Origin of the sequence: Belnapia arida, from assembly GCF_016773205.1 — a bacterium.
GTDB classification, from domain to species: domain Bacteria; phylum Pseudomonadota; class Alphaproteobacteria; order Acetobacterales; family Acetobacteraceae; genus Belnapia; species Belnapia arida.
The window spans coordinates 1,154,127-1,208,612 of the sequence record NZ_JAETWB010000001.1 but is presented as its reverse complement, the minus strand read 5'-3'; the positions used below and the strand labels follow the sequence as shown (position 1 = coordinate 1,208,612).

At 70.8% G+C, this 54,486-nt stretch carries 60 protein-coding genes and 1 tRNA gene (2 of these 61 running past the window's edge); 32 read left to right on the top strand and 29 right to left on the bottom strand.

The window, feature by feature from the left end; translation table 11 throughout:
• The 16 genes from JMJ56_RS05950 to ltnD all read right to left on the bottom strand — a co-directional run.
• A protein-coding gene (locus tag JMJ56_RS05950) for an ABC transporter substrate-binding protein (protein ID WP_202830642.1) crosses the window boundary here: on the bottom strand, positions 1–249 show its 5' portion. The gene continues 981 nt to the left of window position 1, outside the view; 249 of the gene's 1,230 nt are visible here — the first part of the coding sequence; it begins with the start codon at positions 247–249; its stop codon lies beyond the left edge, outside the window.
• A 20-nt stretch (positions 250–269) separates the two neighbouring features.
• Entirely contained in the window at positions 270–1,499 is a 1,230-nt protein-coding gene (locus JMJ56_RS05945) for an ABC transporter substrate-binding protein (protein ID WP_202830641.1), read from the bottom strand.
• A gap of 63 nt (positions 1,500–1,562) precedes the next feature.
• Positions 1,563–2,786 carry an ABC transporter substrate-binding protein gene (locus tag JMJ56_RS05940; RefSeq protein ID WP_202830640.1) on the bottom strand — a complete coding sequence of 408 codons (1,224 nt, stop codon included), beginning with the start codon at positions 2,784–2,786 and terminating at the stop codon, positions 1,563–1,565.
• 25 nt (positions 2,787–2,811) lie between these two features.
• Positions 2,812–3,552 carry an ABC transporter ATP-binding protein gene (locus tag JMJ56_RS05935; RefSeq protein WP_202830639.1) on the bottom strand — a complete coding sequence of 247 codons (741 nt, stop codon included), beginning with the start codon at positions 3,550–3,552 and terminating at the stop codon, positions 2,812–2,814.
• The gene (locus JMJ56_RS05930) at positions 3,545–4,321 is read right to left on the bottom strand and encodes an ABC transporter ATP-binding protein (RefSeq protein ID WP_202830638.1); all 777 of its coding nucleotides are present in this window, start codon (positions 4,319–4,321) and stop codon (positions 3,545–3,547) included. Before JMJ56_RS05930 ends, JMJ56_RS05935 begins: the two co-directional genes overlap by 8 nt.
• A gap of 127 nt (positions 4,322–4,448) precedes the next feature.
• The gene (locus tag JMJ56_RS05925; RefSeq protein WP_202830637.1) at positions 4,449–5,195 is read right to left on the bottom strand and encodes a glycerophosphodiester phosphodiesterase family protein; all 747 of its coding nucleotides are present in this window, start codon (positions 5,193–5,195) and stop codon (positions 4,449–4,451) included.
• Positions 5,177–6,127: an L-histidine N(alpha)-methyltransferase gene (egtD, locus tag JMJ56_RS05920; protein ID WP_202830636.1), complete on the bottom strand. Its 951-nt coding sequence runs from the start codon at positions 6,125–6,127 to the stop codon at positions 5,177–5,179. The genes JMJ56_RS05925 and egtD overlap by 19 nt, the downstream gene beginning before the upstream one ends.
• Positions 6,124–7,314 (bottom strand): ergothioneine biosynthesis protein EgtB, encoded by a 1,191-nt coding sequence (gene egtB, locus JMJ56_RS05915; RefSeq protein ID WP_202830635.1) that lies wholly within the window; start codon positions 7,312–7,314, stop codon positions 6,124–6,126. The genes egtD and egtB overlap by 4 nt, the downstream gene beginning before the upstream one ends.
• 135 nt (positions 7,315–7,449) lie before the next feature.
• Positions 7,450–9,690 carry a tetratricopeptide repeat protein gene (locus JMJ56_RS05910; RefSeq protein ID WP_202830634.1) on the bottom strand — a complete coding sequence of 747 codons (2,241 nt, stop codon included), beginning with the start codon at positions 9,688–9,690 and terminating at the stop codon, positions 7,450–7,452.
• The gene (locus tag JMJ56_RS05905; protein WP_202830633.1) at positions 9,690–11,129 is read right to left on the bottom strand and encodes a methyltransferase domain-containing protein; all 1,440 of its coding nucleotides are present in this window, start codon (positions 11,127–11,129) and stop codon (positions 9,690–9,692) included. The genes JMJ56_RS05910 and JMJ56_RS05905 overlap by 1 nt, the downstream gene beginning before the upstream one ends.
• Positions 11,130–11,140: 11 nt before the next feature.
• Positions 11,141–11,494 (bottom strand): flagellar biosynthesis regulator FlaF, encoded by a 354-nt coding sequence (locus JMJ56_RS05900; RefSeq protein ID WP_202830632.1) that lies wholly within the window; start codon positions 11,492–11,494, stop codon positions 11,141–11,143.
• Positions 11,495–11,567: 73 nt separating this feature from the next.
• Positions 11,568–12,401, bottom strand: coding sequence for a flagellin (locus JMJ56_RS05895; protein ID WP_202830631.1), 834 nt, complete (start codon positions 12,399–12,401; stop codon positions 11,568–11,570).
• Positions 12,402–12,507: 106 nt separating this feature from the next.
• Entirely contained in the window at positions 12,508–13,098 is a 591-nt protein-coding gene (locus JMJ56_RS05890; RefSeq protein ID WP_202830630.1) for a class I SAM-dependent methyltransferase, read from the bottom strand.
• A gap of 71 nt (positions 13,099–13,169) precedes the next feature.
• Positions 13,170–14,606, bottom strand: a complete 1,437-nt coding sequence (locus JMJ56_RS05885) for a hypothetical protein (RefSeq protein ID WP_202830629.1) — start codon at positions 14,604–14,606, stop codon at positions 13,170–13,172.
• Between the two features lie 104 nt (positions 14,607–14,710).
• Positions 14,711–14,947 carry a hypothetical protein gene (locus JMJ56_RS05880; RefSeq protein ID WP_202830628.1) on the bottom strand — a complete coding sequence of 79 codons (237 nt, stop codon included), beginning with the start codon at positions 14,945–14,947 and terminating at the stop codon, positions 14,711–14,713.
• Between the two features lie 159 nt (positions 14,948–15,106).
• Positions 15,107–16,003, bottom strand: a complete 897-nt coding sequence (gene ltnD / locus JMJ56_RS05875) for an L-threonate dehydrogenase (protein ID WP_202830627.1) — start codon at positions 16,001–16,003, stop codon at positions 15,107–15,109.
• On the opposite strand from ltnD, the gene JMJ56_RS05870 reads away from it, so the two are divergent.
• The gene (locus JMJ56_RS05870) at positions 15,972–17,414 is read left to right on the top strand and encodes an NAD(P)H-dependent oxidoreductase (RefSeq protein ID WP_328702280.1); all 1,443 of its coding nucleotides are present in this window, start codon (positions 15,972–15,974) and stop codon (positions 17,412–17,414) included. The two genes, ltnD and JMJ56_RS05870, sit on opposite strands and share 32 nt — an antisense overlap.
• A gap of 105 nt (positions 17,415–17,519) precedes the next feature.
• Here the strand turns inward: JMJ56_RS05870 and JMJ56_RS05865 are convergent, their stop codons facing one another.
• The 8 genes from JMJ56_RS05865 to JMJ56_RS05830 all read right to left on the bottom strand — a co-directional run bounded on the left by JMJ56_RS05865 (position 17,520) and on the right by JMJ56_RS05830 (position 25,224).
• Positions 17,520–18,020 (bottom strand): GNAT family N-acetyltransferase, encoded by a 501-nt coding sequence (locus JMJ56_RS05865; RefSeq protein WP_202830626.1) that lies wholly within the window; start codon positions 18,018–18,020, stop codon positions 17,520–17,522.
• Entirely contained in the window at positions 18,017–19,291 is a 1,275-nt protein-coding gene (locus tag JMJ56_RS05860) for an MmgE/PrpD family protein (protein ID WP_202830625.1), read from the bottom strand. The genes JMJ56_RS05865 and JMJ56_RS05860 overlap by 4 nt, the downstream gene beginning before the upstream one ends.
• Positions 19,292–19,303: 12 nt before the next feature.
• On the bottom strand, positions 19,304–20,260 hold the full coding sequence (locus JMJ56_RS05855; RefSeq protein WP_202830624.1) for a tripartite tricarboxylate transporter substrate binding protein: 957 nt from the start codon (positions 20,258–20,260) through the stop codon (positions 19,304–19,306).
• A gap of 36 nt (positions 20,261–20,296) precedes the next feature.
• Entirely contained in the window at positions 20,297–21,766 is a 1,470-nt protein-coding gene (locus JMJ56_RS05850; RefSeq protein WP_202830623.1) for a class I adenylate-forming enzyme family protein, read from the bottom strand.
• Positions 21,763–22,167: a PaaI family thioesterase gene (locus JMJ56_RS05845; protein ID WP_043341524.1), complete on the bottom strand. Its 405-nt coding sequence runs from the start codon at positions 22,165–22,167 to the stop codon at positions 21,763–21,765. Before JMJ56_RS05845 ends, JMJ56_RS05850 begins: the two co-directional genes overlap by 4 nt.
• Positions 22,164–23,168: a zinc-binding dehydrogenase gene (locus JMJ56_RS05840; RefSeq protein WP_202830622.1), complete on the bottom strand. Its 1,005-nt coding sequence runs from the start codon at positions 23,166–23,168 to the stop codon at positions 22,164–22,166. The genes JMJ56_RS05845 and JMJ56_RS05840 overlap by 4 nt, the downstream gene beginning before the upstream one ends.
• A gap of 80 nt (positions 23,169–23,248) precedes the next feature.
• Positions 23,249–24,280 carry an L-idonate 5-dehydrogenase gene (locus tag JMJ56_RS35220; RefSeq protein ID WP_202830621.1) on the bottom strand — a complete coding sequence of 344 codons (1,032 nt, stop codon included), beginning with the start codon at positions 24,278–24,280 and terminating at the stop codon, positions 23,249–23,251.
• Positions 24,277–25,224, bottom strand: coding sequence for a 2-hydroxyacid dehydrogenase (locus tag JMJ56_RS05830; RefSeq protein WP_236037424.1), 948 nt, complete (start codon positions 25,222–25,224; stop codon positions 24,277–24,279). The genes JMJ56_RS35220 and JMJ56_RS05830 overlap by 4 nt, the downstream gene beginning before the upstream one ends.
• A 47-nt stretch (positions 25,225–25,271) precedes the next feature.
• On the opposite strand from JMJ56_RS05830, the gene JMJ56_RS05825 reads away from it, so the two are divergent.
• From JMJ56_RS05825 to JMJ56_RS35215, 10 genes are all read left to right on the top strand, one after another.
• Positions 25,272–26,039: an SDR family oxidoreductase gene (locus JMJ56_RS05825; RefSeq protein WP_202830620.1), complete on the top strand. Its 768-nt coding sequence runs from the start codon at positions 25,272–25,274 to the stop codon at positions 26,037–26,039.
• Positions 26,040–26,077: 38 nt separating this feature from the next.
• Positions 26,078–26,890 (top strand): transporter substrate-binding domain-containing protein, encoded by an 813-nt coding sequence (locus JMJ56_RS05820; RefSeq protein WP_202830619.1) that lies wholly within the window; start codon positions 26,078–26,080, stop codon positions 26,888–26,890.
• Positions 26,891–26,893: 3 nt separating this feature from the next.
• A complete protein-coding gene (locus JMJ56_RS05815; RefSeq protein WP_202830618.1) occupies positions 26,894–27,595 on the top strand; it encodes an amino acid ABC transporter permease in 702 nt (233 codons plus the stop codon).
• On the top strand, positions 27,592–28,248 hold the full coding sequence (locus tag JMJ56_RS05810; RefSeq protein WP_202830617.1) for an amino acid ABC transporter permease: 657 nt from the start codon (positions 27,592–27,594) through the stop codon (positions 28,246–28,248). The genes JMJ56_RS05815 and JMJ56_RS05810 overlap by 4 nt, the downstream gene beginning before the upstream one ends.
• Positions 28,229–28,960: an amino acid ABC transporter ATP-binding protein gene (locus JMJ56_RS05805; protein ID WP_202830616.1), complete on the top strand. Its 732-nt coding sequence runs from the start codon at positions 28,229–28,231 to the stop codon at positions 28,958–28,960. Before JMJ56_RS05810 ends, JMJ56_RS05805 begins: the two co-directional genes overlap by 20 nt.
• Before the next feature lie 81 nt (positions 28,961–29,041).
• The gene (locus JMJ56_RS05800; protein WP_202830615.1) at positions 29,042–30,214 is read left to right on the top strand and encodes a thiolase domain-containing protein; all 1,173 of its coding nucleotides are present in this window, start codon (positions 29,042–29,044) and stop codon (positions 30,212–30,214) included.
• A gap of 6 nt (positions 30,215–30,220) precedes the next feature.
• The gene (locus JMJ56_RS05795) at positions 30,221–30,619 is read left to right on the top strand and encodes a Zn-ribbon domain-containing OB-fold protein (RefSeq protein WP_202830614.1); all 399 of its coding nucleotides are present in this window, start codon (positions 30,221–30,223) and stop codon (positions 30,617–30,619) included.
• Between the two features lie 64 nt (positions 30,620–30,683).
• On the top strand, positions 30,684–31,493 hold the full coding sequence (locus tag JMJ56_RS05790) for an enoyl-CoA hydratase (RefSeq protein WP_202830613.1): 810 nt from the start codon (positions 30,684–30,686) through the stop codon (positions 31,491–31,493).
• Positions 31,494–31,506: 13 nt separating this feature from the next.
• Positions 31,507–33,141 (top strand): acyl-CoA synthetase, encoded by a 1,635-nt coding sequence (locus JMJ56_RS05785; RefSeq protein WP_202830612.1) that lies wholly within the window; start codon positions 31,507–31,509, stop codon positions 33,139–33,141.
• A 57-nt stretch (positions 33,142–33,198) separates the two neighbouring features.
• Positions 33,199–34,269, top strand: a complete 1,071-nt coding sequence (locus JMJ56_RS35215) for a methyl-accepting chemotaxis protein (protein ID WP_202830611.1) — start codon at positions 33,199–33,201, stop codon at positions 34,267–34,269.
• On the opposite strand, the gene JMJ56_RS05775 is transcribed toward JMJ56_RS35215, so the two are convergent.
• Entirely contained in the window at positions 34,252–35,418 is a 1,167-nt protein-coding gene (locus JMJ56_RS05775; RefSeq protein ID WP_202830610.1) for a multidrug effflux MFS transporter, read from the bottom strand. The genes JMJ56_RS35215 and JMJ56_RS05775 overlap by 18 nt on opposite strands.
• A gap of 328 nt (positions 35,419–35,746) precedes the next feature.
• On the opposite strand from JMJ56_RS05775, the gene JMJ56_RS05770 reads away from it, so the two are divergent.
• Positions 35,747–36,328, top strand: a complete 582-nt coding sequence (locus JMJ56_RS05770) for a malonic semialdehyde reductase (RefSeq protein ID WP_202830609.1) — start codon at positions 35,747–35,749, stop codon at positions 36,326–36,328.
• Positions 36,329–36,367: 39 nt separating this feature from the next.
• Here the strand turns inward: JMJ56_RS05770 and JMJ56_RS05765 are convergent, their stop codons facing one another.
• The 3 genes from JMJ56_RS05765 to JMJ56_RS05755 all read right to left on the bottom strand — a co-directional run bounded on the left by JMJ56_RS05765 (position 36,368) and on the right by JMJ56_RS05755 (position 39,896).
• Positions 36,368–37,654 carry an amidase gene (locus tag JMJ56_RS05765; protein ID WP_202830608.1) on the bottom strand — a complete coding sequence of 429 codons (1,287 nt, stop codon included), beginning with the start codon at positions 37,652–37,654 and terminating at the stop codon, positions 36,368–36,370.
• 152 nt (positions 37,655–37,806) lie between these two features.
• Entirely contained in the window at positions 37,807–39,240 is a 1,434-nt protein-coding gene (locus tag JMJ56_RS05760) for a DegQ family serine endoprotease (protein WP_202830607.1), read from the bottom strand.
• 119 nt (positions 39,241–39,359) lie between these two features.
• Positions 39,360–39,896 carry a fasciclin domain-containing protein gene (locus JMJ56_RS05755; protein ID WP_202830606.1) on the bottom strand — a complete coding sequence of 179 codons (537 nt, stop codon included), beginning with the start codon at positions 39,894–39,896 and terminating at the stop codon, positions 39,360–39,362.
• 108 nt (positions 39,897–40,004) lie between these two features.
• Between JMJ56_RS05755 and JMJ56_RS05750 the strand changes: the two genes are divergently transcribed.
• From JMJ56_RS05750 to JMJ56_RS05710, 9 genes are read left to right on the top strand one after another with little or no spacing between them, the layout of a single operon-like run.
• Positions 40,005–40,673 carry a winged helix-turn-helix domain-containing protein gene (locus JMJ56_RS05750; RefSeq protein ID WP_202830605.1) on the top strand — a complete coding sequence of 223 codons (669 nt, stop codon included), beginning with the start codon at positions 40,005–40,007 and terminating at the stop codon, positions 40,671–40,673.
• Positions 40,651–42,027 carry a sensor histidine kinase gene (locus JMJ56_RS05745; RefSeq protein WP_202830604.1) on the top strand — a complete coding sequence of 459 codons (1,377 nt, stop codon included), beginning with the start codon at positions 40,651–40,653 and terminating at the stop codon, positions 42,025–42,027. The genes JMJ56_RS05750 and JMJ56_RS05745 overlap by 23 nt, the downstream gene beginning before the upstream one ends.
• Positions 42,028–42,052: 25 nt before the next feature.
• The gene (ribD, locus tag JMJ56_RS05740; protein ID WP_202830603.1) at positions 42,053–43,159 is read left to right on the top strand and encodes a bifunctional diaminohydroxyphosphoribosylaminopyrimidine deaminase/5-amino-6-(5-phosphoribosylamino)uracil reductase RibD; all 1,107 of its coding nucleotides are present in this window, start codon (positions 42,053–42,055) and stop codon (positions 43,157–43,159) included.
• Positions 43,141–43,761 (top strand): riboflavin synthase, encoded by a 621-nt coding sequence (locus JMJ56_RS05735; protein ID WP_043363859.1) that lies wholly within the window; start codon positions 43,141–43,143, stop codon positions 43,759–43,761. The genes ribD and JMJ56_RS05735 overlap by 19 nt, the downstream gene beginning before the upstream one ends.
• Entirely contained in the window at positions 43,758–44,888 is a 1,131-nt protein-coding gene (gene ribB, locus JMJ56_RS05730) for a 3,4-dihydroxy-2-butanone-4-phosphate synthase (RefSeq protein ID WP_202830602.1), read from the top strand. Before JMJ56_RS05735 ends, ribB begins: the two co-directional genes overlap by 4 nt.
• A 4-nt stretch (positions 44,889–44,892) precedes the next feature.
• A complete protein-coding gene (locus JMJ56_RS05725; protein ID WP_202830601.1) occupies positions 44,893–45,393 on the top strand; it encodes a 6,7-dimethyl-8-ribityllumazine synthase in 501 nt (166 codons plus the stop codon).
• Positions 45,390–46,061: a transcription antitermination factor NusB gene (gene nusB / locus JMJ56_RS05720; RefSeq protein WP_407927883.1), complete on the top strand. Its 672-nt coding sequence runs from the start codon at positions 45,390–45,392 to the stop codon at positions 46,059–46,061. Before JMJ56_RS05725 ends, nusB begins: the two co-directional genes overlap by 4 nt.
• 5 nt (positions 46,062–46,066) lie before the next feature.
• Positions 46,067–47,032 (top strand): thiamine-phosphate kinase, encoded by a 966-nt coding sequence (thiL, locus tag JMJ56_RS05715; protein WP_202830600.1) that lies wholly within the window; start codon positions 46,067–46,069, stop codon positions 47,030–47,032.
• 13 nt (positions 47,033–47,045) lie between these two features.
• Entirely contained in the window at positions 47,046–48,212 is a 1,167-nt protein-coding gene (locus JMJ56_RS05710; RefSeq protein WP_236037422.1) for an MFS transporter, read from the top strand.
• A 114-nt stretch (positions 48,213–48,326) separates the two neighbouring features.
• Here JMJ56_RS05710 and JMJ56_RS05705 read toward each other — a convergent pair whose 3' ends face one another.
• Positions 48,327–48,818, bottom strand: coding sequence for an outer membrane protein assembly factor BamE (locus JMJ56_RS05705; RefSeq protein ID WP_236037421.1), 492 nt, complete (start codon positions 48,816–48,818; stop codon positions 48,327–48,329).
• 153 nt (positions 48,819–48,971) lie between these two features.
• Between JMJ56_RS05705 and JMJ56_RS05700 the strand changes: the two genes are divergently transcribed.
• The 11 genes from JMJ56_RS05700 to JMJ56_RS05650 form a co-directional block, all read left to right on the top strand.
• Entirely contained in the window at positions 48,972–49,562 is a 591-nt protein-coding gene (locus JMJ56_RS05700) for a ubiquinol-cytochrome C chaperone family protein (protein ID WP_328702278.1), read from the top strand.
• The gene (locus tag JMJ56_RS05695) at positions 49,552–50,052 is read left to right on the top strand and encodes a YceD family protein (RefSeq protein WP_202830597.1); all 501 of its coding nucleotides are present in this window, start codon (positions 49,552–49,554) and stop codon (positions 50,050–50,052) included. The genes JMJ56_RS05700 and JMJ56_RS05695 overlap by 11 nt, the downstream gene beginning before the upstream one ends.
• Positions 50,053–50,173: 121 nt before the next feature.
• Positions 50,174–50,377: a 50S ribosomal protein L32 gene (gene rpmF, locus JMJ56_RS05690; protein ID WP_043341472.1), complete on the top strand. Its 204-nt coding sequence runs from the start codon at positions 50,174–50,176 to the stop codon at positions 50,375–50,377.
• Between the two features lie 35 nt (positions 50,378–50,412).
• Positions 50,413–51,459, top strand: coding sequence for a phosphate acyltransferase PlsX (gene plsX / locus JMJ56_RS05685; protein ID WP_328702277.1), 1,047 nt, complete (start codon positions 50,413–50,415; stop codon positions 51,457–51,459).
• Positions 51,460–51,473: 14 nt separating this feature from the next.
• Complete coding sequence (locus JMJ56_RS05680; protein WP_202830596.1) at positions 51,474–52,439, top strand: beta-ketoacyl-ACP synthase III; 966 nt, start codon at positions 51,474–51,476, stop codon at positions 52,437–52,439.
• A gap of 63 nt (positions 52,440–52,502) precedes the next feature.
• Positions 52,503–52,880 (top strand): PH domain-containing protein, encoded by a 378-nt coding sequence (locus JMJ56_RS05675; protein ID WP_202830595.1) that lies wholly within the window; start codon positions 52,503–52,505, stop codon positions 52,878–52,880.
• Positions 52,881–53,033: 153 nt separating this feature from the next.
• Positions 53,034–53,348, top strand: coding sequence for an integration host factor subunit alpha (locus tag JMJ56_RS05670; protein ID WP_202830594.1), 315 nt, complete (start codon positions 53,034–53,036; stop codon positions 53,346–53,348).
• On the top strand, positions 53,345–53,728 hold the full coding sequence (locus JMJ56_RS05665; protein ID WP_202830593.1) for a MerR family transcriptional regulator: 384 nt from the start codon (positions 53,345–53,347) through the stop codon (positions 53,726–53,728). The genes JMJ56_RS05670 and JMJ56_RS05665 overlap by 4 nt, the downstream gene beginning before the upstream one ends.
• Before the next feature lie 54 nt (positions 53,729–53,782).
• Positions 53,783–53,859: transfer RNA gene (locus JMJ56_RS05660), tRNA-Pro, on the top strand.
• A gap of 113 nt (positions 53,860–53,972) precedes the next feature.
• Entirely contained in the window at positions 53,973–54,128 is a 156-nt protein-coding gene (locus JMJ56_RS05655) for a hypothetical protein (protein ID WP_202830592.1), read from the top strand.
• A 51-nt stretch (positions 54,129–54,179) separates the two neighbouring features.
• On the top strand, positions 54,180–54,486 hold the start of the coding sequence (locus JMJ56_RS05650; RefSeq protein WP_202830591.1) for a sulfite oxidase-like oxidoreductase. 365 nt of this gene lie beyond the right edge of the window; 307 of the gene's 672 nt are visible here — the first part of the coding sequence; it begins with the start codon at positions 54,180–54,182; the stop codon falls past the right edge of the window.

The following is a 54,486-nucleotide window of genomic DNA, read 5'->3' as shown; positions in this document are numbered from 1 at the left end:
ATCGGGCTTGTTCTGGTGGTCGGCGGAGATCACCTCGACGGCGAAGCCCTTGTCGCCGAATTCCTGCACCGCCTGCTTCGTGCATTCGATGCCGTAGGGGCCGGAGATGTCGCGGTAGACGCCCGACTGGTCGTTCAGTACGCCGATGCGGATGGTGTTGGCGGCCTGCGCCCGGCCGAGGCGCGGCAGGGCGGGCATCAGCGTGGCGCCGACCGTGGCGGTCAGCAGGCTGCGGCGGGTCGGGGTCATCGCTTTCTCTCGCTTCCTTGTCAGCTACGCACCAGCGGGCAGCCGCCTTCGTTCAACGGGCGGAAGGCCTCGCCGGCCGGGGTGGATTGCAGGACCTTGTAGTAGTCCCAGGGGCGCTTCGATTCCGCCGGAGACTTCACCTCGAGCAGGTAGGAGGGGCAGATCTTCCGCCCGTCGGCGCGGATGGACCCTGCCCCGAAGGCATCGTCCTCCGTCGGCATCGCCTTCATCCGGTTGACCACCTCGGTGCCGGAGGCCTTGGCGGCCGCCACGCCCATCGCCTGCACCGCACGCAGGTAGTGCAGCGTCGCCGAGTAGCAGCCGGCATGGATCTGGTTGGGGTAGAGGTTGGGCATCTTCGGCAGCACGCGCTGGGTGAAGGCGCGGGTGCGGTCGTTAAGGTCCCAGTAGAAGCTCTCGGTGCAGACCAAGCCCTGCCCCGTCTCGAGGCCGATGGAATGCACGTCGGTGATGAACATCAGCATCGCCGCGAGCTTGGTGCCGCGCTTGGTGATGCCGAACTCCGCTGCCTGCTTCACGCAGTTGATGGTGTCCGACCCCGCATTGGCGAAGCCGATCACCTTGGCCCGCGAGCTCTGCGCCTGGACGAGGAAGGAGGAGAAGTCCGTCGTAGAAGGGAAAGGCGTCCGCACCGCGCCGAGAACGCGGCCGCCCGAGGCCCTGACGAAATTGCTGGTGTCCCGCTCAAGCGCATGGCCGAAGGCGTAGTCGGCCGTGATGAAGAACCAGGTATCGCCGCCCGCCTTCACCATGGCACCGCCGGTCGACTTCGACAGCATGTAGGTGTCGTAGGACCAATGGACCATGGTCGGCGCGCATTGCGCCCCGGTGAGGTCCGAGGTCGCCGAGCCGCAGTTGATGTTCACTTTGTTCTTTTCGCGGGCGACGTTGTTCACCGCGAGGCCGACCGAGCTGGTCGGCACGTCGAGGATCATGTCGACGCCCTGGTCGTACCACTGCCGTGCCAGGTTCACCCCGACATCCGGCTTGTTCTGGTGGTCGGCGAAGATCAGCTCGACATTGAAGCCCTGCTGGCCGAATTCGGCGATCGCCTGCTGCGCGCAGGCGACGGAGCCGGGGCCGGTATTGTCCTTGTAGGTGCCGGACATGTCGTTCAACACGCCGATCCGGATGGTATTCGCCGCCTGGGCGCGCGCCAACCGCGGCAGCGATGTCGCCGCGGCGGCCATGGCGCCGGTTGCGAGCAGCCCTCTCCTCGTGATCGTCATGTCCGTCTCCCTGCTGGCGGGGCCGGGCGATGCATCGCCGCCCGGTCTCCCATGGTCCTTGTCCTAGCTGCGGACGAGCGGGCAGCTGCCCTCGTTGACCGGGCGGAAGGCCTCCTCCGCCGGCGTCGTCTGCAGCAGCTTGTAGTAGTCCCAGGCGCCCTTGCTCTCGCCCGGCGCCTTCACCTCGAAGAGATGAGCCGGATGCAGCTTGCGCCCGTCCTCGCGGATGCGGCCTGCGCCGAAGCAGTCGTCATCCGTCGGCATCGCCTTCATCCGGGTGACGGTCCCTGCGCCGTCCTGCTTCGCCTGCGCCGCGCTCATATCGGCCGCGGTCTTCAGGTAATGCAGCACCGCGCTGTAGCAGCCGGCATGCGACATGGCGGGCATCGACCCCGCCAGATGCGGCTTCACCCGGTTGGTGAAGGCGCGGGTGCGGTCGTTGAGGTCCCAGTAGAAGGTCTCGGTCAGCACCAGCCCCTGCGCCGCCTGCAGGCCGAGCGCATGCACGTCGTTCAGGAACATCAGCAGCACGGCGATCTTGGTGCCGCGCCGGGTGATGCCGAACTCGGCCGCCTGCTTCACCGTGTTGACGGTATCCGTCCCCGCATTGGCCAACCCGATGACCTTGGCGCGCGAGGATTGCGCCTGCACCAGGAAGGAGGAGTAATCGGTGTTGCTCAGCGGGTGCCGCACGCCGCCGACGACGCGGCCGCCCGCCGACTTGACGAAGTTGGTGGTGTCCCGCTCCAGCGCATGACCGAAGGCATAGTCGGCCGTGAGGAAGAACCAAGTGTCGCCGCCCGCCTTCACCATGGCGCCGCCGGTGGACTTGGCCAGCATGTAGGTGTCGTAGGTCCAGTGGACGGTGTTCGGCGAGCATTGCGCGCCGGTCAGGTCCGCCGTCGCCGAGGTCGAGTTGAGGTAGACCTTGTTCTTCTCCCGCACCACGCCGGCGACCGCGAGACCGACCGCGCTGTTCGGCACGTCGACGATGACGTCGACGCCGTCGCGGTCCATCCATTGCCGTGCGATGTTGCTGCCGACATCGGGCTTGTTCTGGTGGTCGCCGACGACGACCTCGACATTGAAGCCGCGGCTGCCGAAATCCTGGATCGCCTGGCGGACGCAGGCAACCGAGGTCGGGCCGGAGATGTCGCGGTAGACGCCGGACTGGTCGTTCAGCACGCCGATCTTCAGCGTCGGCGTCCCTTGGGCGTGGCCCGCCCGCGCAAGGGCGAAGGGGGCAACGGCGGCGCCGGTCAGCAGGCTGCGGCGATCAAGCGACATGATGGTCGGGCTCCTGGAAGCGAAATCAGACACCGAGATATTCGTGCAGCCGGCCAAGTGAGGCGTTCAACTCGTCATTGCGGACCATGTCGACGACGCGGCCATGCTCCATCACGTAGTGACGGTCGGCGACGGTCTGGGCAAAGCGGAAATTCTGCTCGACCAGCAGCACGGTGAAGCCGCGCGCCTTGATCTCGCGGATCATGGCGCCGATCTGCTGCACGATGACCGGGGCCAGCCCTTCGGTCGGCTCGTCGAGCAGCAGCAGGTTGGCGCCGGTGCGGAGGATGCGGGCGATCGCCAGCATCTGCTGCTCGCCGCCGGAGAGCTTGGTGCCCTGGCTGTTCGCCCGCTCCTTCAGGTTCGGGAAGAGCTTGTAGATCGTGTCGAGCTCGAGGCCACCCGGCTTCACCACGGGCGGCAACATCAGGTTCTCGGTGACGTTGAGGCTGGCGAAGATGCCGCGCTCCTCGGGACAATAGCCGATGCCGGCGCGGCCGATGATGTCAGAGCGGAGGTTGATCGTCTCCCGCCCCTCGAAGCGGATGCTGCCCGCGCGCCGGCCGGTGAGGCCCATGATCGCGCGCAAGGTCGTCGTCTTGCCGGCGCCGTTGCGGCCGAGCAGCGTCACCACCTCGCCCGGGTTCACGTCGATATCGACGCCGTGCAGGATGTGGCTCTCGCCGTACCAGGCCTCGAGCTTGCGGACTTCGAGCAGCGGCGCGCCGGTGCTGCCGGGGCGGGCGCGTTCCAGGGTCTCAGCCATGGGCCATCGCTCCTTCCGGGGAAGCTTCGGTTCCGAGATAGGCGGCGATAACGTCGGGATTGCGCGACACCTCGCCATAGTCGCCCTCGGCGAGGACGCTGCCGCGGGCGAGGACGGTGATGCGGTCGCACAGGCCGGAGACGACCTTCAGGTTGTGCTCGACCAGCAGCACGGTGCGGCCGGCCGCGACTCGCTTCACCAGCGCTACGATGCGGTCCACATCCTCATGCGCCATGCCGGCGGTCGGCTCGTCGAGCAGCATCATCGCCGGGTCCATGGCCATCGTCGTCGCGATCTCGAGCGCACGCTTGCGGCCATAGGGCAGCTCGCCCGCCTGCAGCCGGGCATAGCCGGTGAGGCCGACATCCTCGAGCAGCGCCATGGCTCGGTCGTCGAACTGCCGCAGCAGCCCCTCGGAGCGCCAGAAGTCGAAGCTGCCGCCGCGCTGCCGCTGCAGCGCCACCCGCACATTCTCCAGCACCGAGAGATGCGGGAAGACGGCCGAGATCTGGAAGCTCCGCACCAGGCCGAGGCGCGCCACCTCGGCGGGCTTCATGCCTGTGATGTCGCGGCCGTCGTAGCGGATCGTCCCGCGGGTCGGCTGGAGGAATTTGGTCAGAAGGTTGAAGCAGGTGGTCTTGCCGGCACCGTTCGGCCCGATCAGGCCATGGATGCTGCCGCGCCTGACCTTCAGGGATACGCCGTTGACGGCGACGAACCCCCGGAATTCCTTCGTCAGCCCCTCGGTTTCCAGGATGGAATCTGTCACCCGGATCGTTCTCCCCGTTGCGTCCCTGATGGCGCCGTCGTTGCGGCTAGGTATGGCCGCGCCGCGCGCCGGATGCAAGGGAGGCTGCGGCTTTCGGCCCGTTCCGATCGCGTTATCAGCTACCCGATCAGCCTCGCAGCCGGAGCGCGAGCGACGGATCGTCCGTGGCAATGGCATCCATCCCGAGCGCGAAGCCGCACCGTATGCTTGCCTCGTCATTCGTGCCCCAGGCGCTGACCCCGAGCCCGGCAGCGCGGAACGCGGCGACCGAGGCCGCGTCCCAGTCGGCGATGGTGAGGCCGAACTCGTCCGCATGGCAGGCGCGGGCGAGGGCGATCGCGCCCTCAGGCCCCATGCCGTGCCAGGGCCGACTGCCCATCAACAGCACGCGCCGCTGGAAGCCGCCAGCGGCGGCCGCGGCAGCCACGGTCATCGGCTCGAAGCTCATCAGCACGGTGCGGTCGCGCATCCCGGCGGCATCGAGCACCGCGAGGCAGGCCGGCACGAGTCCGGGATAGGGATGGCCCGTGCCATCCGCCTTGATCTCGAGGCGGAGGATGCGCCCCGCCTCCCGCACCAAAGCCACGACCTCGGCAAGGCCCGGCACCCCCTCTCCGTCCGTGCCCTTGAGCCTCAGCCGGCGCAGCGCCGCCATGGACTGGACACGAACCGGTCCGGTACCGTCGGTGGTGCGGTCGAGCGTGGCGTCATGGATAACGGCGACCTCGCCATCGGCGGTGAGATGGACGTCGATCTCGAGTTGCTCCGCCGGCAGGGCAAGGGCCCGGCGGAAGGCGAGCAGGCTGTTCTCCGGCCAGAGGATCGCCCCGCCACGATGGCTGGCGATCTGGGTTCCTATGCGTCCAGCAGCCATACCGAGAAGAGCCCCTCCGCATCCGTCCAGTGGCGGCTTATGCGCCAGCCGGCCGAGGCGGCCAAGCCGGCGAGGCGCTCGGGGCGGTATTTGTGGCTGCTCTCGGTATGGATGGTCTCGCCCTCGGCAAAGTGGATGGTGCGGCCCGCGAGCCGGACGGTCTGCGCCCGCTCGGCAACCAGATGCATCTCGATCCGCTCCAGCGCGGCGTTCCAGACGGCGCGATGACGGAAGGCGCCGATGTCGAAATCCGCACCGGCCTCGCGGTTCAGCCGGTGCAGGAGGTTGAGATCGAAGGCGGCCGTGACGCCCTCCGCGTCGTCATAGGCGGCTTCCAGCACGGCAGGCGCCTTCACCAGATCGGCGCCGAGCAGCAGCCGTGCCCCGGCCCCCAGCGTCATCCGCGCCCGCCGAAGGAAGCCAACGGCTCCCTCTGGCTCGAAATTGCCGATGGTGGAGCCGGGGAAGAAGCCGAGCCGCGGCGCGGCGCCGAGCCGCTTCGGCAAGGCGAAAGGCATGGTAAAATCGGCCACGACCGGCAGCACCGGCAAGCCAGGCCGCGCGAGGGCAACCCGGCTTGCCGCCTCCTCCAGCCATTCCGGGGCGATGTCGACCGGGACATAGGCGGCAGGCCGGTTGAGGACAGCGAGCAGCAGCGCCGCCTTGGCGCCGTCGCCCGGCCCGAATTCGACGACGGCACGGCCGGGCCCGACTGCTTCGGCGATGGAGGCAGCCTCCTCGGTCAGGATCCGGACCTCGGTTCGCGTCGGATAGTATTCCGGAACGCGGGTGATGGCTTCGAAAAGCCGGCAGCCTTCCGCGTCGTAGAGCCATTTGCAAGGCAGCGTCTTGCGCGGGGCGGTGAGGCCGGCCAGCGCATCGGCGATGAGGGCGGCGCGTTGCCCAGCTGGCGCATCCATCGCGGCGCTCACGCCGCATCCTCCGCCAGGCGCAGGCCAGTGAACTGCCATCGCGCATCGGGCGGGAAGAAATTGCGGTAATTGGGCCTCGCATGGCCCGGCGGCGTGGCGAGGGAGCCACCGCGCAGCACCATCTGGCCGATCATGAACTTGCCGTTGTACTCGCCGACCGCGCCCTCCCAGGGACGGAAGCCCGGATAGGGACGATAGGCGCTGCCGGTCCACTGCCAGGCAGTGTCGGCGGCCTGTTGCAGGCCCGGCAGGCCACAGGCTGCCTCCCATTCCGCCTCGGTCGGCAGGCGGCGGCCGGCCCAGCGGGCATAAGCCTCCGCCTCGTACCAGCAGATGTGGCGAACCGGGGCGGCAGGATCGATCGGATGAAGTCCGGCGAGGGTGAACTGGCTCCACCCGCCCTCCCGGCGGTGCCAGTAGAAGGGTGCCTGCCACGCCTCGGCCTGAGCCCGGGCCCAGCCCTCGCTCATCCAGAGCGTCGCGGTGCGGTAGCCGCCATCGGCCATGAAATCCAGCCACTCACCATTGGTCACCAACCGGTCGGCGATGCGGTAGGGATCGAGCCAGACCTTGTGGCGCGGCGCCTCGTTATCGAAAGCGAAGCCCCCGCCGGCGCTGCCGATCTCACGGATGCCGTCCGGCCCGTCGAGCATGCGGGCCGGGCCGGAAGCGGCGGCGGGCTCCCGCCAGCCCGTGTCATAGGCTGGCAGCAGCGGGTTCTGCGACAGAGCGTGCAGGATGTCGGTCAGCAGCAACTCCTGATGCTGCTGCTCGTGCTGCAGGCCAAGCTCGACCAGCGGCAGGGTTTCGGCCGGCGCCTTCTCCAGCAGCCGAGCCATGGCGGCATCGACATGGGCGCGATAGGCGCCGACCTCCGAGGCAGAGGGCCGCGTCAGCATCCCGCGCTTCGGTCGGGCATGACGCGGGCCGGCGGCCTCGTAGTAGGAGTTGAAGAGGAAGGCGAACTCCTCGCGGAAGCGACGATAGCCCGGCAGATGCGGCAGCAGCAGGAAGGTCTCGAAGAACCAGGTGACATGCGCCCGGTGCCACTTGGCCGGGCTGGCATCCGGCATGGATTGAATGGTCTGGTCCTCAGGCGAGAGCGGCGCGGCGAGCATCTCGGTATGGTCACGGATGGCAGCGTAGCGGTCGGCCAGGGCGGAGGCGCGGGTATCGAGGAGGGTCATCGGCGTTCCTGCTTCCTTATCCCGCGAGACGCAGCCGGAACGGCCCAAAGGGGCCGACGGTTCCGCTGAGATGGGGCTCGCTTCGCGCCTGCCCGGCCGAAGGTTACCAGAAGCCTAACCGTCCTCCATGACGTTTTATCGAGCGCCCTCCTCCCAGGCCCAGCGCAAAGCGGCAGCGAGGCCGCGGGCGAAGCGCGGCGCATCGGTGAGCGGCGAGGCGGCGACCCGCTCGCGCATCCCCGCCCGCAGCGCGGCGAGCGCCGGCAGATCCCGCGCCCGGACGATCGCCTGCGTCACATATTCCTCCGCATCCGCCACCGCCCAGTCTGCGAGACCCACATTGCTCAAGTGGCTGAGCGCATGCCGGGCGCAGAAGCTGTCCCCCGCCCTGGCGAGAACGGGAACGCCCATCCACAGCGCCTCGCACACCGTCAATCCTCCGGTATAGGGAAAGGGGTCGAGCGCGATGTCGATTCCGCCATAGGCCGCCATGAGGTCGCGATGAGGCATGCCGCCTTCCAGCGCAACCCGCGCCATCGGCAGCCCGCCCGCGGCGAGCCGCGCGCCAGTGCGCGCCCGCGTCTCAGGCTCGCTGAGGCTATGGGTACGCAGCACCAGCCGCGCCTTCGGCAGCGCGGTGAGGATGCGCGCCCAGGCTGCGAGCACCGGCACCGTCAGCTTGGCCAGGTTGTTGAAGCAGCCGAAGGTGACGGCGCCGTGGTCGAGCGCCGGCGAGGCCGCCACCGGCGGGGCATAGGGCGGCGGCAGGTAGCAGACATAGCCGTCCGGCAGGCGCAGCAGGCGCTCGGTGTAGTGGGGTTCGAAGCCAGGCGGCGTCTCCCAGCGATCGGTTAGCATCCAGTCGCAGCCATCGAGGCCAAGCGTCGAGAATTGCGCGCCGACCCACTTCACCTGCACCGGCGCCGGGCGGTGCTGCAGCACGAAGGGCCGGCCACCCTCGCCATAGCCGCCAAGCTCGATGAGAATGTCGATACCGTCCTCGGCGATCTGCGCAGCGATGGCGGCATCCTCCAGCGCGCCAACCTCGCGCCAGCGGGCGCAGCGCGCGCGGAAGCGGGCGGCGAGCGGGTCCGCCCGCGGCTTGAGCGAATAGGCCGTCAGCTCGAACTCGCGCTCCGGCAGCGCCTCCAGCCCGGCCAGCGTCAGCCATCCGACCGGATGTTGGCCGAGGCCGCCCGACAGCAGCCCAAGCCGGAGCCGCCCGCCGCGCGGCCGGTGCCGTGTGGCGACCCGTGCCACGGGCGGCAGCGCAGCGCTAATCGCTTCGGCCGCGGCGCGCAGGTTGGCGGCGGTGCCCGCAACGGGGTGATAGGGCAACACGGCCATCCGGTTGACCAGCGCAGCCACACCTCCCCCAACCAGCGAGGCATCGGCGGCAGCAAGCGCCGCCTCCTGCTCGCCGATGGTGTTGAATGCCAGGGCTTGGTTCTGCAACAGGGTGGGGTGCGGCCCGAAATCGGCGATGGCGGCTGCCAGGATATCGAGCATGGCGGAGAGGCGGTTGGCCTTCCACAGCACCGTTGCCAGCCGGTTGCGGAGGTCGAGATCGGCGGGCCGCGCCGTGATCGCGGCGCGGAGCGTCACCTCCGCTTCCGTCGTCAGCCCGGCATCGGCCAAGGCATGGGCCAGAGCGGCGAGAATCTCCGGCGAGGCCGGCGCCAGGAGCTGGGCAGTGCGCAGTTCGGCGAGGGCCGCACCGGGCCGGCCATCGGCCTCATGCACGCAGGCCGCAGCGAGAGGCCAGCCTGCGGCGAAGGGCTCCGCCTCCGCGCTGGCACCGATCTCGGCGAGTGCCACCTCGGCACCCCACGCGGCAATGCCGGCCTCGGCGAAGAGGCGGGCCGCGGCCGCATGGCCCGGACTGGCTGCGAGCACCATGGCGGCCCCCATGGCCGCAGCCTCCGCCTGGCCTTCGGCAAGATCCAGGCGAGCCACCGCCAGGACGAGTTCCGGCTCCTCCGCATCGATCCGACGAGCCGCGGTGAGCAGCGCGCGGGCCTCCACCGGATCATCGACCAGGCCCGCAAGGGCGGCATGGGCCGGCACGTGGCGCGGGTCGCGGGCCAGGGCGATGCGGAACAGGGCCAGGGCGTCGGCGGTCTCGCCACGCAGCCCGGAGATGGTGCCGAGGCGGAAGGCCGGCTCCGCCTGCTCTGGCAGCGCCGTCATGGCCGCTCGCAGATGCGGCTCCGCCTCGGCAAGGCGGCCGAGTGCATGCAGCGCAAGACCGAGATTAAGTCGGGCCCAGGCCCCCTGCACCGGATCGTCGAGCGCGGCCGTCAGCGGCCCGAGCGCCGCCTCCGTCCTGCCGGCCCGTAACGCTTCCAGCCCGGCATGATAGGCGAGCGCGCTCATCAGCACGGCATCCGCCGGGCGAGGATCAGCATGCCCTCGACCGCATGGTCGGTCTCGAGACGCAGTGCCTCCTCGCGCTGCTCGATCACGGCGAGCCCGGCCTCGGCAAGGCAGCGGGCGACATAGTCGGGCGCATGGGCGTAGCGGCCTGAGGGGCCGAGCCGCCAGGACCCCTCTCCCGCTGCCAGCCGCTCCAGGCTGAAGAGCAGCGCGCCGTCCGGCGCCAGGGTCTTGCCGCAAAGGCGCAGCACCTCCTCCAGCCGGCCGAGATAGATGAAGACATCCGCGGCGACGATTAACGCCTGGGGCGGCAGGCCTTCACGCAGCGCGGCGGCGATGTCGGCCTGGCGCAGCCCGGCATAGAGATGCTTGGCCGCGGCCTGCTCCAGCATGCCGCGCGAGAGGTCGATGCCGGTCAGCGGCCCGCCCAGCAAATCCGCCAGCGCCACGCCGACGAGGCCCGTGCCGCAACCGAGATCGAGCACCGGGCCAAGCTTTGCCTCGCCGGCGGCGATGGCGGGCCAGTGCCGCTCCACCATCCGCCGCACCAGGCCCGGCACGCGGTACCCGAGGCCGATGAGCGACTGTTCGAAGCGCGGCGCATAGCCGTCGAAGAGCGCGGCGACATAGCTCTCCGTTGCCCGCTCCGTCCCCTCCCCTGCCGCCGCGGCGGCGAGATGGGCGAGATAGCCATTGCCGGGCGAGAGCCGCGCGGCCGCGGTGAAGTGCGGCGCCGCATCCGCCACGCGGCCGGCGGCGACCAGCGCATGGGCGAGGATGCTGTGCAGCGAGGCATCCGGGATGCCGGCGGCGAGGCCGGCCTCGGCCAGGGAGATGGCAGCGGCGCCATCCCCCGCGAGCAACGCGTTCTGCGCCTCCAGGGCGACGAAGCGCGGCCGGTCCGGCGCCTGGCTGCGGCATAGGGCGAATTGCTCGGCGGCCGCCTCATGCCGTCCCGCCAGCATGAAGGCCTGGCCGAAGCGGGCACGCAGGCCGATATCGGCGGGCGCAGCGCGCACCGCCTCGCCGAGGAACCAGATCGCCTCGTCGAAGCAGCGGCCTTCAAGCAAGGCGGCGCCGAGCAGGGCCTTGGCCGCGGGATCCCAGGGCGTCGCCATCACCGCCGCGGCGGCGTCGTCGATGCCGCCCTTCACCTGACCCCGGGCGAGGCGGATGCGGGCGCGGACCTGGCGGGCGGCAGACCATTCGGGGTCCGCGGCGAGGGCCAGGTCGGCTGCCGCCTCGGCTTCCGGCAGCCGTTCCAGCGCGGCGAACGCCTCGGCCTGCATCAGCGCGGCGGCAGGGGCAAGGCCGGGCAGGCGGGCGAGCCGGCCGAGCATCGGCAACGCTTCCGCTGGCCGACGGTCCTGCAGCAGCTGGCGGGCGCCGGCATGGAGGCGAGCGCCAAGCAGCGCATCGGGCGTGGCGACGACGCTCATCACATCCTCCCTCAGCGCCAGAGCGCGGCGGCGAAGTGGTCGTTCATCTCGGCGACGAAGTCGAGATCGGGCTCCTCCGTGCCGCATTCGCGCAGCACCGCCATGGCGACACCGGCGATGCTGGCGCGCAACTCGGTCGGCAGGGCATTGCTCGGGTCGATCACCGCGGCCTGCACGGCGTCCCAGAGACGGCGGTTATCGGCAACGGCGCGGGCACGGGCGAGCGGGCCGCCGTCACGGCTCTCGCGGATGGCGCGGTTGGCGCGGGCAAAGACCTCGGCTTCCATCTGCCGCGACGACAGCCGGCGGCGATAGGCGGCAGCGCCGCGATGGGCCTGGGTTTCGGTCTCGGAATCGGGGAACATGCGCAGCATTCCTTCCTGGAGGGGCGCGCCGCCTCAGCCTGGGGCCGGCCTCCTGCCGGCCTCGGCCCTCGCGTCAGCGGAACAGGCTCAGCAGCATCTGCGGCGCCTGGTTGGCAATCGACAGCGCCTGGGTGCCGAGCTGCTGGCGGATCTGGAGCGATTGCAGCGTGGCCGACTCCTTGGCCAGGTCGGCGTCGACCAGCGCGCCGATGCCGGTCTGCTGCGCGTCGATCTTCGACTTGTTGTAGTTGATCTGGCTGTCGACGAAGTTGGAGTAACTGCCGAAATTGTTCATCTGGCTGAGCGTGTTGGTGATGGCCTTCGAGATCGCGCCGGTCTTGGTCAGCGCGGCGGAGGCATCGCCCCGCGTCCAGGTATTCGCCGCCGAGACGGTGTTGAAGATGTTGGTCGTCGCCTTGTAGCCGCTGAAGGTATAGGTATCGCCCGCGCCGTTTCGTACCACCTGGTTGGCGAGGTTCATCGGGTCGTTCAACACGTTGGTGCCGTTGTATGTCGCGTCCTTGATGAAGGACTGGATGTTGTTCGTCAGCTCCTTCGCCTGCGCCTGGTACTGCGTACGCTGCTCGCCGGAGATGGTGCCGTCGGCCAGCTTCACCGCCACCGTTTGCAGCTTCTGCAGCGTCGTGGAGACGTTCTGCAGGCTGGCCGAGGTGACGTCGATCAGCCCCTTGGCGCCGCCGAGCTGCTCGTTGGCCGAGGTGTTGGCCGCGACCTCGCCGCGCACGCGCTCGGCGACGGCATAGGCGGCGCCGTCATCCTTGGCATCGGCCACTCGGTAGCCGGTGGAGATGCGCTTCTGCGTGACGGTGAGCGCTTCCGCGGTTTTGTTGAATGAGGCCAGCGCCACCTGGGCGCCGGTATTGGTGATGACCGAATTCAGCGGCATTTGGGTTTTCCCTCTGGTCGCTGGCCCGGTTCGTCCGGGACCATGCGAGCAGTCTCCGCCCCGGGAATGAAGACCCGGTTAAGGCGCCGCGCGGAAATTGCGTGCCTCATCCCGGCTCGAAGGCATGGGCGGCGATGTCGATGGCGAGCATCGCCGGGTCCAGCCCGGGCTTCGGCCGCAGCAGGGCAAGGGTCCCGGCGCTGCCGTCCAGGCTGAAATGCCGGAGCAGCGGCGCGCGGTAGGCGGCGCGGCTCCAGAAATCATGGACGATCACCACTGCGCCGGGCGCGAGCCGCGGCAGGCCGGCGAGGGCGCAGGCCACACGGAAGCGGCCATCGACCAGCACGGCATCGACCTCGCCGGCGGCCTCCCAGGGGTCGCGCCAATAGGCCGGCCAGCGCGGCAGGCTGGCGGGCTCGGCCGGGTAGCCCCAAGGACCGGTCGGGCCGATATCGACATGCAGCAGCCGAAGCCGCCCCGTTGCCATGGCGGGCCCATTGGCGGCGGCGACGCGCTCCAGCCAGGCGCGGTCGCTGTCGACGGACAGCAGGCGGGGCAGACCGGCGGCGAGCAGGAGGCGGGTGCTGCCGCCGCAGCCGAACTCCAGGCCAGCGCATCGGCCCGCGACCGCGGCGGCGAGCAGGGCCTGCTCCGCCGCGGTCATGGCGGGGTGCAGGCCCTCGGAGATGGCGTTCACGCGGCGGCTCCGTTCTGGGGCGCCGGCAGTTTCACCCCGCGAAGGTTAGCGAAGCACGAAGATCGCCGGGCTCAGGCGAAGACAACGTCGCCCGGCGCCAACGCAGCGATGCTTGGCAGGGTGAGGCTGTGGCCGGCGGCATCGAAGGTGATGGCGAGGCCGCCCGCTGCAGTCGGCGTGGTGACCAGGCTCTCGGCCGCGATTCCGGTGAAGACCAGGTGGTCGAGGCCAGAGGCGAAGTCCGCGACTGTCGCACCGCCGGCGCCGGCTGCGACCACCCATTGGTCCGCCCCGGCGCCGCCGGTGAAGATACCGCCACCGCTTCCCGCGCCGAGGCTGAAGACATCCGCGCCATCGCCGCCTTGCAGGCCCGCCGAGGCGGTGGCCGGCGCATGAATCGTGCCGTCCACGACGAGCCCATGCGCGCCGATCCAGACCGGCATGCCCTGGTCGTCATAGACGGCATTGCCACGGCCGCTGCCATCGGCGCCGGCGAGGCGCCCATTGCCATGGCCGTAGAACAGCCGCGCATCGGCCGGCACCGGCGCGGCGAATTCAAGCAGCAGCGTGCCGGGGCCGGTCACCGTCGCCGCACTGGCCTCGATCTTCGCCCCCGCCGCATCGCCGATCGCGGCCCAGCCCGTGCCGCGCGCGGCATCCGCGTCAAGCGGAGCAAGGCTGTGCGCGGCATCATGCGCGACGGTCAGGGCGAGCTGGCGGTCGCCGACGCGGCTCGCCTGCACCACTTGCGGCCCGAGATCGTCCACCTGGCCGCCGGCCAGCGCCACCGGCGAGCCGGGCTTGGCGTACTCGGCCCAGTCCTGGGCGAGGGAGAGGGCGAGGCGCTCGCCAGTCTGCATCCCGTCCGAGTTGGACTGGTGCGGCCCGCCATAGTCGCGCGTCCTCCAATCCGCATCAAGGTTGTTAAAGCTCATATCCGTATCCAGCGCGCGGGCGCCGATGCGGGCGTTGAAGGCCGGGTCGGCCGCCAATTCCTCCATGCCGATGCGAATCGCCTGGTGTCCGGCATCGCTCCCGTCGGAATAGGGAATGGCGCTGACGAAGTGGTAGGGCAGCGCCGCGGCATCCTGCCCATAGGCGGCGCGCAGCGCCGCGGCCTCGCCGCGGACAGCACTCTCCCACTCGGCCGGGCTCAGATGGGCGTCGCGACTGTCATACTCGCTGTGGAACCAGACGACGGCGGTCGGCTCCGCCTTTTGCGCCGCAGGCAAGTGGCCGACAAAGTCGAGCAGCCTTTGTTCGAGCCTGCCGGTGGCCCAGCCCTCGCCATCCGTGCCGGGCTTCAGCCAGTCGCCAAGCAGGGAAGTGCCGCTGAAGACGGTATTCCCGTTGCGGCCGTTGCTGGAATATTCAAGTTTGACTTCATCGGTGACGCCATCGAAGCCGAGTAACTCCTCGACCCGGTGTACCATCGCCTGGGCGCCGCCATTGTAGTCGCCCATGAGCTGGGCATTGGACTGGCCGCGGAACAGGACATTCAACTGCAATGCAATAACCTCACGATGTATCCAATTCAGGCCAGGAACGGCCAGAACGGGCGCCGTGATGGATCAATACTGCTGCAGGTTCTACACGCGATGCAGTGAGCGATTCAGGGTTGCAGCGCGGCGGACAGGATCGCCCGGGGCGCCGCCTCCCGCCCCACCTCCACCCGGAACAGCAGCTCAGCGGAAACCCAGGAGAGCGCCAGCGCCAGCATCCCGGCGAGGCAGGCCTCCTGCAACGGCCCGAGGCCGATCACGGTGATGCGGAGGCCGCCCTTGACCGGGCCTGGCCTTGGGCGGCCCGGCGGCGGCGGGATGTGGTTCGGGTCCAACGGGTCGATCATCGGCATAGGCCGATGTGAACAAATCCTGAACGTTGAATCAAGGGTTAATGTTCGTGGGACGTTCTCGTAGCATGTTCCAGTCTGACGCTATGGTCAGACGTCTTCGAAAACGCCTAAGAACAAAGACTTAATCTGCGCCTGTTCCATGCCTGTCACCGGTTAACCCACCTTCGGCAGCCGGATCCCCGTCAAGGCCTGGTAGGCGCGGATGACGAAGGCGTCGTCCTTCCCGCCATGCCCCTGCGCGCTCGCCGAGATGAAGAGCTGCTGCGCCTGCGCGGCCAGCGGCGCCGGGAAGGCCACCTCACGCGCCAGCTGCGTCACCAGCCCGAGATCCTTGACGAAGATATCGACCGCCGAGCGCGGCGCCTCGTCGCCCTCCAGCACATGCGGCATGCGGTTCTCGAACATCCAGGAATTGCCCGCCGCATTGGTGACGACATCGAACAGCGCCTGCGGCTCGATCCCCGACTTGATGCCGAGCGCCATCGCCTCCGCCGCGACGGCGATATGCACCCCGGCCAGCAACTGGTGCACCACCTTCATCGTGCTGCCGAGGCCGGGCGCCTCGCCGAGCGTCCAGACCTTCTTCGCCACCGCGGCGAAAACCGGCGCCGCCTTCGCCATCGCCGCCTGGCTGCCCGAGGCCATCACCGTCATCGCCCCGGCCCGCGCCCCGACCGCGCCGCCCGAGACCGGCGCATCGACGTAGAGGAAGCCCAGCCCCTCGGCCTTCGCCGCCAGCCGCCGCGCATCTTCCGGCGCCATGGTCGAGGAGACGATGAGCACCGCCCCGGGCGCCAGCCGCGGCACCGCGCCATCCGGCCCGAACAGCGCCGCCTCGGCCTGCCGCGCATTGACGACGAGAACGAGCACCGCTTCCGTCCCCTCCGGCAGTTCGGCGGCGCGGGCCGCGGCAGTGCCACCGGCGGCCGCGAGTTCAGCCCGCGCCACCTCGCGCGGATCGACGCCCGCCACCTGCATCCCCCCGACCTTCACAAGGCTCAGTGCGGCGCCCATCCCCATGCTGCCCAGACCGATCACCCCGACGCGCATGGCGCTGCCCTTCCCTGTCCGCTCCGGTGGCGAGGCTCGGGTGGCGCGGGTGCGGCGTCAAGCGCTAGCCTCCCCGCTCAACGAAGCGGAGGAAACGGCCATGAACCTGCACGCCATGCTGCGCCGCCGCGCGGCCGAGGGCCGGCCCGTCACCGTCGGGGTCATCGGCGCCGGGAAATTCGGCTCCATGTTCCTCGCCATGGCGGTTCGGAGGCCGGGCATCCAGGTCGCCGGCATAGCCGACCTCTCCATCCCCCGCGCCCGCGACGCCCTGGCCCGCATCGGCTGGGAGGCGGAGCGCCATGCCCCCGCCTCGCTCGACGCGGCGCTGGCCACCGGCGGTACCCATCTCACCGAGGATGCGATGGCGCTGATGGCCGAGCCGCGCATCGAGGTCATCGTCGAATGCACCGGCCACCCTGCTGCCGGCATCCGCCATGCCCTGGCCGCCATCTCCCACGGCAAGCACATCGTCATGGTCAATGTGGAGGCCGATGTTCTCGCCGGCCCGCTGCTCGCCGCTCGCGCCCGGCAGGCCGGCGTCGTCTATTCGCTCGCCTATGGCGACCAGCCGGCCCTGGTCTGCGAGCTGGTGGACACCATCCGCGCCATGGGCCTGCCCATCACCGCTGCCGGCAAGGGCACCAAGTACCTCCCCGCCTATCACGAGAGCACGCCTGAGACGGTCTGGGGGCATTACGGCCTGACCGAGGAGCAGGCGCGGCTCGGGGGGATGAACCCGCAGATGTTCAACTCCTTTCTCGACGGCACGAAGTCGGGCATCGAGATGGCGGCCATCGCCAATGCCACCGGCCTCGCGCCGCCGGAGGACGGGCTGAGCTTCCCGCCCTGCGGCACCCAAGATCTGCCCCGCGTCTTCGCCGGCGCCGGCGGCGTCGTCGAGGTGATTTCCTCCCTCGAGCGTGACGGCCGCCAAGTCCTCAATGACCTTCGCTGGGGCGTCTACGCCGTCTTCGAGGGAGAGACCGACTATATCCGCCGCTGCTTCTCGGAATACGGCGTGCATTGCGACCCCTCCGGCCGCTTCGCCGCCCTCTGGCGGCCCTACCACCTGATCGGGCTGGAACTCGGAGTCAGCATCGCCTCTGCGGCGCTCCGCCGCGAGCCGACCGGCGCCCCCGAGGCCTGGCGCGGCGATGTCGTGGCGACGGCCAAGCGCGACCTGGCCGAGGGCGAGGTGTTGGACGGCGAGGGCGGCGCCATGGTCTGGGGCAAGTGCCTGCCCGCGGAACGCTCCCTCGCCCTCGGCGCCCTTCCCATCGGCCTTGCCCATGGCGTGCGGCTCAAACGTTCGGTGCCACGCGGCGCACCGGTCGGCTGGGCGGACGTCGCCGTCGACGAGTCGAGCGAGGCCGTGCGGATCAGGCGGGAGATGGAAGCCGGCGCTTAGGTTAGGGCAACTTCACCGGTGTACGGCACGGGTGAAGTTGCCCCAGATACTGGTCTGGAGGGTAAACTAATCACCACGGGCGTCGACGCTCTTGGTGAGTTTGCTCTAGCCCAGCCGCAGCGCCATCAGCACGTCGTCATAGTCGCGCCCTGCGACGCGGAGCGCCCGCTCCTCCCGCCCGTAGGTGCGGAAGCCAAAGCCTTCATAAAGCCGGATCGCCGCCTCGTTGCCGGCGGTGACAGTGAGCCGGACCTCCTCCACCGTCCCGCGCGCGGCCGCCAGCACCGCCCCGACCAAGGCAGCGCTGAGGCCGGTGCCGCGGGCTTCGGCCCGCACATAGACGCCCCAGAGCACGGCCTTGTGCCGCAGCTTGGCCGCTGCATGCCGCGTCAGCCCCGCCATCCCGAGCAGAGCCCCGTCCGGCGTCGCCACGGCCCAGACCTCGTTCGAAGCCAGCCTGTCCGCGAACCAGTCGAGCGGCCGCGCCGCTTCCTCGGCCCAGTCCGCGGCGAAGACCTCCGGATGCAGCCGCAGCGCCTCCAGCCGAAGCGACCGGAAGCCGGCGGCGTCATCGGGCCCGATGCGGCGTGGGGGGCCGCCCGTCATGGCCGGAAGGCCTCGAACAGCGCCGCCACGGAGCCGATGCGCCCCGGGTGCCGCGCCATCTCCCACATTGCCTCCCACCGCGCGCCATGGGTCGGCTCGACGCTGCGGCGGAATTTCTCCCGCAAGGCCGCCTCCGGCAGCGGCCGGTCCGGGTCGCCCGGCGTCCCGCACACCACCCGCTCCCGCACGCCGCCGTCCCGCATCCGCAGCGTCAGCCGGCACAGCCGCTCCGCCGGCAGCCGCGCCGTATAGGCCGGGTCCTCGATGACCCTGACCTTCGCCGTCAGCGCCCGTGTCGCCGGGTCGGCGATGGCCTCGGCAGAAAAGGCCTCGATCCAGGCATGCCCCCGCAGCATCCGCGTCGCCACGGTGAAGGGAATGGAGAAACGCCCGGCGATCGGCGCCACCGGCGCCCGCTCCGCCAGCAGCGCGGCGGAGGCGAAGGTCCCCACCTCGATCCCCTCGACCTGCCCGGGATCGACCGGTCCCTCCGCCAGCAGCAGCTCGATCGCCTCCAACGCCCCCTGCGTCTCCCGGCAGCAGCTGGCCTGTTTCAGGAAGCTCTCGAGGATGAACCAGCGCCCCTCCGCCTCCGCATAGGCCGCCGCATCGAAGGCCGAGCCGACCACCTCGCCGAAGACCACGGCGATGCCTCCCGGTTCCCCCGTCACCCCCGCCTCCAGCAGGTCGACTGCCAGCAGCCCGTTCTGCGCCGCCGCCCCGGCATAGATGTTGCGCACCGAGCCGCCCCGCAGCGAAGCCGTCGCGCTCGTCGCCAGCCCGAGGCTCGCCGCCAGCTCCAGCGCCGCCCGCGCCCGCCCCTCGTCATGGCCGCGCAGGCTGGCGACCGCCGCCGCCGCGCCGATCACCCCCCAGGTGCCATGCGGATGCGCCGCCGGCCGCAGCCGCGTGGCATGGCCGACCCGCGAACCTGCTTCGTAGCCGGCGATGACGGCCACCAGCAGCGCCTCGCCCGAGGCATCCCGCGCCGCCGCCTCGGCCAACGCCGGCGCCACCGCATGGATCGCCGGATGCCCGCCCGCGGGATAGTTCCCCTCGTCCAGCTCCACCGCCGTCCCCGCGAAGCCGGTGAGGAAGGCCGCCATCGGCACCGGCGCCGCGAGCCGCGTCCCGAGCAGCGGCACGCCCGCGCCGGCACGCCGCTCGGCCATCGCCCGCACCTCCGGCTGCGCCTGCCCGGCAACAATTGCGCCGAGCGTATCGGCCAGGATCAACCCGGCATGGTCGCAGACATGGTCGGGGATGGGCATGGGTGCGTCGCCTCAGTCGATCCGCGCCAGCTTGCCCTGCCGCACCAACCCCTGCCAACGCGCCACCTCGCCGGCATACCAGCGGCCGAACTCGGTGCCCCGCGCCGGCAGCGGCACCGCGCTCGCTTGGTGCAGCCTCTCCTGCACCGCGGGCGCGGCGAAGGCCCGCAGCAGCGCCGCCTCCAGCGCCCGCCGCGCCGGCTCCGGCGTGCCGCTGCGGGCGAAGAAGCCGAACCAGGTAAGGAATTCGAAGCCCGGCACCCCCGATTCGGCAATGGTCGGCACCGCCGGGAAGGCCGAGGCGCGTGCCGCCGCGCTGATCGCCAGCGCCCGCACCGCCCCCGCTGTCACCTGCCCGGCCGAACTGCCCATGACGTCGAGAAGGATGTCGACCCGTCGCGCGATCAGATCCGGATAGACGGCGCCGGAGCCGCGATAAGGCACATGCGTCAGCTCCACCCCCGCCTGCGCTGCGAGCAGCGCCCCGGCGAGATGGCTCCCCGTCCCCGGCCCGGAGGAGCCATAGGTGATCGCCCCCGGCCGCGACCGCGCCGACGCCAGCACATCGTCGAGGCTGCGATGGGGGCTGTCCGGTGAGACGACCATCAGGCTCGGGATGGCACCCAGCCCCGCCACCGGCACCAGGTCGCGCAACGGGTCGAAGCTCAGCCTCTGCAAGGCCGGCGCGGTCGAGAGCGAGATGGAGGCGAAGAGCAGCGTCGTGCCATCCGCCCGCGCCCCTTCCGCCACATGCGCCGCGCCGATATTGCCCCCGGCGCCCGGCCGCAGTTCCACCACCACGGACTGCCCCAGCGCCTCGCCCATGGCCGGGGCGATAGCGCGCGCCAGCACATCGGCCGAGCCACCCGGCGCATAAGGGACGATCATTACCACCGGATGGTCGGGCAGGTCCGCCGCCTGCGCCAGGGCAGGCGCGACGGCGAGGGCGAGCAGCGTGCGTCTCTTCAAGGTCGTCATCCTCCCGGCTGGAGCGACGGCCGTTTCCTACCCCGGCTGGTTCAGGCCTTCGCGCGCCCAGGCGGCGAGCTGCGCCTTGTCGATCTTGTTGGTCCCCATCAGCGGCAGAGCCTCGACGAACCAGATGCGCCTCGGGTGCATATAGGCTGGCGCATGGGCAAGGGAATGCGCCTTCAGCGCCGCCTCATCCACCACTGCCCCCGGCCTGCGGACGACGAAGGCAACCGGCTTGGTGCCCTTGATGTCGTCGGGCACGGGGATGACGGAGGATTGCTCGACGGCCGGATGCGTCTCCAGCACCTTCTCCACCTCGCTCGGGAAGATGTTCTCCCCGCCCGAGATGAACATGTCGTCCACGCGCCCGACCACGGTGAAGAAGCCATCCCCGTCCACCGAGAAGACATCGCCGGTGACGTAGTACCCGTCCGACGTGACCGGCGGCCTGAGGTCCGGCCGGTTCCAGTAGCCGTTCATCATGCCGGGGCATTTCTGCTCCAGCACATCCTGCGCGTTGAGGCGAAGCTCCACCGCCGGATGCGGATACCCGACCGAGAGCGGCGGCGTCGGGATGCCATCCGGATGCGGCCCGAAGACCACCGGCCCGCATTCCGTCGTGCCATAGCCGTTGACGAACCTGGACTGCGGGAAGGCCGCCCTGATCGCCGCGAGCAGCGCCGGCGAGGTCGGCGCCGAGCCGCAGCGCACATGCCGCACGCAGGAAGTGTCCGTCGCCGCCAGCAACTCGCGTTCCTGCAGCAGCATCGCCATCATCGGCGGTACGCCGGTGATCCAGGTGACGCGATGCTCGCCGATCGCGTGGATATAGGCCCGCGCCTCGAATTGCGGCAGCAGCACCACGGTGATATGCGCGGCCGAGGCGAGCTGCGCGAGGGCCAGCCCGTTCATGTGGTAAAGCGGCGCCGCGATCAGCGCCCGCTCCTGCCGCATGTCGGCCCCGGCCAGCCGCTGCTCCACCACCCAGAGATGCGACTGGTGCGACAGCACCACGCCCTTCGGCCGCCCCGTCGAGCCGGAAGTATAGAGGAACAGCGCCGGCTCCGCCGGCTCCGGCACCACCGCCTCGAAGGGCCCGGGATCGAGCAGCGCCTCCCACTCCGGCCCGCCCATGACGATGCCGCCCGGCACCGCCCCGCGCCGTGCCTCGTCGATGAAAACGAGGCTCGCGCCGCTGTTCTCCAGCACGTAGTCGAGTGTCGCCTTCGGGAAACGCCAGTTGACCGGCACCGCGACCAGCCCCGCCCGCATCGCGCCGTTCAGCGCCGCCAGGAATTCCGCCGAATTGGCCGCGAGGATGCCGACGCGGTCGCCACGCTTGAGCCCCCGCCGCAGCAGCCCGCGTGCTACGGCATCGCACGTCGCATCCAGCGCGGCGTAGCTGATGTGCCGCGCCTTGCCGGTCGAGAGGTCGATGAGCGCCGTCTTCTCCGCATCCGCGGCCGGGTCGATCAGCGCGCCGAGGTTGCGGAAGCCGGTCACTTCGGCGGGGCGGTGAGGTAGACGCCGCGGCCCGAGGCGCAGAGCTTGCCGTCGAGGTCGAAGATCGACGCCTCGGCGACCGAGAACATCCCGCCCTGCCGCACGATCTTTCCCTTGCAGATCAGGTCACCCGGCATGGCCGGCCGGTGGTAGTCCACCCGCATGTCGACGGTCGGGATGCCCCGCCCCAGCTCCGCGCCGAGCGCCCAGTCGGCCGCGAGATCGACCAGCGCGGCGAGGATGCCGCCATGGGTGTAGCGCCGGTCCGGGTTCACCACCCATTCCTCGCGCCAAGTGGCACGGATCTCGATCTCGCCGCCGCCGAAGGAGACCACCTTCAGCCCGAGCCACTGGTGGTAGGGCGCGCGGGTGACGAGCGCCTGGACCTCCTCGAGCGTCATGGCGTCACCACCACCTTGCCCATCACCTTTCGGTCGCGGATGAGCGACAGCCCCTCGGCCGCCTGCTCCAGCGGCAGCACCTTGTCGATCACCGGCTTCATCTTCCCCTGCTGGATCAGGTCCATGAGCGAGATGAAGTCCTCATTGTAGAAGCTGTTGCTGCCGATCACCTGCAACTCGAAGGTCCAGATGAAGCGCAGGTCCTCCTTCGGGTCGAAGCCCGCCGTCGCGCCGCAGACCAGAATCTTGCCGCCCCGCTTCACGCAGCGCAGGCCCGGCCCCCAGGTCTCGCCCCCGGTGTAGTTGACGAGCACGTCGACGCCGCCCTCGTAGCTCCGCCGCTGCGGCTTGCCGAAGCGCTCGATCGCCCATTTGGAGAAATCGACCGATCTGTAGTCGATCGCCTCGTCGGCGCCGATCTCCAGCATGCGCCGGCACTTCTCCTCGCCGCCGGCGGCGGCCACCACATAGGCGCCCAGCTGCTTCGCCAGCAGCACGCAGCCCGTGCCGACGCCGCCCGATGCACCGAGGATCAGCACATTGTCTCCCGCCTTGATCGTCTTGTGCGTCACGATCATCCGGTGCGCCGTGCCGTAGGCGACCGGCAGCGCCGCCGCCTGCTCGAAGCTGACGCCTTCCGGCAGGCGGATCAGCTGGTCGGCGGCGACGAGGCAGTATTCCGCCATGCCGCCATCCAGCATCTCGCCCATCAATCCCTTCTTCTTGTTGATGGGATTGACCAGCACCCTGTCACCTGGCGCCCAGCCCGTGACCTCCGGCCCCACCTCGGCGATCTCACCCGCCATGTCGAGGCCGATGACGACCGGCATCGGCACCTTGATGCCCGGCATGCCCTTTACGGTGAAGACGTCATGATAGTTGAAGGAGGAGGCGCGGACGCGGATGACGACATGCCCCGGCACCGCCTGGGGCGTCGGAAAGTCGCTCTCCAGCGCCAGCACATCGAGGTCGCCATGCTGGCGGAGTACGAGGGCTCGCATCGTCCCGGACCATCCTTCTTCGGCTTGGCCGGAAGACTGCGACGGGCGCGGCCGGGAATCAACCCGCCACACCCACCGCCTCAGAACGCCAGCTGCACCTTCATCGCCCGGCTCTTGTCGGCGGCCAGCTCGAAGGCCGCGACGGCGTCGGCCACCGGCATCGTCGCGGTCAGCAGCGGCGTCGGGTCGATGTCGCCGCGCGCCAGCACATCGACGGCGAGGGCGAACTCCTCATGGAAGCGGAAGGTGCCGCGCAGCGAGACCTCCTTCGCCACCAGCGCCGAGAGCGGCAGGCCGACATCCCCGCCGAGGCCGAGTTGCACGATCACCGCCCCCGGCCGCGCCGCCTGGATCGCCGAGGCCAGCGCCGCGCCGCTGCCGGACGCCTCGAAGACAACGTCGAAATGCCCCTTGTCGAGCGTATAGGGCAGTAGTCCGTCCGGGTCCTCGCTCATCGAGAGCGTGCGGTCCGCGCCCATGCGCCGCGCCGTCAGCAGCGGGGTCGAGTGGAGGTCCGTCACCACCACCTCCCTTGCCCCGGCATGCCGGGCGACGGCGATGGCGAGGTTGCCGATCGGTCCCGCTCCCGTCACCAGCACCCGCGCGCCCAGCATCGGCCCCGCCTGCCGCCCGGCATGCAGGCAGACGGCGAGCGGCTCGGCGAAGGCGGCGAGCTCCGGCGCCATCCCCTCCGGCAGCGGCACGGCGCGCGCCGCTTCGCAGACCAGCAGCTCGGAGAAGCCGCCCTGCACATGCGGCATCCGCATCGCGCTGCCGTAGAAGCGCATGTCGAGGCAGTGGTTCGGCCGTCCGGCGAGGCAGTGCCGGCAGGCGCCGCAGGGCAGGCTCGGATTGACCGCGACGGCCTGGCCCGGCGAGAGCCCCGGCACCCCCTGTCCCAGCGCCTCGATCACGCCCGCGATCTCATGCCCCAGCACCATCGGCTCGCGCAGCCGGACGGCACCGAAGCCGCCATGCAGGTAGTAATGCAGGTCGGATCCGCAGATGCCTCCCGCCTTGATGCGGATGGCGACTTGGCCGGGGCCCGGCGCCCCCGCCTCGCGCTCCTCGACGCGAAGATCCTTCGGCGCGTGGATGACGACGGACTTCACGGCCTGATCTCCGTTGGCAGGGGCCGGCCGGCGAAATGCGCGGCCAGGTTCTCCTGCATCAGCGCACCCATGGCACGGCGGGTTTCCACCGTGCCGCTCGCCGCATGCGGGGCGAGGACGACATGCGGGAAGCTGGCGAATTCCGCGTCGATCGCCGGCTCGTTCCAGAACACGTCGAGCCCGGCCGCGGCGATGCGCCGGCTGCGCAACGCCTCCACCAGCGCCGGCTCGTCCACCACCGAGCCGCGGCTGACATTGACGAAGATCGCCCCCGGCCGCAGCGCCTCGATCGCCGCGCGGTCGATCAGCCCCTGCGTCGTCGGCCCGCCCATGGCGCAGCAGACGAGTATGTCGACCTCCGGCGCCAGCGCCGCCGGACTCGGGTAGAACGTGTAGGGCACGTCCGGCTTCGGACTGCGGCCGCTGTAGCTGATCGCCATCCCGAAGCCCTTGGCCCGCTTCGCCACCGCCGAGCCGATCCGCCCGAGCCCGACGATGCCCATCCGCTTGCCCCAGACCCGCGTGGTCAGCGGCATCGAGCCCTCCCTTACCCAGGACCCGTCCCGCACCCAGGCATCGGCGGCCGGGATGCGCCGCGCGGCGGCCAGGAGCAGGCCGAAGGCGAGGTCCGCCACATCCTCGGTCAGCACGTCGGGCGTGTTGGTCACCGGGATGCCGCGTTTCGCGCAATAGGCCCGGTCGATCGCATCCACGCCCACGCCGTAGCAGGCGACGATCCCGAGCTGCGGCAGCCGGTCCATCAGCGCGGCGGAGGCGCCGATCTCGCCCTTGGTCACGATGCCGCGGATCGCCGCCCCATGCTCGGCGATGAAGGCGTTCTCGTCCGGCGCCTCGTGGAGCAGGCGGAGGGTATAGCGCTCGGCCATGGGCTCCAGGTCCCAGTCCGGCAGGACGCCCATCACCAGAAGCTCCGGCTTGTCCAACTGCGCCTCCCCTGCAACTGTCCGGCCTGCTGTTAGGGGATGGGACCATGTCGCTCAAGCTCTTCGACCTCACCGGCCGGCTGGCGCTCGTCACCGGTTCCAGCCAGGGCATCGGCCTCGCCCTGGCCCGGGGCGTCGCGGAGGCGGGCGCCCGGGTGGTCCTGAACGGCCGCGACGCGGCGAAGCTGGAGCGCGCCGTCGCCAGTCTCCGCGCCGACGGCCTCCAGGCCGAGACCGCCGCCTTCGACGTCACCGACCCGGCGGCTGTCGAGGCGGGCGTCGCCGCCATCGAGGCCGGCACGGGTCCCATCGACATCCTGTTCAACAACGCCGGCGTCAACCTCCGCGGCCCGCTCGACGAGATGCCGGACGAGACCTGGCGCGCGGTGATGTCCACCAACCTCGACAGCGCCTTCTACTGCGCCCGCGCCGTCGCAAAGCGGATGATCCCGCGCGGCCGCGGCAAGATCGTCAACACCTGCTCGGTGATGAGCATGCTCGGCCGCCCCGGCACCGGCCCCTACACCGCTACCAAGGGCGCGCTGGGGATGCTGACCAAGGCCATGTGCGCCGACTGGGCGAAGCACGGCATCCAGGCCAACGGCATCGCGCCGGGCTATTTCAGCACCGAGCTGACCGCCCCCCTTCGCGCCAACCGCGAATTCGACGACTGGCTGTGCAAGCGCACCCCCGCCGGCCGCTGGGGCGAGCTGCCGGAACTGGTGGGCGCCGCCATCTTCCTGGCCTCCGACGCCTCGGCCTATGTCAACGGCCACCTGCTCTATGTTGACGGCGGGCTGACAAGCGTGGTCTGACAGCGGCCGAGGAAGCCGGATACGGGGGAGGAACGACAATGATCACGCGCCTTGGATTGTTCGCCGCGGCGGCCACGCTGCCCGGCCTCGCCTTCCTCTCGCGGGAAGCCCAGGCGCAGCAGTCCGGCCCCATCACCACCGCCGACATCATCAAGCGCGGCAAGGTCCGCATCGGCGTCGTCACCGGCGCGCCGCCCTTCGGCATGGTGGACGCCACCGGCAACGCCGTCGGCTACGACCTCGATGTCGCAGCCCTCCTCGGCAAGTATCTCGGCGTGCCGGTCGAGATCTCCTCCCTGACCCCGCCGTCGCGCATTCCGGCGCTCGAGGCCGGCCGCGTCGACTTCCTCTGCGCGACGCTCGGCGCCACGCCGGAGCGCGCCCGCTCGGTGATGTTCACCATGCCCTACAGTGCCTTCCGCATGGTGGTGATGGCGAAGAAGGACAGCCCCATCGCCAAGATCGAGGACCTCGCCGGCAAGCGCGTCGGCGTCCCCCGCGGCACGCCGCAGGAACAGGCTCTGCTGCGACGCGCGCCGCGCGGCACCAATGTCGTCCGCTTCGAGGATGACGCGACCTCCGCCCAGGCGCTGATCGTCGGCCAGGTGGACGCGGTCGGCATCCCCGACACCATCGGCGGCGACATCGCCAAGGGCCGGCCCGAGGCGGGGCTCGAGGCGAAGTTCACCCTGTTCAACCAGCCGAACTGCATGACGGTCCGCAAGGACCAGTTCGAGCTGCGGCAGTGGCTGCAGAACACCATCTACTTCATGAAGACCAGCGGCGAGCTGGACGACATCTCGAACAAGTGGACCGGCAGCCCGCTGCCCGCCGACCTCCCCGTTTTCTAGGCGGTGAACGGCTTCCAGTTCCAGTTCAGCCCGGTCTTTGCCCGCAGCGACGTGCTGCTGGAGGGGCTGTGGCTGACGCTGCAGCTCTCCGCCATCGGCATCTCGCTCGGCGCGCTGCTCGGCATCCTGCTGGCGATGCTGCGCGGCCTCGCGCCGCGGGCGCTGCGCTGGCCGGTCGATGCCTATGTCGAGCTGGTGCGCAACACGCCCTTCCTGGTGCAGCTTCTCATCATCTTCTTCGGCCTGCCCTCGATCGGCGTTAAGCTGACGGCCGAGCAGGCGGCGATCGGCGCCATCGTGCTCAATCTCGGCGCCTACTCGACCGAGATCGTCCGCGCCGGCATCGAGAGCGTGCATAAAAGCCAGATCGAGGCCGGGCTGTCGCTGGCCATGACGCGCTGGCAGGTCTTCCGCCATGTCGTCATCGCGCCCGCGCTGGCACGCGTCTGGCCCTCGCTCTCCAGCCAGTTCGTGCTGATGATGCTCTCCACCTCGGTCTGCTCCTTCATCTCCGTCCAGGAGCTCTCCGGCACGGCGGCGAATGTCGAGAGCGACACCTTCCGCAGCTTCGAGGTCTACATCACCGTCACTGCCATCTACCTGGCGCTCGCCCTCGTCATGCGGGGCCTGCTGGCAATGCTGGGCGCGGTGCTCTTCCCGAAGGGCTCCGGCCTCGGGCGCCTGCGGACGCAATCCGGCCGATGATCCGCACCTTCTCGGAATCCGAGTTCCTTTTCATCGTCGCCTCGGCGCGCTGGACGCTGCTGCTGACGCTGCTCTCGCTGCTGCTCGGCGGACTTCTCGGCTTCATCGTGGCGCTGGCGCGGACCTCGCAGCTCGCCCCGCTGCGGATGCTGGCCGCCGGCTGGATCGGCATGATCCAGGGCATCCCGGTGCTGATGCTGCTTTTCCTGTCCTATTACGGGCTCTCGATGGGCGGCGTCGACATGCCGCCCATCGTCGCCGCCTCGGTCTCCATGGCGATCTATGCCAGCGCCTATCTCGGCGAGATCTGGCGCGGCTCCATCCAGTCCGTCGCCTGGCAGCAATGGGAGGCCTCGGCCGCCCTGGCGATGTCGCGGGCGCAGCAATACCGCTACGTCATCCTGCCCCAGGCGGTGCGCATCGCCGTGGCGCCGACGGTCGGCTTCATCGTGCAGCTGGTGAAGAACACCTCCATCGTCTCGATCATCGGCGTGGTGGAGCTGGCCCGCGCCGGCAACCTCGTCAACAACGCCACCTTCGCCCCCTTCAAGGTCTTCGGCACGGTGGCGGCGACCTATTTCATCATCTGCTGGCCGATCTCGCTGCTCGCGCGGCGGCTGGAAGGAAGGCTCAATGCCCGTCGTTCAGGTTGAGGGCGTCCGCAAGAGCTTCGGCGCGGTGGAGGTGCTGAAGGGCATCGACCTGACGGTGGAGCGCGGCGAGGTCATCGCCATCATCGGCCGCAGCGGCTCCGGCAAGTCGACTCTCCTTCGTTGCATCAACGGGCTGGAAGGGATCCAGGCCGGCAGCATCGAGGTCTCGGGCCACAAGCTCGACGCCTCCGGCCGGGGCCTCCGCGAGCTGCGCAAGGATGTCGGCATCGTCTTCCAGAGCTACAACCTCTTCCCGCATCTCCGCGTCGGCGAGAACATCATGCTGGCGCCGCGCGTCGTCCTCGGCGTCGGCAAGGCGGAGGCACGGCAGCGGGCCGAGGAAGCGCTGGCCGAGGTCGGCCTCGCCGAGCGCTTCGAGGCCTGGCCGGACAACCTCTCGGGCGGCCAGCAGCAGCGCGTCGCCATCGCCCGGTCGCTGGCGATGAAGCCGAAGGTGATGCTCTTCGACGAGGTGACCAGCGCCCTCGACCCGGAACTGACCGGCGAGGTGCTGGCGACCATGGAGCGGCTGGCGGAGCACGGCATGACCATGCTGCTGGTCACGCACGAGATGGCCTTCGCCCGCCGCGTGGCGACGCAGACCATTTTCATGCACCAGGGCAAGGTCTGGGAGGTCGGGCCCTCCGAGCGGCTGTTCGGCGCCCCCCAGACGCCGGAGCTGCGGCAGTTCCTTGGCACGGGGCTGAAATAGCGCCCGCCCCGGCTTGACGGGGGCGCGGCTTGGTAGAACGCTAAGCAGGCTATCGATCGAAGAGGGAGGGCGTCCAGCCCCATGAGCATCAACGGCAAGGCCTATATCGTCGGAGCCTTCGAGCACCCGACCCGCAAGGCCGACGACAAGTCCGTGGCGCAGCTCCATGCCGAGGTCGCCTATGGCGCCTTGCAGGATGCCGGCCTCACCAAGGACGATGTCGACGGCTTCTTCTGCACCGGCGCCGCCCCGGGCCTCGGCCCGCTGAACATGGCGGACTATCTCGGGCTGACGAAGCTCCGGCATTTCGACAGCACCGATGTCGGCGGTTCCTCCTATGTCATGCATGTCGGGCATGCGGCGGAGGCCATCTCCATGGGCCTCTGCGACATCGCCCTTGTCACGCTGGCTGGCCGCCCCCGCGCCGAGGCGATGGCGACCGGCACGGCGCCGCGCAGCTGGGGCGTCAACGTCCCCGACGACCCCTTCGAGATCCCCTACGGCCGCACCGTCGCCAATGCCTATGCGCTCTGCGCCATGCGGCACATGCATGAGTTCGGCACCACCTCGGAGCAGCTTGCCTGGATCAAGGTGGCCGCCAGCCACCATGCCCAGTGGAACGAGCATGCGATGCTCCGCAAAGTGGTCACCGTCGAGGACGTCGTGAACTCCCCGATGGTCTCCGACCCGCTGCACCGCCTCGACTGCTGCGTCATCTCCGATGGCGGCGGCGCCCTCATCATCACCAAGCCGGAAATCGCCAAATCGCTGAAGCGGCCGCTGGTGAAGGTGCGCGGCCATGGCGAGGCGACCAAGAACCAGAATGCCGGCTATACCGACCTGACCTATTCCGGCGCCCGCTGGTCCGGCCCGCGCGCCTTCGAGGAGGCCGGCTGCCGGCCTGCGGACATCCAGTACGCCTCGATCTATGACAGCTTCACCATCACCGTGCTGATGCAGCTCGAGGACCTCGGCTTCTGCGAGAAGGGCCAGGGCGGCAAGTTCGTCGCCGACGGCAACCTCATCTCCGGCGTCGGAAAGCTGCCCTTCAACACCGATGGCGGCGGGCTCTGCAACAACCACCCGGCTAATCGCGGCGGCATGACCAAGGTGATCGAGGCGGTGCGCCAGCTCCGCGGCGAGGCCCACCCCAAGGTCCAGGTCCCGGGCTGCACGCTCGCGCTGGCGCATGGCACGGGCGGCCTGCTCGGCACCCGCCATGGCAGCGCCACCGTCATCCTCGAGCGGGAGTAATCGATCATGGCAACGCCTGCTTCCAACCGCGCCCTCCCGGCCATCGCGGTCGACCCGACCAACAAGCCCTATTTCGACGCGGCCCGCGAAGGCCGCCTGCTGATCGGGCTCTGCAAGGATACCGGCAAGCATTTCTGGTACCCGCGCGGCTGCTCGCCCTTCACCCTCTCGAACAATGTCGAGCTGGTGGAGGCCAAGGGCACCGGCACGGTCTACACCTACACGGTGATGCGGACAAAGGAGCCTTACTGCGTCGCCTATGTCGAGCTGGACGAGGGCGTGCGCATCTTCACCAACATCGTCGATTGCGACCTCGATGAGGTCCGCATCGGCCAGAAGGTGAAGGTGGTGTTCAAGCCGACCCAAGGCGACAGCCCGCCGGCGACCATGTTCACGCCGGCCTGACAAAGGCGGCTTTGCCGCCGCCGCCCTCCCTGGCAATATGGCCCATATTGCCAGGGAGGCAGCGATGGCCAGCACGGGCGACAACACGCCCCCGGTGACGCGCCGCGACGAAGGCGCCGTCGCCATCATCACCCTCGACCGTCCGGCAGCGCGCAACAGCCTGTCCCGCGCCATGCTGGCCGCCTTGCAGACGGCGCTTGACAGCGTCGCGGTGGAGGACGGCATCCGTGCCGTGGTAATCGCGGCCGAGGGCCCTGCCTTCTCCGCCGGCCATGACCTGAAGGAGATCACGGCCCGTCGCGCCGACCCGGATGGCGGCGCGGCCTTCTTTGCCGAGACCATGGCGGCCTGCGGCGCGGTGATGCAGCGCGTCGTCGCCCTGCCCCAACCTGTGGTCGCCGCGGTCGAGGGCATCGCCACCGCCGCCGGCTGCCAGCTCGCCGCCAGCTGCGACCTGGTGGTGGCCGCCGCCTCCGCGAAATTCTGCACGCCCGGCGTTGATATCGGCCTGTTCTGCTCGACGCCGGGCGTGGCGCTGGCCCGCGCCGTGCCGCGCAAGCCAGCGATGGAGATGCTGCTGCTCGGCGAGATGGTCCCGGCGGAGGAGGCGCATCGCATGGGCCTCGTCAACCGAGTCGTCCCCGCGGGCACGGCGCTGGCGACGGCGCTGGAGCTGGCGCAGCGCATCGCCTCCCGCTCCGCCGTCGCGGTGCGGATGGGCAAGCGCGGCTTCAACGCGCAGGCCGCGCTGCCGCTCGCCGAGGCCTACGAGGCGGCCGGACGGGTGATGGTGGAGAACCTGCTCGCCGAGGATGCGGCCGAGGGGATCGGCGCCTTCATCGGCAAGCGCCGGCCGGAATGGCGGCATCGCTGAGGAGGATCGCCCGATGGCCGCCGCGGATTACGAGACCGGGCTGGAGCGCTGCCCCGCCAACCACCAGCCGCTGACGCCGCTGCTCTTCCTCGAGCGCGCAGCGGCGACCTTCCCCAACCACGTTGCGGTGGTGCACGGCGCGCTGCGCCGGCCTTACCGCGAACTCCACGCGCGCTGCCTGCGCCTCGCCTCGGCGCTTGCCGCGCGGGGCATCGGCCACGGCGACACGGTGGCCGCGCTGTTGCCCAACACCCCGGCCATGGTCGAGGCGCATTACGGCGTGCCGATGGCCGGCGCCGTGCTCAACACCATCAACACCCGGCTCGATGCCGACACGATCGGCTATATCCTGAGGCATGGCGAGGCGAAGGCCATCCTGGCCGACCGTGAATTTGCCCCCGTGCTGCGCGCGGCACTCGCCATCAGCGGCGCCTCGCCCCTCGTCATCGAGGTCGACGATCCGGAGGCGCCGGAGGCGGCACGCGCCGAGACCCTCGGCGGCCTCGACTACGAGGCACTGCTGGCTGAGGGCGACCCCACCTTCGCCTGGTCGATGCCGGCGGATGAATGGGATGCGATCGCGCTTAACTACACGTCCGGCACCACCGGTCGGCCGAAGGGCGTCGTCTACCACCACCGCGGCGCGCAGCTTCTCGCCACCGGCAACGTGCTTTCGGCCAGCATGGCGCGGCACCCGGTCTATCTCTGGACCCTGCCGATGTTCCACTGCAACGGCTGGTGCTTCCCCTGGACGGTCTGCGCCGTCGCCGGCACCCATGTCTGCCTGCGCGCGGTGCGCGGCCCGGCGATGTGGGCGCTGATGGCCGAGCATGGCGTGACCCACATGTGCGGCGCCCCCGTCGTCATGGCGACGCTGCTCGACACGCCGGAGGACGGGAAGCGCCCCCTTCCCCACCAGGTGCAGTTCGTCACCGCCGGCGCGCCGCCGCCCGAGGCGGTGCTCGGCCGTATGCGCGAGGCGGGCTTCGCTGTCCTCCACGTCTACGGCCTCACCGAATGCTACGGCCCCGCGGTCGTCAACGAGTGGAACCGCGCCTGGGATTCCCTTCCCGCCCCTGATCAGGCCCGGCTGATGGCCCGCCAGGGCGTCCGCTACCTCGCCCTCGAATCCCTCGACGTGCTCGACCCGGCGACGATGCAGCCCGTCCCCGCCGATGGCACGACCATGGGTGAGGTGATGATGCGCGGCAACGTCGTGATGAAGGGCTACTTCAAGGACCGCGCCGCGACCGAGGCCGCCTTCGCCGGCGGCTGGTTCCACACCGGCGACCTCGCGGTGAAGTATCCGGACGCCTACATCCAGCTCCGCGACCGCTCGAAGGACATCATCATCTCCGGCGGCGAGAACATCTCCTCCATCGAGGTGGAGGACGCGCTCTACAAGCACCCCGCCGTCGCACTCGCCGCCGTCGTCGCCCGCCCCGACGACAAGTGGGGCGAGGTGCCCTGCGCCTTCGTCGAGCTGAAGCCGGGTGCCACGGCTGGCGAGGCGGAGCTGATCGCCCATTGCCGCGAGCGCATGGCCGGCTTCAAGGCGCCCAAATCCATCCTCTTCACCGAGCTGCCGCGCACCAGCACCGGCAAGATCCAGAAGCACATCCTCCGTGCCCAGGCCCGCGGCGGCTGAAACCCGGCGTTAACCGCCGGGCGCCACACTCGGCGGCAGGGAATCGGGAATGCCGCCATGAATGGAATGCAGGTCACCGAGGAGGCCGCCACGCCCGAGCGCGTGCTTGCGCTTGCCGAACAGGCGGAGGCGCTGGCGGCCGGCAAGGTTCGCGCCATCCAGTCCATCACCGGCCAGACCCGCATCCTGGCGCTCAACGCCACCATCGAGGCCGCACGCGCCGGCGAGCAGGGCCGCGGCTTCGGCATCGTCGCCGGCGAGGTGAAATCCGTCGCCGCCGAGGTCGCCCGCCTCGCGGCGGAGATGGATGGCGAACTGCGCGGCGCCTTCACCGCCCTTCGCCGCATCGGCGCCCGCATGGCCGAGGAGGTCGGTGGCCAGCGGCTGGTCGACCTGGCGCTGAACGCCATCGAGATCATCGACCGCAACCTCTACGAGCGCAGCTGCGACGTGCGCTGGTGGGCAACCGATGCGGCGGTGGCGGAGGCGGCCGCCGACCCCTCCCCGCCGCGCCTCGCCCATGCCGAGCGACGCCTCAATGTCATCCTCTCGGCCTATACCGTCTATCTCGACCTCTGGCTCTGCGACCTCTCCGGCCGCGTCATCGCCCATGGCCGGCCTGATCCTTACCCCGGCCTCCGCGGCCATATGGCCGGCGGCGCGCCCTGGTTCCGCGCCGCGCTGGAGACGGCGAGCGGCGACGACTACGCCGTCACCGACATCGCCCGCTGCGCCCCGCTCGGCGACGCCCCGGTCGCCACCTACGCCGCCGCTGTGCGCGAGGGCGCCACCGCCCAAGGCCGCCCGACCGGCGTGCTCGGCATCCATTTCGACTGGGCCCCGCAGGCCGAGGCGGTGGTGCGGGGCGTCCGCCTCTCGCACGCCGAGCGCGCCCGCACCCGCGTGCTGCTGCTCGATGCAGCCGGCCGAGTGCTGGCCGCATCCTCCGGCGGAGGCGTGCTGACCGAGACGATCCGGCTGGACCATGGCGGCCGCGAGGCCGGCGCCTACCGCGATGCCGAAGACCGAGCCATCGGGTTCCACCGCACTCCCGGCTACGAGACCTATCGGGGCCTCGGCTGGTACGGCGTGCTCATCCAGGACCCGCCCTCAGCGCACCAGGACTAGCCGGCTCAGCAGCCCCGCCAGTGCCGCGAGCGCCATCACCACGGCCATCGGCACCGCCGTTCCGTTGTACAACGCCCCGACCAGCGCGCCCGTCAGCGCCCCACCGCCGAATTGCAGCGTGCCGATCAGCGCCGAGGCGCTCCCCGCCGAGCGCCCCTGCGAGGCCATGGCCAGCGCCGCGGCGATCGGCATCACCATCCCGATGCTGGCGACATAGACGAAAAGCGGAACGGCGATGCCCCAGAAGCTCCCCGTCCCCGAAAGCGCCGCCATCGCGACGCCCGCCCCCGCCATCGCGCAGAGCCCCCAGAGCAGCACCCGCTCCGGCGGATGCCGCTGCGACAGCATCGCGTTCAGCTGCGAGACGCCCATGATGCCGAGCGCATTCGCCCCGAAGAGCAGCCCGTACTGTCCCGGAGCGATGCCGTGCAACTCCATGAAGACGAAGGGCGAGCCGGTTATGTAGGCGAACAACCCCGCCATCGGCAGCACGCCCGAGAGCACCAGCCCCATGAAGCGCCGTGTGCCGAGCATCCGCCCATAGACCATCAGCACCCCGGCCAGCCCCTCCCGCCGCCGCCGGTCGGGCGGCAGCGTCTCCGGCAGAACCAGCCCCACTACCAGGGCGAGGCCGAGCCCATAGGCCACCAGCGCCCAGAAGATCATCCGCCAGCCGCCCCAGCCGAGCAGCACCCCGCCCAGCGAGGGCGCCAGGATCGGCGCCAGCGTCACCACCAGCATGAGGCGCGACATGAGTCGGATCGTCTCGGTCCCCTCGGTGACATCGCGCACGATGGCCCGCGCCGTCACCATCCCCGCGCAGCCGCCAAGCCCCTGGATGAAGCGCCACACCGCCAGCCACCCGACCTCCTTGGTCAGCCCGCAGCCAATGGAGCCGAGGACGAAGATGCCTAGCCCGGCCAGCAGCGGCAGCCGCCGCCCAAACCGGTCCGTCAGCGGCCCGAAGGCGAGCTGCGCCAGCGACATTCCGGCGAAGAAGCTCGCCAGCGTCGTCTGCACATGCGCCGCATCCGTCCCGAGCCCGGCGGCGATGGCCGGGAAGGCCGGCAGGTACATGTCCGTCGACAGCGGCCCGAAGGCTGACATGGCGGCGAGGACGAGGACGAAGAGGGGCGTGACACGCGGCATGGGTATGGGTTAGCACTCAATGCTGCACTGCACCATCACTCGGTCACGCAGGCCCGGCGGCAAGCGTGCCTGCGCGGCTGAAGGGCGTGCCGTGGCGTTCATCCTCAATGGTATGCCGCGTCCCCGGCCGGATTTCCTCGCGCAGGAAGCAGCGATGCGTGGCGGGAGGATGGATTTCAGCGCCGCCAGTGGCCGGTCTTCGAGAGGTCGCGCCCGGGCCCGGAAAAGTTGAATTATAACGAAACGAACGCCGGCGGCACCGGCGCCTGGACCGGTGACGGGGCCGCCTCCAGCGTCTATGCAGGAGGCAAAGAAGGAGACCCTGACGATGCTCGACCAGGCCACCATCGACGCGCTCTTCCTCAAGGCGCGCACCCAGAACAAATGGACCGACCAGCCCGTCTCCGAGGCCGAGCTGCGGCAGATCTACGACATCCTTAAGATGGGCTCGACCTCGGCCAACTCCTCGCCGGCGCGCTTCGTCTTCGTCACGACGCAGGCGGGCAAGGAACGCCTCGCCCCTTGCCTCTCCTCCGGGAACCTTGCCAAGACGATGAGCGCCCCGGTCTGCGTCATCGTGGCGCAGGACATGAAATTCTACGAGAAGCTGCCGCAGCTCTTCCCGCATGCCGATGCCCGCTCCTGGTTCACCTCCAGTCCGGAGCTGGCGGCGGAGACCGCCTTCCGCAACGCAACGCTGCAAGGTGCCTACCTGATGATGGCGGCCAGGCTCATCGGCCTCGATGTCGGCGCCATGTCCGGCTTCGACAAGGCGAAATGCGACGAGGCCTTCTTCGCCGGCACCACGGTGAAGTCCAACTTCCTCGTCAATCTCGGCCATGGCGACCCGAGCGGCGTCTTCGACCGCCTGCCGCGCCTCTCCTTCGAAGAGGCCTGCACCATCGCCTGACGCGACGGCCGGGGAGGCCAGCCCCTCCCCGGCATGCCCTCAGCGCGGGTCGATCACCGGCCCCACCAGCGCCGCCACGTCGAGCAGCGCCGCATCGCCGAAGCGCGGCCCGACGATCTGCACGCCCACCGGCATCCCATGCGGCCCCGTCGTGCAGGGGACGGCGATGCAGGGCACGTGCAGCAGCGTCCACATGCTGTTGAAGACTGGGTTGCCGGTATCCTGCCGCCCGAGCGGCGCCTCGCCCACCGCGGCCGGCGTCAGCACCGCGTCGAAGTGCGGGAAGAGCGCGTCGAACAGCTTCCGGCAATCGGCCGCCAGGTTGTAGGCCCCGGCCAGCTGCGCCCCGCTGATCCCGGCGAAATTCTCGACGCGGTCGCGGAAGTCGGCATGCAGCAGGCCGGGCGCCGCGACATATTCCTGCAGGAAGGCGCCGCGCCCCTCGCCGAGCAGCACCACCCGCTGCGCCTCGGTGATGCCCTCGAAGGCCTGCGGCAGCGCCAGCGGCTCGACCGCCGCCCCGGCCTCCTCCAGCCGCCGTCCGGCCAGCTCCAGCGCCGCCCGCGACTCCGGCGCCGCCAGGTGCCAGTTCGGCCCGCCGCAGAGACCGATCCGCAGCTCGCGCAGTCCCTTCCCCAGAGGCTGGTCGAGATCGAAGAGGCGGAAGGCCTCCGCCACCAGCCGCAGGTCCTCCGGCGCCCTTCCGTACCAGCCGATGGTGTCGAGCGTATGCGCGTAGCGCTTCGCCCCCTCCGTGCTGACCGCCCCATGCGTCGGCTTCATCGCGTAGATGCCGCAGAAGGAGGCCGGGCGAATGGTGCTGCCCCCGGTCTGGGTGCCGAAGGCGAGCGGCACCATCCCGTCCGCGACCGCCGCTGCCGAGCCGGAAGAGGAGCCGCCCGGCGTCCGCGCTGCGTCACGCGGGTTGCGGGTCAGCGCTCGGCGCCCGGCCGCGGCGAATTCCACCGTGTCGGTCTTGCCGAGGATCACCGCCCCCTCGCCGCGGGCGATGCCGACGCAGGCCGCATCCCGCCCCTGCCGCAGCCCCTGGTAGATCGGTGAATTATAGGTGGTCGGCATGTCCGCCGTCTCGATCATGTCCTTCACGCCGACCGGCAGCCCGTGCAGCGCGCCCATCGTATGGACCTTGTCCACTTCGCGGGCGTTGGCGATGGCGAGGCGCGGGTCGAGGAAGGTCCAGGCCTTCACCACCGCTTCCCGCTCGGCGATGCGCTCGAGGCAGGAGCGGGTTAGCGCCTCGGCGGTGAGGCGGCCCTCGCGAAGCTTCGCGGCGGCGGTGGCGGCGGTGAGCTGCCAGGGTTCCATGCCTCGTCCTCTCGGCTGGGATGCGGGTCGCCGCCCGCCATGCGCGCCCGGCGGCCCGGCGTCAATGCGCCAGGCCGCCCTGCATGGCCAGAGGATGCAACGCCCATGCCGGTAGGCGCCAGGGAAGCGTTTTCCCTCCCCGGCCCCGGCCCTCAGCCCGCCTTCAGCGGCAGGGCGATGAAGGCCCGCCCACCCTCGCGCTCGATCTGCAGCGCGATGGCCGGCTTGTTGGCCTGCCGGGCGGCGCCCACGGCCTCCGCCACGTCGCGCGGCCCGTTCACCGCCCGGTCCCCGGCGCGGAGGATGACATCGCCCGGTTGCAGGCCCTGGCTGGCGGCCACGCTGTCCGGCTGCACTCCGGCGACCACCGCGCCATGCCCGCCGCGCTCATTCGGCGCCAGCGCCAGGCCGAGATTGCCCGAGGACCGGGCCTCCCCGGCGGCGCCCTTGGCCTCCTGCTGGCCCGGGATGGCGATCAGCGTCACCCGCCGCTCCACGGGCTTGCCGTCGCGCAGCAGGGCCAGGGTGACGGTCGCCCCCGGCCGTTGCTCGCCCACCGCCTCGGCCAAGTCGCGTGGCACGACGACCGCATGGCCGTTCACCCCAGTGACGACGTCGCCGCTCTGCACTCCCGCCCTGGCCGCCGGCCCGTCCGGCTCCACCGCGCCGATCAGCGCGCCCCTGCTGTCAGGAAGGCCGAGCGCGCTCGCCAGCGTCGGGTCGATCCGCTGCGTGGAGACGCCGAGCCAGCCGCGCTCCACCCGCCCATGCTCCTTCAGCTGCGCCACGACCGACTGCGCAAGCGAGGCGGGGATCGCGAAGCCGATGCCGATATTGCCGCCCGAGGGCGAGAAGATCGCCGCATTCACTCCGACCACCTGGCCCTGCGCATCGAACAGCGGCCCGCCGGAGTTGCCCGGGTTGATCGAGGCATCGGTCTGGATGAAGTCGTCATAGGGCCCGGCGCCGATCTGCCGCCCGCGCGCCGAGACGATGCCCGCCGTCGCCGTCCCCCCGAGGCCGAAGGGATTGCCCATGGCCAGTACCCATTCGCCGACGCGGAGCTTGTCGCTGTCGCCGAAGGCGACGGTCGGCAAGTTGCCGCCGGCCTCGATCTTGATGAGGGCGAGATCGGTCTTCGGGTCGGTGCCGACCACGCGGGCCGGCAGCTGCCGCCCGTCGGCCAGCTCCACCTTCACCGAATCCGCCTGGCCGACCACATGGTTGTTGGTCACGACATAGCCGGCCGGGTCGATGATGAAGCCGCTGCCCTGGCCCATGACCCGCCGCTCGGCCGGGCCCTGGCGCTGCTGGAAGAAGCGCTCGAAGGGCGTGCCGCGCAGCTCCGGCGGCACCTGCGCCGGCGTCGCCTCGGTATGGCCGGTGATGCTGATGCGCACGACCGCCGGCGCCACCCGCGCGGCGAGGTCGGCGAAGTCCGGCCCGACCGGGCGCGGCAGCGCGACGGCCGTCGCTGGCTGGCTGGCCGATTGGGCCGTCGCCGGCGGGGTGAAGGGTGTCAGCGCCGTGGTGCCGAGCGCCAGCGCGAGCGCGCCGCCTGCGAGGATCTTGGTGATGCGGGGCATCGATTGGGGCTCCTTCCTGAGGGGCGGCCGCTCCGGGCGACCGCCATGCCCTCATCAAAGCCCCGCGCACCTGCGGGCTTCCTGCCCCGAACCATACGGATCGGTATGGTCGGCCCGGCTCAGCGCACGAGCACGCGGCCGGCGATATGGATCACGCCGTTGCTGCACGGGATGTCGGCCTGCACCACATGCGCCGGCTCGATCTCGCGGATCCCGCCCGCGCCGAAGCCGCCGCGCTCAGGCACCAGCGTGTACTGCGCATCCGTCCCGCGCTGGATCAGCAGCATGTTGCCGTTGCGGGTCCTGACCGTCCTGCGGTCGCGCCCTGCCACCTCCTGGGCGAGGTGCCGCCCGTCGATCATCTGCGCATTGACCACGGACGGCCCCCGCACCGGGTCGAAATCGGCGCCGGGCTGCGAGCCCGTCAGGTCGTTGCGGATACTCACCGGCACCCGCGCGATCGCGCCGTTGTCGGGCGCGAGGATGGTGAAGGGTCCGCTGCCGTGCAGCAGCTCGGACTGGCCGGTACGGTTCGGCGCATCGACGACGCTGCTGAGCCGCGAGTCGTTCGCCATCACCTGCAGGCAAACCTGGGCACGGGCGGCACCGGCGCCGAGCAGCAGCCCGGCGGCGGCGAGGAGGGGGAGGTGTCGCATGAGCGGATTCCTTCTCCGCATCCGGGGCAGAAGCTCCGCCCTGCGAGGGAGTTCGCATACGATCCACCTCTGCCTATTGTCCCGCCGAGGATGGGGGGCCGGGACAGCGTGAAGATCCTTCTGGTCGAGGACGATGCGGAGACGGCCGGCTTCATCCGCCGCGGCCTGACCGAGGCCGGGCATGTGGTCGACCACGCCGCCGACGGGCCGGACGGCCTTCACCTGGCCATGCAGGCGAGCCATGACGTGCTGGTGGTGGACCGCATGCTGCCGCGGCTGGACGGCCTCGCCCTGGTCCGCGCCCTCCGCGCCGCCGGGCTGCGCACCCCCGTCCTGTTCCTCACCGCCCGCACCGGCGTCGGCGACCGGGTCGAGGGGCTGGAAGCGGGCGCCGACGACTATCTCGGCAAGCCCTTCGCCTTCGCCGAGCTGATGGCCCGGCTCAACGCCCTCGCCCGCCGTCCGCCCATGGCGACGGAAGCGACGGCGCTCCAGGTCGCCGATCTGGAGATGGACCTTCTCCGCCGTCAGGTCACCCGCGCCGGCCGGCGCATCGAATTGCAGCCGCGCGAGTTCCGCCTGCTCGAATACCTGATGCGCCGCGCCGGCCAGGTGGTGACGCGGACCATGCTGCTGGAAGGCGTCTGGGACTTCCATTTCGACCCGAAGACCAGCGTGGTCGAGACGCATGTGAGCCGTCTGCGCGCCAAGCTTGGCGAGCCTCCGCTCATCCACACCATGCGCGGCGCCGGCTATGCCATCCGCGCATCGGACTGAGCGCGCGACGCGCTGGTGGCGCACCACCGCCTTCCGCGTCACCCTGCTGCACCTGCTGCTGACGCTGCTCGGCACCGCGGCGCTCTCCGGCATCGCCTGGTGGGCGACCACCGGCTACGCCCTGCGCCAGCTGGCGCAGGAGGTCGACCGCGACAGCGGGTTGCTGGTCCAGGCCGCTCGCCTCGGCGGTCAGCGCTCCGTCGCACTCTCGCTTGAGGCGCGGCTCGCCGCCGACCGCAGCGGCACCCAATACTTTTTGCTCGCCGGGCCGGCGGGCGAGCGCCTCGCCGGCAACCTCGCCAGCGCGCCTGAATCCCCCGGCTGGGCCAGCCTCCGCCTCGAAGCCGCCGGGGAGGCCGACCCGGCCGAGCTGCTCGCCCTCGGCACCCCGCTCCCCGGCGGCGGCTTTCTCGTCGTGGCGCGCGACGTGGCACCGGTCCGCCAGCTCGAATCGCTCCTGCTCGGCGCCGCCGGCTGGGTCGGCGGCGGCGCGGCGCTGCTCGGCCTGCTCGGCGGCCTGCTGATGGGACGGGGCGTGACCCGCCGCGCCGCTGCCATGGATGCCGCCCTTGCCCGCGTCGAGGCCGGGGAGATCGGCCACCGCCTCCCGATCCGCCCCGGCGGCGACGAGTTCGACCGCCTGGCGCGCCGCATCAACGCCGCCCTCGACCGGGTGCAGGGGCTGATGCAGGCGCTGCGCCAGGTGACGGACGACATCGCCCATGACCTCCGCACCCCCCTCACCCGCCTGCGCGGCCGGCTGGAAGCCGCCCTCCGCGCCGACGACGCCACCGCCTGGCGGCCGGCAACCGAGGCCGCGCTGCGCGACTGCGAGCAGCTCCTTGAAGTCTTCGCCGCGCTGCTCCGCATCGCCCAGGTCGAGGGCGGCGCCCGCCGCGCCGGCTTCGCCGCCCTCGACCTCAGCGCCCTCGTCGCCACCGTCGCCGAGGTTTACGCCCCCGCCGCCGAGGAGCGCGGTCAGCGGCTGGAGGCCGACATCCCCCCTGGCATCCACGGCTTCGGCGACCGCGAGCTGCTGACTCAGGCCCTCGCCAACCTGCTGGAGAACGCGGTGAAGCATGGCCGCGAGGGCGGCCGCATCCGCCTCGCCCTCAGCCCCGGCCGGGTGCTCACCGTGGAGGATGACGGCGAAGGCATCCCCCCCGGCGAGCGCGAGGCCGTGCTCCGCCGCTTCCACCGGCTGGACGCCGCCCGTAGCCGCCCCGGCGCCGGGCTCGGCCTCGCCCTGGTCGCGGCGGTGGCGGAGCTGCATGGCGCCCGCCTCACCCTCGGCGATGCCGGATCGGGCCTCCGGGTGGAGCTCGCTTTGCCCGCCGCCCCGCCCGGCCCATAGTGCGGGCATGACGGATCGGGAGCATATGGCGGCCGCGCTCGCCCTGGCGCGGCGGGGGCTGGGCAACACCTGGCCAAATCCGGCAGTGGGCTGCGTGCTGGTGAAGGATGGCCAGGTGGTCGGCCGCGGCTGGACCCAGCCCGGGGGCCGCCCCCATTCCGAGACCCAGGCGCTGGACCGCGCGGAAGCCATGTCCCCCGGGGCGGCCCGCGGCGCCACCGCCTATGTGACGCTCGAGCCCTGCTCCCACTGGGGCCGCACGCCGCCCTGCTGCGACGCCCTGGTCCGCGCCGGCGTCGCCCGCGTGGTGGTCGCCACCGGGGACCCCGACCCGCGCGTCGACGGCCGCGGCCTGCAGCGCCTGCGCGAGGCCGGCGTCATCGTGGAGCTTGGCCTGATGGGCGAGGAGGCCCGCCGCCAGAATGCCGGCTTCGCCCGCCGCATCACCCGCGGCCTCCCCCTGGTCACGCTGAAGCTGGCGACGACGCTCGACGGCCGCATCGCCACCTCCACGGGCGAGAGCCAGTGGATCACTGGCCCCGCCGCACGCCGCGAGGCCCATGCGCTGCGCGCCCGGCATGACGCCATCCTGGTCGGCAGCGGCACGGTGCTGGCCGACGATCCCGAGCTGACCGCCCGCCTCCCCGGCACCGCCCGCGTGCCGCTGGCCCGCGTGGTCGCCGACAGCCGCCTCCGCACCCCGCTCGGCGCCCGCCTGGTGCAGACGGCCCGCGCGGTGCCGACCTGGATCGCGACCCGCACCAACCAGCGCCCCGCCGCCCTTGCCCCCTACCTGGAGGCTGGCGTGCAGATTCTCTCCGTCCCGCGCGCGAAGCCTGGCCTCGACCTCGCCGCCCTGCTTGGCGCCCTGGCCCAGCGCGGCGTCACGCGGGTGCTCGCCGAAGGCGGCGCCGGCCTCGCCGCCGGGCTGCTGCGCGGCGGCTTCGTCAACCGGCTGGCCTGGTTCCACGCCCCGGGCATCATGGGCGGCGACGGACTGCCCGCCGTGCAGCCCTTGCCGGTTGTTCTGCTTTCCGCCATGCCCAAGTTCCAGAGGGTTGCAAGCCGTCCCCTGGGCGAGGACTGGCTGACCGAGTTCGAGGAGTGCGGGCCATGTTCACCGGCATCGTGACGGATCTGGGGACGGTGCGGGAAATCCTGCCATTGGGTGATGGGCAGGACATGCGCCTCGTCATCGGCACCTCCCCCGCCTTCCTGGCGGAGCCAGCGCCGGTGGCGATCGGCGCCTCCATCGCCTGCTCCGGCTGCTGCCTCACCGCGGTGGAGCTCGGCGGCGACTGGTTCGCCGTCGATGCCTCGGCCGAGAGCCTGTCCAAGACCACGCTCGGCCGCCTTGCTCCCGGCAGCCGCATCAACCTCGAACGTTCGCTCCGGATGGGCGACGAACTCGGCGGCCACCTCGTCTCCGGCCATGTCGACGGCGTCGCCGAGGTGCTCTCGGCGGTGCCGGAGAACGGCTCAGTCCGCTATCGCTTCCGCCTGCCGGAGCACCTCGCCCCCTTCGTCGCCGCCAAGGGCTCGATCGCCATCGACGGCATCTCGCTCACCGTCAACGAGGTCGAGGGCGCCATCTTCGGCGTCAACGTCATCCCGCATACGGCGGCGGTGACCAGCTTCGGCACGCTGCAGCCGGGCGGCTTCGTCAACATCGAGATCGACACGCTGGCGCGCTACGTCGCCCGGCTCGTCTCCTTCCAGGGACTCCAGGCATGACCGGCGCGGTGGCGACCAAGGACGTCAATTTCGCCGACTTCATCTCCCCGACCGAGGAGCTGATCGAGGAGGCCCGCCGCGGCCGCATGTTCATCCTGGTCGATGACGAGGACCGCGAGAATGAGGGGGACCTCGTCATCCCCGCCCAGTTCGCGACCCCCGACGCGATCAATTTCATGGCCCGCTTCGCCCGTGGCCTGATCTGCCTGGCGATGGACCGCAGGCGGGTCGAGCAGCTCGGCCTGCCGCTGATGGCCCAGGCCAACGGCACCCGGCACGCAACGGCCTTCACCGTCTCCATCGAGGCGAAGGAGGGCGTCACCACCGGCATCTCCGCCGCCGACCGCGCCCATACCGTCGCTGTCGCCATCAACCCGGAAATGGGCCGCGAGCACATCGTCACGCCCGGCCACGTCTTCCCCCTCGTCGCCCGCGACGGCGGCACGCTGGTCCGCGCCGGCCATACCGAGGCCTCGGTCGACCTTGCCCGCCTCGCCGGCCTGAACCCCTCAGGCGTGATCTGCGAGATCATGAACGACGACGGCACCATGGCGCGGATGCCGGACCTCGTGGCCTTCGCCCAGCACCATGGCCTGAAGCTAGGCACCATCGCCGACCTGATCGGCCACAGGCGCCGCACCGAGCGCCTGGTCCGCCGCCTCTCCGAGGGCCATATCGACCACCCGATCGGCGGCGACTGGCGGCTCGTCGTCTACGGCAACACCCTCGCCCCGGGCGAGCACCTGGCCCTGATCCGCGGCGACGTCTCCGCCCCCGGCCCCGTCCATGTGCGGATGCATGCCGCCAACCTGCTGCACGACATCGTCCTCGGCGCCGGCACCGGCGATCTGCACGACGCCATGCGCATGATCGAGTCTGCCGGCCGCGGCGTCGTCGTCATCATCCGCGACTGGCGGCCGGACAATATGAGCGAGCAGGTGAGGAACAACCGCGGCCGGCAGGTAGCGCCGCCCGAGATCCGGGACTATGGGATCGGCGCGCAGATCCTCGCCGATCTCGGGGTGCGCGACATGGTGCGACTGTCGAACAACCCGCGGCCCATCGTCGGGCTGGAGGGGTATGGCCTGCGCGTGGTGGAAACCCGCCCGCTGGTCCAACAAGGATGACCGAATGAGCACGATCGATGCGCCGGAGCGCCAGGCGCGGCCGCTGGACGGCCCCGCGCCGCATCTGCTGGTGATCCAGGCGCCCTATTACGCCGATGTGGTGGGCGGGATGCTGCGCGGCGCCCAGGGCGTCTTCGCCGAGGCGCGGGCGACGACCGAGGTGGTGGATGTCGCCGGCGCCTTCGAGCTTCCGGCCGCGCTGCGCATGGCGCTCAGCCAGCCCTCCAAGGGTGGCAAGGCGGTGCGCTATGACGGCTTCCTGCTGCTCGGCTGCGTCGTGAAGGGCGAGACCGATCATTACGACTTCATCTGCTCGGCGGTCTGCCAGGGGGTGATGGACGTCTCGACCGAGCGCGGCGCCGCCATCGGCTTCGGTCTGCTCACCGTCGACAGCCTCGCCCAGGCCGAGGCCCGCTCCGCCGATGACCGGCACAACAAGGGTGCCGAGGCTGCGCATGCGCTGCTCGGCCAGGTGGCGCTGCGCCGCCGCTGGAGCCTCGCGTGAGCGGCAACTGGAAGACTACGGATCTCGGCACCAGCGAACTCGACAAGCTCCGCGCCGAGATGGAGGCGGAGCAGTCCGGCACGCCCGAGGCGCCGAAGCCTGCCGCCAGGCCGGGGGGCGGCAAGTCCCCTGGCAAGCCCGGCGGCGGCAAGTCCCGCCACCGCCGCCCCGGCCAGGCTTCGGGCGGCGGCCCGCAGGTCCGCGGCGGCCGCCCGCGCACCGGCGCGCGCGTCGCCGCCGTCCAGGCGCTCTACCAGAGCGAGCATACCGGTGAGTCGGCCGAGGCCGTCATCCAGCAATTCCTCAGCCACCGCATCGGCGGCGGTTTCGAGGATGGCGGCGTGCCGGAAGCCGATCGCCCGCTCTTCGGCACCATCGTCCGCAGCGCGGCGAAGCATGGCGAGCGGCTGGACGGCCTCATCACCCAGCATCTCGACGCCGACTGGCCCTTGATGCGCCTCGACCCGGTGCTGCGCGCCCTGCTCCGCGCCGCCTGCGCCGAGTTCGCCGAGGGCGGCGGCCAGCCCCCGGCCCGCGTCGTCATCAACGAGTATCTCGACATCGCCCATGGCTTCTTCGGCGGCGAGGAGCCGCGCTTCGCCAATGGCGTGCTCGACGCGCTGGCCCGCGCCCTGCGGCCGGAGGAATTCGCCGCCGGCCGGAAGTAGCGGCGATGGCCGAGCCGCCCGCCGAATTCGGGTTGATCGCCCGGCACTTCCTGCCCCTGGCGGGGCCAGGGGCGCTCGGCCTCGCCGATGATGCGGCGCTGCTCGATCCGCCGCCTGGCCGGCAATTGGTGCTGGCCGCCGATGCCATGGTGGCGGGCGTCCATTTCCTCCCCAACGACCCGCCGGAGACCATCGGCCGCAAGCTGCTGCGGGTGAACCTCTCCGACCTCGCCGCCATGGGCGCCGCCCCGCTGGGCTACCTGATGACCACCGCCCTGCCCCGCGACCTGCCGCCCGGCTGGCTCGAGGGCTTCGCGGCGGGGCTGGCCGAGGACCAGCGGCGGTTCGGCCTTTCCGTCCTCGGCGGCGACACCGTCTCCATCCCGGGCCCGATCAGCCTGTCGTTGACCATCCTCGGCAGCGTCGCACCCGGCGCCGCCCTCCGCCGCGCCGGCGCCCGGCCCGGCGACGGGCTCTGGGTGTCGGGCACCATCGGCGACGGCGCCCTCGGCCTCCGCGTCCTCCAGCGCCGCCTTCCAGCCGATGCCGAGGGCCATCTCGCCCGTCGCTACCGCCTGCCGGAGCCCCGGCTCGCCCTCGGCGCCGCCCTCGCCGGGCTGGCCCGCGCGGCGATGGACGTCTCGGACGGCCTCGTCCAGGATTGCGGCCATCTCTGCCGCGCCGCCGGCTGCGGCGCCGTGATCGAGGCGGCTCGCCTCCCCCTCTCCCCCGCCGCCCATGCCCTGGTCATGGCGGACCCGGCGCTGCTGCCGCTGGTGCTGACCGGTGGCGACGACTACGAATTGCTCTTCGCCGCCCCGCCCGGCGCCGGCATCGAGGCCGCGGCCTCCGCCGCCGGCACCCGGGTCACAAGGATCGGCGAGTTCACCGAAGGGCCCGCCGAGGTCCGGGTCATCGATGCGGCGGGCGCGCCCATGGCGCTCCCCATGGGAGGATGGTCGCATTTCTGATGAAGAGAGGCGCATGAAGCGCCAGGTCTGGCTGCTTTTCTGCTGCCAGGCCCTGATGCAGGCGGCGACCGTCGGCCAGGCGGTCATGGCGGCGCTGATCGGCCACAGCCTGGCCGAGGACAAGTCGCTCTCCACGCTCCCCGTCGCCATCCAGATGACGGCGACCATGGCCGCCTCCATCCCGGCCGGAATGGTCTTCGCCCGGCTCGGCCGCAGGCCCGGCTTCATCCTCGGCGCGCTCGGCGCCATGGCCGGCTCGCTTACCTTCGCCGCCGGCGTCTGGACGGGCAGTTTCGCGCTCTACTGCGCCGGCGCCGTCCCCGCGGGCCTCGGCTTCGGCATCGCCCAGCATTACCGCTTCGCCGCGGCCGAGGTCGCCTCCCCTGCCTACCGTCCGCGCGCGATCAGCCTGGTGATGACCGGCGGCATCCTCGCTGCCAGCCTCGGGCCGGAGCTGGTCAAGGCCACGCGGGACAGCTTCCCGCCCTACCTCTTCCTCGGCACCTACCTGATCCTCGCCTGCCTGCCGGTGCTCTGCATGGCGCTGCTCTATTTCACCCGCCTGCCGCCGCCGCCCGCCCGCCATGCCGGTGGCGCCCGGGTCTTCGAGATCATCACCCGCCCGGCCTTCCTCACCGCCGCCGTCACCGGCATGGTCGCCTATGGCACCATGAACCTGCTGATGACCTCGACGCCGGTCGAGATGATGCTCTGCGGCTTCGGCATCGGCGCTTCGGCGACCGTCATCCAGATTCATGCCGTGGCCATGTTCGGCCCAGGCTTCTTCACCGGCCGCCTCATCACCCGCTTCGGCGTCCGCCCGGTGATCGTCGCCGGCGCCGCGCTGACCGCCCTTTGCGTGCTGATCGGCCTCAGCGGCGAGAGCTTCGCCCATTTCGGCCTGGCCCTCGGCCTGCTCGGGCTCGGCTGGAATTTCATGTTCGTCGGCGCCACCACCCTGCTGGCGACGGCCCATGCGCCGGAGGAGCGGGTGCGTGCCCAGGCCGCCAACGACACCATCGTCTTCGGCACCGTCGCCTGCACCGCCTTCCTCTCCGGCGCGGTCCATGCCCAGGCGGGATGGACGGTGCTGAACCTCACGGTGCTCCCGGCCCTCGCCCTCGCCCTCGGCGCCATCGCCTGGCAGCAGATGCGCGGGGCGCGGACGGCCACGGGCTGACGGGCCCCGCCTTTCTGCCTTGCCTCCCTTCGCGGCTTCGCTGCGGAGGGACACGGGCATCAGGCGCTCATCCGGGGCACCCGCGACGTCGCGCAGCGGTTTCCCGGGGGTGAATCAGCGCCCCGTCCCTGCCCCCGGCGCACCCGGGCTGGTCGGGATCGACGCCCCCGGCCCGATCCGCCCCACATTCCCGAAAAGCGCCTGCAGCAGCGACCGGTCGTTGCCCGGCGTCGGCGTCACGCGGGAGACCATGGGCACCGCCTTGCCCTCATCCTCGCCGACCACCTTCACATCCCGCACCACGCCATTCGGGTCGAAGGTGATGGACACGGTCTGCTGGTCCGTCACCATCAGCTCCCGCCCCGGCCGCTGCCGGGTGTTGCTGCTGATGTAGTACCAGGTGGGGTCGCCGAAGGTGCTGGTCTGGGTCGGAGAGCCGAGCAGGGTCTGCACGTCCTGGCGCGTCTGCACGCCGGGGGTGATCTCCTTCAGCTGCTCCTCGGCCACCCGGTTGCCGCGCTGCACCACCGGCGCATCGAAGACGCTGCATCCGGGCAGCGCCAGCAGCAGGCCGAGCGCCAGCGCCGCCGCACGCCGACGGGACATGCCGATCCGGGCCGGACGGGGCAGATTGACCGGATGGCAGGGGCGATCCATGTCTGGTCCCACTCTCGATTTCCGCCCGAGGCATCGTGCCGCGGGCCGCGCATGACTGTTCCGGCGCGGATGCCACCATACCACGGCAGGGTCAACCGCGCCGTGGCGGACCGTGAAGAGGACCGACCGACCATGGGCCTGCTCGCCCTATTCCGCCGCAAGCCGCATGAGCGGGCCGGCTTCGAGCTTTACGGCGCCGCCGTCGCTGCCGCACGGACCCCATGGTTCTACGGCAGCCTCGGCATCCCAGACACACTGGACGGCCGCTTCGACGTGGTCGGGCTGCATGTCGCCCTGCTGATCCGCCGTCTCCGCACCGACCCGGACCCGCGCGGCGCCGCCCTCGCCCAGGCCGTCTTCGACGCCATGTTCGCCGACATGGACATCAACCTCCGCGAGATGGGCGCCGGCGACATGAGTATCGGCAAGCGGGTGAAGCGGATGTGGGAGGCCTTCCACGGCCGTTGCCTAGCCTATGAGGCGGCGCTCGATGCCGGTGATGCCGAGGCGCTGGCCACCGCCCTCGAGCGCAATGTCTGGCGCGAGGCGGCCGAGGCGCCGCGCGAGCCTGCCCACCGCCTCGCCCGCCATGCCATGCACGGCGCCGCGGCGCTGGCCGCTCTGCCCTTCGCCACGCTGCTGCGTGGTGAGGCCTCCTTCCCCGCTCCGCTGGAGGCTGCCGATGCTGCCTGACGAGGCCCCCGAATTCCCCCGCCCCCTGCCGCTTGGCACCGTCCGCGAGGGCGGCCGCCGCCTCACCCTCACCGCCACGCCCGAGGAATGCCGGGCGTTGGCCGCCCGATTCGGCATCCTTTCCCTGGAAAGCCTTGCCGCCGAGCTGCGCCTGACTCCGGAGGAGGAAGGCACCACCCGCGCCGAAGGTCGCATCGCCGCCCAACTCACCCAGGCCTGCATCGTGACGCTGGAGCCGGTCCCCCAGGCGGTCGACGAGCCGGTCGCCTTCCGCCTTCTCCCTCCCGGCCGGGAGCCGCAGGACGGGCCGGACGACATCGACGAGATCGAATGCCCGGATGGCATCGCCGATCTCGGTGAGGCCGTGGCCGAGCAGCTTGCGCTGGCGCTCGACCCCTATCCCCGCATCCCCGGCGCCGAAATGCCGGACGAGGCGACCGACCGCTCCGCCGACGCTTTCGCGGCCCTCGCCGCCCTGCGGAAGAACTAGCGCAGGGCCGGATTTGCGTCTGTATGCCGCCGGCACGGCGCTTGCGCCTCTGGGGGTGCGGTGCTACAGCCCCGCCCTCCCGTTGAAACGCCTTGCGTGTTACAAAGAAAGGCTCGGCGCCATGGCCGTCCCGAAGAAGAAAGTTTCGCCCTCCCGTGCCGGCATGCGGCGGAGCCATCAGGCCCTGACCAGCATGGCCCATGCGGAGTGCTCCAACTGCGGCGAGCTGAAGCGCCCGCATCATGTCTGCTCCTCCTGCGGGCATTATGACGGCCGCGAGGTCGTCCCCGCTGGAGACGCGCTGAAGGCCGCCATCCGCCACTGAGCCAGAACAGGCATCCGGGCGGGGATCGGCAGACCGTGTCGCAGAGCACAGGTGCCTCGGGCTTCTCATTGGCGATCGACGCCATGGGCGGCGACCATGCGCCCGACAGCGTCCTCGACGGGCTGGAACTGGCCGCGGAGCGTCATCCGCAGGCCCGCTTCCTGCTGGTCGGCGACGAGGCACGCATTGGCGGGATGCTCGCCCGCCGTCCCCGCGCCGCCCGCGCCTGCAGCCTGCGCCACGCCCGGGATGTCATCTCCTCGGAGATGAAGCCGACGGCCGCGCTGCGCCAGGGGCGCCAGAGCTCCATGCGCATTGCGATCGACGCCGTCGCAGGCGGCGAGGCGAGCGGCGTGGTCTCGGCCGGCAATACCGGTGCGCTGATGGCCCTCGCCAAGATCGTCATCAAGACCCTGCCGGAGATCGACCGGCCGGCGCTGGCCGCCATTGCTCCCTCGGCGCGCGGCGACGTGGTGCTGCTCGACCTTGGCGCCAACGTTCAGTGCGATGCCCGCAACCTCGTCGAATTCGCCGTCATGGGTGACAGCTTCGCCCGCGCCGTGCTCGGCCTGACGACGCCGAGCTTCGGCCTGCTCAATGTCGGCTCCGAGGAGCTGAAGGGCGACGACCGGGTGCGCGCCGCCGCCGAGACGCTGCGCGAGAGCCATATCGGCCCGAATTTCCATGGCTTCATCGAGGGCCATGACATCGCCGCCGGCACCGTCGACGTGGTGGTGACGGACGGCTTCACCGGCAATGTCGCGCTGAAGACCGCCGAGGGCACGCTGAAGCTGATGCGCGACCTGCTCCGCCAGGTCTTCACCAGCAGCATCCCCGCCCGCGCCGGCTACCTGCTCGCCCGCCCGGCGCTCGACCGCCTGCGCGAGTGGATGGACCCGCGCCGCTACAACGGCGCCATCCTGCTCGGCCTCAACGGCGTCGTCGTGAAGTCCCATGGCGGGACGGATGCGCTCGGCTTCGCCCATGCGGTCGATGTCGCCATGGACATGGTCACCCACCGTTTCAACGATCGCATCCGCGAGGGCCTGGCGCAGATCGGCAAGCCGGTCGCCGCAGCCTGAAGGAGGGCGCCCCGATGCTCCGTTCCGTGATCGCCGGCTGCGGCGGATACCTGCCGGAACGCTGCGTGCCGAACGCTGCGCTCGCCGCCGAATTCGGCATCGAGACCTCGGATGAGTGGATCGTCGAGCGCACCGGCATCCGCCAGCGTCACATCGCCGCCCCGGGCGAGACCGCCTCCTCGATGGGCGCCGCGGCCGCCCGCCAGGCGCTGGAGCGCGCCGGTATCGAACCTGGGCAGGTCGATGCCATCATCGTGGCGACGGCAACGCCGGACAGCGCCTTCCCGGCGACCGCCGTCCGCATCCAGCAGCATCTCGGCATCACGCAGGGCTTTGCCTTCGATATCGCCGCCGCCTGCACCGGCTTCGTCTATGCACTCGGCATCGCCGATGCCCTGCTGAAGACCGGCCAGGCCCGCTGCGCCCTCGTCATCGGCACCGAGGTCTTCTCCCGTATCCTCGACTGGACGGACCGCGGCACCTGCGTCCTCTTCGGCGACGGCGCCGGCGCGGTGGTGCTGACCGCGGAGCAGGGCACCGATCGTGGCATCCTCTCCACTCACCTCCATTCGGACGGCCGCCACGGCGACATCCTCCTGGTCGATGGCGGTGCCGGCTCCACCGGCGGCCCCGGCCTGCTGCGGATGGCGGGTAAGGAGGTCTTCCGCCATGCCGTCTCTAAGCTCGCTTCCGTGGTCGATGAGGCGCTGGCCGCGAATGGGCTGAATCATGCCGACCTCCGCTGGCTGGTGCCGCACCAGGCCAATCTCCGCATCATTGAGGCCATGGGCAAGAAGCTGAACCTGCCGCGCGAGCGCGTCGTGGTGACGGTGGACCGCCATGCCAACACCTCCGCCGCCTCCATCCCCCTCGCCCTGGCTGACGTCGCCGGCCGCGGCCTGATCGAGCGTGGCGACCTGATGGCGCTGGAGGGCATTGGCGGCGGCCTCACCTGGGGGGCCTGCCTACTGCGCTTCTGAGGGAGGGCACGGGCCGGCCGGACGCTATGCTCTGTTAGGCTTGAAGCAGGAAGGTGGCGGGTAATGGCGATTCTGTCGGGCTTGCTGGGGCATGCGGGCGCCTTCGACCCGGCGCAGGCGCGGGAGGAATACGGCCGCCTGCTGGCAGCCGACGAGCCGGTCGAAGGCGCCTACAAGATCGTTCGCGACGTGATCCTGCTGACGGATCGACGGATTCTCCTGATCGACAAGCAGGGCATGACCGGCAGGAAGACCGAGTACCTCTCCATCCCATACCGGAGCATCGTCCGCTTCTCCGTCGAGAGCGCCGGCCATTTCGACCTGGAGGCCGAGCTCAAGATCTGGGTCAGCGGAGCTTCGGCGCCGATCGAGCGGACCTTCAACCACAAGGTCGATGTCTACGCTCTGCAGGCCGCCCTCGCCGGGCGCATCCCCCGATAGAGGCGAGGCCAGGACCGAGCTGCCGGCTTCCAGACGCCCATCCTACTGCGACATTCCAGCAACGCTGTGGCGCATTCGCCAGGGCGCGGTTGACGCCCGCGGTGGATACCGGTTTCCTAACGGTCAGAATGGCTTGCGGGAACCGGTTGCCAGATGAATACGCTGACGCGCGCGAACCTGGCCGAGGCGATCTACAGCCAGGTTGGGCTGTCGCGGAACGAATCCGCTGCTTTGCTCGAATCCGTCCTCGAACGGATCTCCGCCGCCCTCGAATCCGGCGAGGCGGTGAAGATTTCCGCCTTCGGCACCTTCATGGTCCGCCAGAAGGGCCAGCGCATTGGCCGCAATCCGAAGACCGGAGTGGAAGTACCCATCCTGCCGCGCAAGGTCCTTTCCTTCCGGCCCTCGCAGGTGCTGAAGGCCCGCATCAACGGCCAGGCCGCACCCGCTTCGGATAATGCCGCGTGAGCGACCAGTTCACCCCCCGCCCCCGCAAGGCGCCGACCGCCTTCCGCACCATCAGCGAGGTGGCGGACGACCTGCACATCCCGCAGCACGTCCTGCGGTTCTGGGAAACGAAATTCCCCCAGCTCAAGCCGCTGAAGCGCGGCGGCGGGCGGCGCTATTACCGGCCCGAGGATATCGGACTGCTGCGCCGCATCGCCGACCTGCTCTATACCCAGGGCTACACCATCAAGGGCGTGCAGCGGCTGCTGCGCGAGGGCGGACTCGGCGAGGCGGAGATGCCCCCGCCCGAGGCGCTGGAGAACACGCCGGAGAGCCTCCGCAGCATCATCGAGGAGCTCGAGGACATCGCCGAGGAGCTGCAGGCCCTCGCCGGCCGATAATGGCGGAAGAGCACTAGCCTCCGCCGAGGCGCGGTGCTATCCCCGCGCCCGGCACGGATCGTAGCGCAGCCTGGTAGCGCACTTGTCTGGGGGACAAGGGGTCGTGGGTTCAAATCCCGCCGGTCCGACCACTTCCGTCTCAAAAAATGAGATTCTTGCCTTGACTGGCAAGCCGCATGAATGCAACTTTACGTTGCGCATGGCGGACAGGATGCCCGCATCACCCCGATGCAGAGGTCTCCCCATGACCGTTATCTCCAACCTCGCCCCACCCCATGCCGGCCCGCCGACCGGCCGCGAAGTCGCCCGCGAGGACGAGAAGTCCCGCACCGCCTCACCTGCCCCGCCGGCACCCCCTGCCTCCCCCACCTCGCCCCAGCGCCTCGACATCCGCGTCTGAGCCCTTGCATCTGCTGCCGCCCCCGATACGTAAGGGCAGCAGGAGATCGCCATGGCCGAAGACGAGGACATCCCCCTGAGCGGCGGCATCCGCCAGAAGCTGGTCGATACCAAGCAGGCCTGGGCCCGCGATGGCCGCCTCCTCACCGGCACCGCCGGCGACCCGACCCGCGACCGCCTCCCCCCCGGCCAGACCCTCGTCAAGGACTGGCCGGTGCTCGACCTCGGCGTACAGCCCGACGTGACGCCGGATCGCTGGCGCCTCCGCATCGAAGGGCTGGTGCAGGCCCCAGTCCGCCTCACCCTTCCTGAATTCATGGCCCTGCCGCAGACCGAGCGGGTCAACGACATCCACTGCG

Excerpts from the sequence above, each read along its gene's own strand:
- JMJ56_RS05755 (WP_202830606.1), bottom strand. The coding sequence starts at position 39,896 with ATGCGACACCTCCCCCTCCTCGCCGCCGCCGGGCTGCTGCTCGGCGCC.
- JMJ56_RS05810 (WP_202830617.1), top strand. The coding sequence starts at position 27,592 with ATGATCCGCACCTTCTCGGAATCCGAGTTCCTTTTCATCGTCGCCTCG.
- JMJ56_RS05790 (WP_202830613.1), top strand. The coding sequence starts at position 30,684 with ATGGCCAGCACGGGCGACAACACGCCCCCGGTGACGCGCCGCGACGAA.
- JMJ56_RS05670 (WP_202830594.1), top strand. The coding sequence starts at position 53,034 with ATGAATACGCTGACGCGCGCGAACCTGGCCGAGGCGATCTACAGCCAG.
- JMJ56_RS05880 (WP_202830628.1), bottom strand. The coding sequence starts at position 14,947 with ATGATCGACCCGTTGGACCCGAACCACATCCCGCCGCCGCCGGGCCGC.
- ribD (WP_202830603.1), top strand. The coding sequence starts at position 42,053 with ATGGCGGCCGCGCTCGCCCTGGCGCGGCGGGGGCTGGGCAACACCTGG.
- JMJ56_RS05860 (WP_202830625.1), bottom strand. The coding sequence starts at position 19,291 with ATGCCCATCCCCGACCATGTCTGCGACCATGCCGGGTTGATCCTGGCC.
- JMJ56_RS05940 (WP_202830640.1), bottom strand. The coding sequence starts at position 2,786 with ATGTCGCTTGATCGCCGCAGCCTGCTGACCGGCGCCGCCGTTGCCCCC.
- JMJ56_RS05680 (WP_202830596.1), top strand. The coding sequence starts at position 51,474 with ATGCTCCGTTCCGTGATCGCCGGCTGCGGCGGATACCTGCCGGAACGC.
- JMJ56_RS05695 (WP_202830597.1), top strand. The coding sequence starts at position 49,552 with ATGCTGCCTGACGAGGCCCCCGAATTCCCCCGCCCCCTGCCGCTTGGC.
- JMJ56_RS05655 (WP_202830592.1), top strand. The coding sequence starts at position 53,973 with ATGACCGTTATCTCCAACCTCGCCCCACCCCATGCCGGCCCGCCGACC.
- JMJ56_RS05895 (WP_202830631.1), bottom strand. The coding sequence starts at position 12,401 with ATGCCGCTGAATTCGGTCATCACCAATACCGGCGCCCAGGTGGCGCTG.
- JMJ56_RS05800 (WP_202830615.1), top strand. The coding sequence starts at position 29,042 with ATGAGCATCAACGGCAAGGCCTATATCGTCGGAGCCTTCGAGCACCCG.
- JMJ56_RS05705 (WP_236037421.1), bottom strand. The coding sequence starts at position 48,818 with ATGTCCCGTCGGCGTGCGGCGGCGCTGGCGCTCGGCCTGCTGCTGGCG.
- JMJ56_RS35215 (WP_202830611.1), top strand. The coding sequence starts at position 33,199 with ATGAATGGAATGCAGGTCACCGAGGAGGCCGCCACGCCCGAGCGCGTG.
- JMJ56_RS05795 (WP_202830614.1), top strand. The coding sequence starts at position 30,221 with ATGGCAACGCCTGCTTCCAACCGCGCCCTCCCGGCCATCGCGGTCGAC.
- JMJ56_RS05805 (WP_202830616.1), top strand. The coding sequence starts at position 28,229 with ATGCCCGTCGTTCAGGTTGAGGGCGTCCGCAAGAGCTTCGGCGCGGTG.
- JMJ56_RS05785 (WP_202830612.1), top strand. The coding sequence starts at position 31,507 with ATGGCCGCCGCGGATTACGAGACCGGGCTGGAGCGCTGCCCCGCCAAC.
- JMJ56_RS05865 (WP_202830626.1), bottom strand. The coding sequence starts at position 18,020 with ATGACGGGCGGCCCCCCACGCCGCATCGGGCCCGATGACGCCGCCGGC.
- JMJ56_RS05870 (WP_328702280.1), top strand. The coding sequence starts at position 15,972 with ATGCTGCCCAGACCGATCACCCCGACGCGCATGGCGCTGCCCTTCCCT.
- JMJ56_RS05735 (WP_043363859.1), top strand. The coding sequence starts at position 43,141 with ATGTTCACCGGCATCGTGACGGATCTGGGGACGGTGCGGGAAATCCTG.
- rpmF (WP_043341472.1), top strand. The coding sequence starts at position 50,174 with ATGGCCGTCCCGAAGAAGAAAGTTTCGCCCTCCCGTGCCGGCATGCGG.
- thiL (WP_202830600.1), top strand. The coding sequence starts at position 46,067 with ATGGCCGAGCCGCCCGCCGAATTCGGGTTGATCGCCCGGCACTTCCTG.
- JMJ56_RS05765 (WP_202830608.1), bottom strand. The coding sequence starts at position 37,654 with ATGGAACCCTGGCAGCTCACCGCCGCCACCGCCGCCGCGAAGCTTCGC.
- JMJ56_RS05910 (WP_202830634.1), bottom strand. The coding sequence starts at position 9,690 with ATGAGCGCGCTCGCCTATCATGCCGGGCTGGAAGCGTTACGGGCCGGC.
- JMJ56_RS05945 (WP_202830641.1), bottom strand. The coding sequence starts at position 1,499 with ATGACGATCACGAGGAGAGGGCTGCTCGCAACCGGCGCCATGGCCGCC.
- JMJ56_RS05725 (WP_202830601.1), top strand. The coding sequence starts at position 44,893 with ATGAGCACGATCGATGCGCCGGAGCGCCAGGCGCGGCCGCTGGACGGC.
- JMJ56_RS05775 (WP_202830610.1), bottom strand. The coding sequence starts at position 35,418 with ATGCCGCGTGTCACGCCCCTCTTCGTCCTCGTCCTCGCCGCCATGTCA.
- JMJ56_RS05925 (WP_202830637.1), bottom strand. The coding sequence starts at position 5,195 with ATGGCTGCTGGACGCATAGGAACCCAGATCGCCAGCCATCGTGGCGGG.
- JMJ56_RS05825 (WP_202830620.1), top strand. The coding sequence starts at position 25,272 with ATGTCGCTCAAGCTCTTCGACCTCACCGGCCGGCTGGCGCTCGTCACC.
- JMJ56_RS05675 (WP_202830595.1), top strand. The coding sequence starts at position 52,503 with ATGGCGATTCTGTCGGGCTTGCTGGGGCATGCGGGCGCCTTCGACCCG.
- JMJ56_RS05820 (WP_202830619.1), top strand. The coding sequence starts at position 26,078 with ATGATCACGCGCCTTGGATTGTTCGCCGCGGCGGCCACGCTGCCCGGC.
- JMJ56_RS05935 (WP_202830639.1), bottom strand. The coding sequence starts at position 3,552 with ATGGCTGAGACCCTGGAACGCGCCCGCCCCGGCAGCACCGGCGCGCCG.
- JMJ56_RS05840 (WP_202830622.1), bottom strand. The coding sequence starts at position 23,168 with ATGCGAGCCCTCGTACTCCGCCAGCATGGCGACCTCGATGTGCTGGCG.
- egtB (WP_202830635.1), bottom strand. The coding sequence starts at position 7,314 with ATGACCCTCCTCGATACCCGCGCCTCCGCCCTGGCCGACCGCTACGCT.
- JMJ56_RS05760 (WP_202830607.1), bottom strand. The coding sequence starts at position 39,240 with ATGCCCCGCATCACCAAGATCCTCGCAGGCGGCGCGCTCGCGCTGGCG.
- ltnD (WP_202830627.1), bottom strand. The coding sequence starts at position 16,003 with ATGCGCGTCGGGGTGATCGGTCTGGGCAGCATGGGGATGGGCGCCGCA.
- ribB (WP_202830602.1), top strand. The coding sequence starts at position 43,758 with ATGACCGGCGCGGTGGCGACCAAGGACGTCAATTTCGCCGACTTCATC.
- JMJ56_RS05845 (WP_043341524.1), bottom strand. The coding sequence starts at position 22,167 with ATGACGCTCGAGGAGGTCCAGGCGCTCGTCACCCGCGCGCCCTACCAC.
- JMJ56_RS05745 (WP_202830604.1), top strand. The coding sequence starts at position 40,651 with ATGCCATCCGCGCATCGGACTGAGCGCGCGACGCGCTGGTGGCGCACC.
- JMJ56_RS05905 (WP_202830633.1), bottom strand. The coding sequence starts at position 11,129 with ATGAGCGTCGTCGCCACGCCCGATGCGCTGCTTGGCGCTCGCCTCCAT.
- JMJ56_RS05710 (WP_236037422.1), top strand. The coding sequence starts at position 47,046 with ATGAAGCGCCAGGTCTGGCTGCTTTTCTGCTGCCAGGCCCTGATGCAG.
- JMJ56_RS05770 (WP_202830609.1), top strand. The coding sequence starts at position 35,747 with ATGCTCGACCAGGCCACCATCGACGCGCTCTTCCTCAAGGCGCGCACC.
- JMJ56_RS05900 (WP_202830632.1), bottom strand. The coding sequence starts at position 11,494 with ATGTTCCCCGATTCCGAGACCGAAACCCAGGCCCATCGCGGCGCTGCC.